Annotated in this window: 55 protein-coding genes, 1 tRNA gene and 2 pseudogenes (2 of these 58 only partly in view); 41 read left to right on the top strand and 17 right to left on the bottom strand. The window is 69.0% G+C overall.

From position 1 onward, the window contains the following. Nucleotides 1–78, top strand: the end of a protein-coding gene (cbiQ, locus tag JS278_RS12275; RefSeq protein WP_114045437.1) for a cobalt ECF transporter T component CbiQ. 726 nt of this gene lie to the left of the window's left edge; only the last 78 of its 804 coding nucleotides appear in the window; the start codon falls outside the window, past its left edge; its stop codon occupies nt 76–78. Then, nucleotides 75–905: an energy-coupling factor ABC transporter ATP-binding protein gene (locus JS278_RS12270; RefSeq protein WP_114046311.1), complete on the top strand. Its 831-nt coding sequence runs from the start codon at nt 75–77 to the stop codon at nt 903–905. Before cbiQ ends, JS278_RS12270 begins: the two co-directional genes overlap by 4 nt. Nucleotides 906–996: 91 nt before the next feature. Here the strand turns inward: JS278_RS12270 and cbiT are convergent, their stop codons facing one another. Then, nucleotides 997–1,584, bottom strand: coding sequence for a precorrin-6Y C5,15-methyltransferase (decarboxylating) subunit CbiT (cbiT, locus tag JS278_RS12265; RefSeq protein ID WP_114045436.1), 588 nt, complete (start codon nt 1,582–1,584; stop codon nt 997–999). Between the two features lie 227 nt (nt 1,585–1,811). Between cbiT and cobO the strand changes: the two genes are divergently transcribed. From cobO to cobA, 3 genes are all read left to right on the top strand, one after another. Then, nucleotides 1,812–2,426, top strand: coding sequence for a cob(I)yrinic acid a,c-diamide adenosyltransferase (gene cobO, locus JS278_RS12260; protein WP_114045435.1), 615 nt, complete (start codon nt 1,812–1,814; stop codon nt 2,424–2,426). 74 nt (nt 2,427–2,500) lie between these two features. Further along, nucleotides 2,501–5,080, top strand: coding sequence for a bifunctional hydrogenobyrinic acid a,c-diamide synthase/histidinol phosphate aminotransferase CobBC (gene cobBC / locus JS278_RS12255; protein WP_114045434.1), 2,580 nt, complete (start codon nt 2,501–2,503; stop codon nt 5,078–5,080). Further along, nucleotides 5,077–5,868 carry a uroporphyrinogen-III C-methyltransferase gene (gene cobA / locus JS278_RS12250; RefSeq protein ID WP_114045433.1) on the top strand — a complete coding sequence of 264 codons (792 nt, stop codon included), beginning with the start codon at nt 5,077–5,079 and terminating at the stop codon, nt 5,866–5,868. The genes cobBC and cobA overlap by 4 nt, the downstream gene beginning before the upstream one ends. Here cobA and JS278_RS12245 read toward each other — a convergent pair. Continuing rightward, nucleotides 5,865–6,602 carry a cobalt-precorrin-6A reductase gene (locus JS278_RS12245; protein ID WP_114045432.1) on the bottom strand — a complete coding sequence of 246 codons (738 nt, stop codon included), beginning with the start codon at nt 6,600–6,602 and terminating at the stop codon, nt 5,865–5,867. The genes cobA and JS278_RS12245 overlap by 4 nt on opposite strands. A gap of 256 nt (nt 6,603–6,858) precedes the next feature. Between JS278_RS12245 and cobT the strand changes: the two are divergent. The 4 genes and pseudogenes from cobT (at nt 6,859) to JS278_RS12220 (ending at nt 10,444) form a co-directional block, all read left to right on the top strand. Further along, nucleotides 6,859–8,579: pseudogene (gene cobT, locus JS278_RS12240) on the top strand (nicotinate-nucleotide--dimethylbenzimidazole phosphoribosyltransferase). Beyond that, nucleotides 8,576–9,529 carry an adenosylcobinamide-GDP ribazoletransferase gene (locus tag JS278_RS12230; RefSeq protein ID WP_114046309.1) on the top strand — a complete coding sequence of 318 codons (954 nt, stop codon included), beginning with the start codon at nt 8,576–8,578 and terminating at the stop codon, nt 9,527–9,529. Before cobT ends, JS278_RS12230 begins: the two are co-directional and overlap by 4 nt. Beyond that, the gene (locus tag JS278_RS12225; protein ID WP_114046310.1) at nt 9,529–10,299 is read left to right on the top strand and encodes a helical backbone metal receptor; all 771 of its coding nucleotides are present in this window, start codon (nt 9,529–9,531) and stop codon (nt 10,297–10,299) included. The genes JS278_RS12230 and JS278_RS12225 overlap by 1 nt, the downstream gene beginning before the upstream one ends. A 69-nt stretch (nt 10,300–10,368) precedes the next feature. Continuing rightward, nucleotides 10,369–10,444, top strand: a tRNA-Thr gene (locus JS278_RS12220). A 297-nt stretch (nt 10,445–10,741) separates the two neighbouring features. On the opposite strand, the gene JS278_RS16425 is transcribed toward JS278_RS12220, so the two are convergent. Beyond that, nucleotides 10,742–11,134, bottom strand: a complete 393-nt coding sequence (locus tag JS278_RS16425; RefSeq protein ID WP_245935107.1) for a transposase family protein — start codon at nt 11,132–11,134, stop codon at nt 10,742–10,744. 396 nt (nt 11,135–11,530) lie between these two features. On the opposite strand from JS278_RS16425, the gene JS278_RS16055 reads away from it, so the two are divergent. The 6 genes from JS278_RS16055 to JS278_RS12190 all read left to right on the top strand — a co-directional run bounded on the left by JS278_RS16055 (nt 11,531) and on the right by JS278_RS12190 (nt 13,850). Beyond that, nucleotides 11,531–11,677, top strand: coding sequence for a hypothetical protein (locus tag JS278_RS16055; protein ID WP_181833716.1), 147 nt, complete (start codon nt 11,531–11,533; stop codon nt 11,675–11,677). Between the two features lie 309 nt (nt 11,678–11,986). Beyond that, complete coding sequence (locus JS278_RS12205) at nt 11,987–12,238, top strand: type II toxin-antitoxin system Phd/YefM family antitoxin (protein ID WP_114046308.1); 252 nt, start codon at nt 11,987–11,989, stop codon at nt 12,236–12,238. Further along, the gene (locus tag JS278_RS12200; RefSeq protein ID WP_114045428.1) at nt 12,239–12,493 is read left to right on the top strand and encodes a Txe/YoeB family addiction module toxin; all 255 of its coding nucleotides are present in this window, start codon (nt 12,239–12,241) and stop codon (nt 12,491–12,493) included. It abuts the gene before it with no gap. 141 nt (nt 12,494–12,634) lie between these two features. Further along, the gene (locus tag JS278_RS16050) at nt 12,635–12,796 is read left to right on the top strand and encodes a hypothetical protein (protein ID WP_181833715.1); all 162 of its coding nucleotides are present in this window, start codon (nt 12,635–12,637) and stop codon (nt 12,794–12,796) included. A gap of 80 nt (nt 12,797–12,876) precedes the next feature. Further along, nucleotides 12,877–13,221 carry a hypothetical protein gene (locus JS278_RS12195; RefSeq protein ID WP_114045427.1) on the top strand — a complete coding sequence of 115 codons (345 nt, stop codon included), beginning with the start codon at nt 12,877–12,879 and terminating at the stop codon, nt 13,219–13,221. Beyond that, a complete protein-coding gene (locus JS278_RS12190) occupies nt 13,218–13,850 on the top strand; it encodes an RES family NAD+ phosphorylase (protein WP_181833714.1) in 633 nt (210 codons plus the stop codon). The genes JS278_RS12195 and JS278_RS12190 overlap by 4 nt, the downstream gene beginning before the upstream one ends. A gap of 46 nt (nt 13,851–13,896) precedes the next feature. On the opposite strand, the gene JS278_RS12185 is transcribed toward JS278_RS12190, so the two are convergent. Further along, nucleotides 13,897–14,361, bottom strand: a complete 465-nt coding sequence (locus tag JS278_RS12185; RefSeq protein ID WP_114045425.1) for an S-ribosylhomocysteine lyase — start codon at nt 14,359–14,361, stop codon at nt 13,897–13,899. A gap of 38 nt (nt 14,362–14,399) precedes the next feature. Further along, a complete protein-coding gene (gene manA / locus JS278_RS12180) occupies nt 14,400–15,581 on the bottom strand; it encodes a mannose-6-phosphate isomerase, class I (RefSeq protein WP_114045424.1) in 1,182 nt (393 codons plus the stop codon). A gap of 140 nt (nt 15,582–15,721) precedes the next feature. Between manA and JS278_RS12175 the strand changes: the two genes are divergently transcribed. The 3 genes from JS278_RS12175 to JS278_RS12160 all read left to right on the top strand — a co-directional run bounded on the left by JS278_RS12175 (nt 15,722) and on the right by JS278_RS12160 (nt 19,142). Continuing rightward, on the top strand, nt 15,722–16,003 hold the full coding sequence (locus JS278_RS12175; RefSeq protein WP_114045423.1) for a DUF3263 domain-containing protein: 282 nt from the start codon (nt 15,722–15,724) through the stop codon (nt 16,001–16,003). A 278-nt stretch (nt 16,004–16,281) separates the two neighbouring features. Then, nucleotides 16,282–17,913: a chaperonin GroEL gene (gene groL / locus JS278_RS12165; protein WP_114045421.1), complete on the top strand. Its 1,632-nt coding sequence runs from the start codon at nt 16,282–16,284 to the stop codon at nt 17,911–17,913. A gap of 527 nt (nt 17,914–18,440) precedes the next feature. Continuing rightward, entirely contained in the window at nt 18,441–19,142 is a 702-nt protein-coding gene (locus tag JS278_RS12160; RefSeq protein ID WP_114045420.1) for a hypothetical protein, read from the top strand. Between the two features lie 73 nt (nt 19,143–19,215). Here JS278_RS12160 and JS278_RS12155 read toward each other — a convergent pair whose 3' ends face one another. From JS278_RS12155 to JS278_RS15865, 3 genes are all read right to left on the bottom strand, one after another. Further along, nucleotides 19,216–20,148 carry a type IV toxin-antitoxin system AbiEi family antitoxin domain-containing protein gene (locus JS278_RS12155; RefSeq protein WP_114045419.1) on the bottom strand — a complete coding sequence of 311 codons (933 nt, stop codon included), beginning with the start codon at nt 20,146–20,148 and terminating at the stop codon, nt 19,216–19,218. Between the two features lie 77 nt (nt 20,149–20,225). After that, nucleotides 20,226–20,789 (bottom strand): OmpA family protein, encoded by a 564-nt coding sequence (locus JS278_RS12150; RefSeq protein ID WP_181833713.1) that lies wholly within the window; start codon nt 20,787–20,789, stop codon nt 20,226–20,228. 40 nt (nt 20,790–20,829) lie between these two features. Continuing rightward, nucleotides 20,830–21,414 carry a hypothetical protein gene (locus JS278_RS15865; RefSeq protein WP_147243203.1) on the bottom strand — a complete coding sequence of 195 codons (585 nt, stop codon included), beginning with the start codon at nt 21,412–21,414 and terminating at the stop codon, nt 20,830–20,832. Nucleotides 21,415–21,736: 322 nt separating this feature from the next. Here JS278_RS15865 and JS278_RS12140 point away from each other — a divergent pair, with 322 nt between their 5' ends. The 3 genes from JS278_RS12140 (at nt 21,737) to JS278_RS12130 (ending at nt 23,994) form a co-directional block, all read left to right on the top strand. Next, nucleotides 21,737–22,501: a CPBP family intramembrane glutamic endopeptidase gene (locus JS278_RS12140; protein ID WP_425451510.1), complete on the top strand. Its 765-nt coding sequence runs from the start codon at nt 21,737–21,739 to the stop codon at nt 22,499–22,501. Between the two features lie 47 nt (nt 22,502–22,548). Next, nucleotides 22,549–23,235 (top strand): copper homeostasis protein CutC, encoded by a 687-nt coding sequence (locus JS278_RS12135; protein ID WP_114045415.1) that lies wholly within the window; start codon nt 22,549–22,551, stop codon nt 23,233–23,235. 72 nt (nt 23,236–23,307) lie between these two features. Then, nucleotides 23,308–23,994 (top strand): hypothetical protein, encoded by a 687-nt coding sequence (locus JS278_RS12130; RefSeq protein ID WP_147243202.1) that lies wholly within the window; start codon nt 23,308–23,310, stop codon nt 23,992–23,994. Between the two features lie 3 nt (nt 23,995–23,997). Here the strand turns inward: JS278_RS12130 and JS278_RS12125 are convergent, their stop codons facing one another. Genes JS278_RS12125 through JS278_RS12115 form a run of 3 tightly spaced genes read right to left on the bottom strand, consistent with a single transcriptional unit; the run spans nt 23,998 to nt 28,662 of the window. Continuing rightward, nucleotides 23,998–25,653: a DNA repair helicase XPB gene (locus JS278_RS12125; protein ID WP_114045413.1), complete on the bottom strand. Its 1,656-nt coding sequence runs from the start codon at nt 25,651–25,653 to the stop codon at nt 23,998–24,000. A 34-nt stretch (nt 25,654–25,687) separates the two neighbouring features. Further along, entirely contained in the window at nt 25,688–27,835 is a 2,148-nt protein-coding gene (locus tag JS278_RS12120) for a helicase-associated domain-containing protein (RefSeq protein ID WP_114045412.1), read from the bottom strand. Next, a complete protein-coding gene (locus tag JS278_RS12115) occupies nt 27,835–28,662 on the bottom strand; it encodes a hypothetical protein (protein WP_147243201.1) in 828 nt (275 codons plus the stop codon). Before JS278_RS12115 ends, JS278_RS12120 begins: the two co-directional genes overlap by 1 nt. A 202-nt stretch (nt 28,663–28,864) precedes the next feature. On the opposite strand from JS278_RS12115, the gene nagB reads away from it, so the two are divergent. From nagB to JS278_RS12095, 4 genes are all read left to right on the top strand, one after another. Continuing rightward, nucleotides 28,865–29,650 carry a glucosamine-6-phosphate deaminase gene (gene nagB, locus JS278_RS12110; protein WP_114045410.1) on the top strand — a complete coding sequence of 262 codons (786 nt, stop codon included), beginning with the start codon at nt 28,865–28,867 and terminating at the stop codon, nt 29,648–29,650. A gap of 189 nt (nt 29,651–29,839) precedes the next feature. Then, the gene (locus JS278_RS12105) at nt 29,840–30,223 is read left to right on the top strand and encodes a cold-shock protein (protein WP_114045409.1); all 384 of its coding nucleotides are present in this window, start codon (nt 29,840–29,842) and stop codon (nt 30,221–30,223) included. After that, nucleotides 30,223–31,053 (top strand): DUF3027 domain-containing protein, encoded by an 831-nt coding sequence (locus tag JS278_RS12100; protein WP_245935105.1) that lies wholly within the window; start codon nt 30,223–30,225, stop codon nt 31,051–31,053. The genes JS278_RS12105 and JS278_RS12100 overlap by 1 nt, the downstream gene beginning before the upstream one ends. Before the next feature lie 140 nt (nt 31,054–31,193). Next, on the top strand, nt 31,194–33,047 hold the full coding sequence (locus JS278_RS12095; RefSeq protein WP_114045408.1) for a vWA domain-containing protein: 1,854 nt from the start codon (nt 31,194–31,196) through the stop codon (nt 33,045–33,047). A gap of 9 nt (nt 33,048–33,056) precedes the next feature. On the opposite strand, the gene JS278_RS12090 is transcribed toward JS278_RS12095, so the two are convergent. Further along, nucleotides 33,057–33,344, bottom strand: a complete 288-nt coding sequence (locus JS278_RS12090) for a DUF2530 domain-containing protein (protein WP_114045407.1) — start codon at nt 33,342–33,344, stop codon at nt 33,057–33,059. 215 nt (nt 33,345–33,559) lie between these two features. Here JS278_RS12090 and JS278_RS12085 point away from each other — a divergent pair, with 215 nt between their 5' ends. After that, a complete protein-coding gene (locus JS278_RS12085; protein ID WP_114046306.1) occupies nt 33,560–34,957 on the top strand; it encodes an NCS2 family permease in 1,398 nt (465 codons plus the stop codon). A gap of 1 nt (nt 34,958) precedes the next feature. On the opposite strand, the gene JS278_RS12080 is transcribed toward JS278_RS12085, so the two are convergent. Further along, nucleotides 34,959–35,627, bottom strand: coding sequence for a DUF7691 family protein (locus JS278_RS12080; RefSeq protein WP_114045406.1), 669 nt, complete (start codon nt 35,625–35,627; stop codon nt 34,959–34,961). Nucleotides 35,628–35,830: 203 nt separating this feature from the next. On the opposite strand from JS278_RS12080, the gene JS278_RS12075 reads away from it, so the two are divergent. Then, a complete protein-coding gene (locus JS278_RS12075; protein ID WP_114045405.1) occupies nt 35,831–36,820 on the top strand; it encodes a hypothetical protein in 990 nt (329 codons plus the stop codon). Nucleotides 36,821–36,827: 7 nt separating this feature from the next. Here JS278_RS12075 and serC read toward each other — a convergent pair whose 3' ends face one another. After that, the gene (serC, locus tag JS278_RS12070) at nt 36,828–37,952 is read right to left on the bottom strand and encodes a phosphoserine transaminase (protein WP_114045404.1); all 1,125 of its coding nucleotides are present in this window, start codon (nt 37,950–37,952) and stop codon (nt 36,828–36,830) included. A gap of 122 nt (nt 37,953–38,074) precedes the next feature. On the opposite strand from serC, the gene JS278_RS12065 reads away from it, so the two are divergent. The 4 genes from JS278_RS12065 (at nt 38,075) to trxA (ending at nt 41,278) form a co-directional block, all read left to right on the top strand. Beyond that, nucleotides 38,075–39,202 carry an N-acetylglucosamine-6-phosphate deacetylase gene (locus tag JS278_RS12065; RefSeq protein ID WP_114045403.1) on the top strand — a complete coding sequence of 376 codons (1,128 nt, stop codon included), beginning with the start codon at nt 38,075–38,077 and terminating at the stop codon, nt 39,200–39,202. 134 nt (nt 39,203–39,336) lie between these two features. Next, a complete protein-coding gene (locus tag JS278_RS12060; RefSeq protein ID WP_245935315.1) occupies nt 39,337–40,014 on the top strand; it encodes a metal-dependent transcriptional regulator in 678 nt (225 codons plus the stop codon). A gap of 1 nt (nt 40,015) precedes the next feature. Continuing rightward, on the top strand, nt 40,016–40,858 hold the full coding sequence (locus JS278_RS12055; RefSeq protein WP_181833712.1) for a class I SAM-dependent methyltransferase: 843 nt from the start codon (nt 40,016–40,018) through the stop codon (nt 40,856–40,858). Between the two features lie 66 nt (nt 40,859–40,924). After that, complete coding sequence (trxA, locus tag JS278_RS12050; RefSeq protein WP_114045400.1) at nt 40,925–41,278, top strand: thioredoxin; 354 nt, start codon at nt 40,925–40,927, stop codon at nt 41,276–41,278. 88 nt (nt 41,279–41,366) lie between these two features. Here the strand turns inward: trxA and JS278_RS12045 are convergent, their stop codons facing one another. Beyond that, nucleotides 41,367–42,443, bottom strand: a complete 1,077-nt coding sequence (locus JS278_RS12045; RefSeq protein WP_114045399.1) for a transaldolase family protein — start codon at nt 42,441–42,443, stop codon at nt 41,367–41,369. Nucleotides 42,444–42,688: 245 nt separating this feature from the next. Between JS278_RS12045 and iolC the strand changes: the two genes are divergently transcribed. From iolC to iolD, 4 genes and pseudogenes are all read left to right on the top strand, one after another. After that, entirely contained in the window at nt 42,689–43,675 is a 987-nt protein-coding gene (iolC, locus tag JS278_RS12040; RefSeq protein ID WP_114045398.1) for a 5-dehydro-2-deoxygluconokinase, read from the top strand. After that, nucleotides 43,672–44,552: pseudogene (locus tag JS278_RS12035) on the top strand (Cgl0159 family (beta/alpha)8-fold protein). The gene iolC and the pseudogene JS278_RS12035 overlap by 4 nt, the downstream one beginning before the upstream one ends. A gap of 6 nt (nt 44,553–44,558) precedes the next feature. Then, nucleotides 44,559–45,434: a 5-deoxy-glucuronate isomerase gene (iolB, locus tag JS278_RS12030; RefSeq protein ID WP_114045397.1), complete on the top strand. Its 876-nt coding sequence runs from the start codon at nt 44,559–44,561 to the stop codon at nt 45,432–45,434. Nucleotides 45,435–45,437: 3 nt separating this feature from the next. Further along, nucleotides 45,438–47,342: a 3D-(3,5/4)-trihydroxycyclohexane-1,2-dione acylhydrolase (decyclizing) gene (iolD, locus tag JS278_RS12025; protein WP_114045396.1), complete on the top strand. Its 1,905-nt coding sequence runs from the start codon at nt 45,438–45,440 to the stop codon at nt 47,340–47,342. A 181-nt stretch (nt 47,343–47,523) separates the two neighbouring features. Here iolD and JS278_RS12020 read toward each other — a convergent pair whose 3' ends face one another. Next, nucleotides 47,524–47,751: a hypothetical protein gene (locus JS278_RS12020; RefSeq protein WP_114045395.1), complete on the bottom strand. Its 228-nt coding sequence runs from the start codon at nt 47,749–47,751 to the stop codon at nt 47,524–47,526. A 118-nt stretch (nt 47,752–47,869) separates the two neighbouring features. After that, the gene (locus JS278_RS16800; protein WP_425451509.1) at nt 47,870–47,983 is read right to left on the bottom strand and encodes a hypothetical protein; all 114 of its coding nucleotides are present in this window, start codon (nt 47,981–47,983) and stop codon (nt 47,870–47,872) included. 160 nt (nt 47,984–48,143) lie between these two features. On the opposite strand from JS278_RS16800, the gene JS278_RS12015 reads away from it, so the two are divergent. From JS278_RS12015 to iolG, 6 genes are all read left to right on the top strand, one after another. Beyond that, a complete protein-coding gene (locus JS278_RS12015) occupies nt 48,144–49,214 on the top strand; it encodes a LacI family DNA-binding transcriptional regulator (RefSeq protein ID WP_114045394.1) in 1,071 nt (356 codons plus the stop codon). A gap of 173 nt (nt 49,215–49,387) precedes the next feature. Continuing rightward, on the top strand, nt 49,388–51,049 hold the full coding sequence (locus JS278_RS12010; RefSeq protein WP_114045393.1) for an MFS transporter: 1,662 nt from the start codon (nt 49,388–49,390) through the stop codon (nt 51,047–51,049). Nucleotides 51,050–51,095: 46 nt separating this feature from the next. After that, nucleotides 51,096–52,139, top strand: coding sequence for a LacI family DNA-binding transcriptional regulator (locus JS278_RS12005; RefSeq protein ID WP_181833711.1), 1,044 nt, complete (start codon nt 51,096–51,098; stop codon nt 52,137–52,139). A 182-nt stretch (nt 52,140–52,321) separates the two neighbouring features. Next, nucleotides 52,322–53,521 (top strand): Gfo/Idh/MocA family protein, encoded by a 1,200-nt coding sequence (locus tag JS278_RS12000; protein ID WP_114045391.1) that lies wholly within the window; start codon nt 52,322–52,324, stop codon nt 53,519–53,521. Nucleotides 53,522–53,587: 66 nt separating this feature from the next. Next, complete coding sequence (locus tag JS278_RS11995; protein ID WP_114046305.1) at nt 53,588–55,195, top strand: MFS transporter; 1,608 nt, start codon at nt 53,588–53,590, stop codon at nt 55,193–55,195. A gap of 144 nt (nt 55,196–55,339) precedes the next feature. Beyond that, nucleotides 55,340–55,658, top strand: partial view of an inositol 2-dehydrogenase gene (gene iolG / locus JS278_RS11990; protein ID WP_114045390.1) — the start only. The gene runs 668 nt beyond the window's last position; 319 of the gene's 987 nt are visible here — the first part of the coding sequence; its start codon is at nt 55,340–55,342; the stop codon falls past the right edge of the window.

Genomic DNA, 55,658 nt, shown 5'->3' with positions numbered 1-55,658 from the left:
TTCAAGGTGGTGACCGTCCTGGTGATCGCCGGGTCATGGGCCGCATGCTGGCCGGTCGCAGGAAGGCTGTGGAGATGAATGAGTCCCTACTCAGCACCGACGGGCTGTGCGCCACTCATCCCGGCCGTCCCATGGTGCTGTCCGAGGTGTCACTGGCCATACGCCGGGGAGTGAGGGTGGCGATCCTGGGCGCCAACGGCTCGGGCAAGACGACGCTGCTGCGCTGCCTGTCGGGTTCCCTGGAGCCCGTTTCGGGAACCGTCCGGCGCGGTGAGACCGTGCTCAGGTACAGCCGCAAGGCGCTGCGGGAGCACCGCCGGTCGGTGCAACTGGTGCTGCAGGATCCCGACGATCAGCTGTTCAGCGCCGACGTCACCCAGGATGTGTCCTTCGGCCCGATGAATATGGGCCTGGAGGTCGACGAGGTGCGACAGAGGGTGGCCCGGGCCCTGGAACTGCTGGGAGCCGACCATCTGGCGGAGCGGGCCACCCACCAGCTGTCCTACGGGGAGCGCAAGCGGGTGGCGGTGGCCGGTGCGGTCGCTATGACGCCCGACCTGCTGCTCCTCGACGAACCCACCGCCGGGCTGGATCCGGCGGGCGTGGTGCAGATGATGACGGCCCTGGACCGCCTGCGCGACGCCGGGACGACGGTGGTGATGGCCACCCACGATGTGGATCACGCCCTGTCCTGGGCAGACGAGGCGCTCGTGGTGGTCGACCATCACGTCGTCCAGGGGCCTGTCGACGAGCTGCTGGCCGACGAGGAACTCGTCGCCCGGGCCCACCTGGAGCTGCCCTGGCCGCTGGCCCTGGCGAACCGGCTCGGGCTGCCCGGCCACCCCCGCAACCTCGAGGAGGTCGTGGGGCTGCTCGGCCAGAAGAGCGCCCCGCTGGCGAGCTGAACGAGGCATCGACAATTTCTCGTCCTGAACCGGTCGATTCGGCACTGCCGGTGCCGGAACGGCCCGTCCGGGAGGAGAAAATGTCGCGACGCTACTTGGACCAGCTCCACGCGACGACGGTTCGGGCCGGCTTCCAGCCGTGCAGCCGCCCGATGCGGTCGGCGGTCTCCACGCTGAGCCGCATGAGTTCGCCGCCCCAGTCGGCATGGAGCTGCGCCACCAGGGTCTCGGCCTCGATGGTCACCCCGTGAATCACCAGCCGCCCGCCCGTCCGCAGGGCGTCGCGGCAGGCGGTCGCCAGCTCCATGGTGGCCCCGCCGCCGATGAACACGGCGTCTGGGGGCGGCAGCTCGGGCAGCCCGCCCGTCAGGTCGGCATCGACCACCTCGAACTGTCCGGGCAGGGTGAGGGCCTCCGCATTGGCGCGGGCATTGGATGCCCGGTCGAGGCGCCGCTCGACACCGATGGCCCGGCAGGTCGGGTCGGTGCGGCACCACTCGACGGCCACCGACCCGGCGCCGGTGCCCAGATCCCACAGCAGTTGGCCGGGCATCGGCCGCAGCGCCGCCATCGCGACCGCGCGTATCGCATGTTTCGTGATGAGCCCGTCGTGGGCGAAGTGCTCCTCGCCGAGCCCGGGAGCCCGTCCCAGCAGAGAGGTGTCAGAGTCAGTGGTCACGGAGTCAGCTTAGAAGACCGGTCCGCGGACCCTCGCAGGATTGCGGTGACCCTGATGTGACAGAATCTCCTCGGCCGGTCGGGAGGAATCCCGGTGAGGAGAGATCCGAGTCCGGAGCGGTCCCGCCACTGTGAGCGCTGACGCGCGAGCCAGGTCGTCCCTGCCGGCAGCCCCTGTGGATCCATGGGGGGTGACGATGCGGGCGAGGACCCGCGAGGAGGATTCCCATGCCGCGTGCACGCTCCGGTGCTCAGCCCGACGACGGGCTGTCGACCAGGCAACGCCGGCTACGGCCGGTCCTGATGGTCAACACCGGCGAGGGCAAGGGCAAGACGACGGCCGCGATGGGCACCGCCCTGCGGGCCTGGCACCAGGGGTGGTCGGTCGGGGTCTACCAGTTCGTGAAGTCCGGACGCTGGCATGTCGGGGAGCAGGACGCCCTGCAGGCCCTCGGCGATCTCCATGAGCGGACCGGGGCAGGCGGGCCGGTGACCTGGGAGACGATGGGCACCGGATGGTCGTGGACGAAGGCCTTCAGGGCCGAGGAGAATCCCGCCGAGGCCGCCCGGGAGGGATGGCGTCACGTCCGCGAGCTGCTGGAGCGGCAGGCCCATGACTTCTATCTCCTCGACGAGTTCACCTACCCGCTGGACTGGGGCTGGATCGACGTCGACGAGGTGGTCGAGGTGCTGGCCCGCCGGCCGGGCACCCAGCAGGTCGTCATCACCGGGCGCCGTGCTCCGGAAGCACTCGTCGAGGCCGCCGACCTGGTGACCGGGATGACCAAGATCAAGCATCCCTTCGACGCGGGCCAGCGCGGTCAGGCGGGCATCGAATGGTGACGCCGGTGCATGAGACCTCAACCCACAGGTCCTCAGACCACGAGACCTCAGCGCACGAATCAGTGCATGAAGAGGTGCGCATCCCGAGAGTCCTCATCGCCGCCCCGGCCTCCGGCGGCGGCAAGACCACCGTGGCCACCGGCCTGATGGCCGCGCTGCGCGCCGCCGGTCGCGAGGTGGCGCCGTTCAAGGTGGGGCCCGACTACATCGATCCCGGCTATCACGGCCTGGCCACCGGACGCCCGGGACGCAACCTGGACTCGGTGATGTGCGGGGCCGATCTCATGGCGCCCCTGCTGGCCCACGGGTTCGCCACCCCCGAACCGGCAGATGTGGCGGTCATCGAGGGCGTGATGGGACTGTTCGACGGGCGGCTGGGCGACGGTGCCGGGTCCTCGGCGCAGATCGCGAAGCTCACCGGCACCCCGGTGGTGCTGGTGGTCGACACCAGCCATGCGTCCTTGACCCATGCCGCGGTGGTGGCCGGGCTGGCCGGATTCGACCCGGACGTGAGGATCGCCGGGGTGATCCTCAACCAGATCGGATCAGCCCGGCACGGTGCCGAGATCCGCCGTGGAGTCGAGGGTCTGGGCATCCCGGTGCTCGGCGAGATCCCCCGCGACAAGGAGATTGCCGTGCCCTCACGGCACCTCGGTCTGGTGCCCGCCGCAGAGCGCGACGCCTCAACTGCCCAGGTGCAGGCTCTGGCGGGGCTGATCGCCGAGCATGTCGACCTGGACGCCGTGATGGAGGTGGCCGCGTCCGCGCCCGACCTGGACGCGATCCCCTGGGATCCCGCCCAGGCGCTGAGGGCCAGCGCCGGATGGGACGCCCTGGCGAGCGCGAGGGGAGTCGCCTCCCCCCTCATAGGAATTGCATCGGGTCGGGCATTCACCTTTCGGTATGCGGAGACCACCGAGCTGCTGGAGGCCGCCGGCTGCCGGGTGGTCGACGTCGACCCCCTGACCGACACCGCGCTGCCCGAGGACATCTGCGGGCTTTACCTGGGGGGCGGGTTCCCCGAGATGCACGCCGACGAGCTGTCGGCCAACCGGTCCCTGCACGAGTCCATCCGCGCCCATGTGGCCGGCGGGATGCCGGTGGTCGCCGAGTGCGCCGGGCTGCTCATGCTCTGCCGCACCCTCGACGGGCACCCGATGACCGGGGTGCTACCCCTCGACGCGGCGATGAGACGCCGTCTCACCATGGGATACCGGGATGCCACTGCTCCCGCGGACACCCTGCTCGCCGGGGCGGGTGAGCGCGTCATCGGTCACGAGTTCCACCGCACCGGGGTCACGAACCTCTGCGACGATCCACAGCCCGCCTGGGCCTTCACCACGCCCGACGGGAGCATCCGCGAGGAGGGCGCGTCCATGGATCCGGCAGGTCTCGGCCGGCCCACCGTCCATGCCTCCTACCTGCATCTCCACTGGGCCGGGGCACCGGCATGCGCGGCGAAGTTCGCCGCCGAGGCGTGGGCATACGCGGCCCGGTCAACGGCGGGCGCGATCCCCCTGCGCTCTTCAAGGCTCGCTACTATTCCGGACGGGTCGGGTTCGGCGAGTGGGCCGGGTCCGCAGGCCCCGGCTCCGGAACCCGATCTTCACCACCACGGGGACCACGACGTCGCCCCCGGCCTGGTCGATCTGGCCGTCAACGTGCGCGTCGACCACACACCCGACTGGTTGGTCGACGCCATCACCGCCTCCGCACCCAGCTGGCAGGCCTACCCCGACCCCGCGCCCGCCCGGGCCGCACTGGCCCGCCACCACGACGTCGACCCCGCGATGCTGCTGCCCACCAACGGCGGGGCCGAGGCCTTCGTCCTGGTCGCCCGAGCATTCCACCCGCGCCACGCCGTGGTGGTCCATCCCCAGTTCACCGAACCCGAGGCCGCGCTGCGCACCGCCGGCCACGACGTCGACCGCCTCATCCTGGGCCCCGGGAACGGCTTCGCCCTCAACCCGGCGTCCGTCCCGCGCGACGCCGACCTGGTGGTCATCGGCAATCCCACCAACCCCACCGGAGCCCTTCACCCGGCCGCCGCGCTGCGCGAACTGGCCAGGCCGGGCCGCATTCTGGTGGTCGACGAGGCCTTCATGGACGCCACCGACGGCGTCCAGACCCTCATCGGCCCCCGGATGGAGGGGGTGCTGGTGCTGCGATCCCTCACCAAGACCTACGGGCTCGCCGGGATCCGCGCCGGATACGCCGTCGGCGACCGGCGGCTCATCGCGCGACTGGCCGCCCAGCAGCAGGCGTGGTCGGTCTCCACCCCGGCGATCGCGGCGATGATCGCCTGCTGCGGCGAGGAGGCTGAACGACACCGCTCCCGGCTGGCCGCCGGCCTTCCGGCCATGCGCGACGACCTCACCGCCAGACTGCGCACCCTCGGATTGCGCGTCATCGAGTCGGGCGCCCCCTTCGTGCTGGTCGACACCTCCTCGATCGGCCAGGAATCGGTGAGGGAATCGCTGGCCTGCATGGGATTCGCCGTCCGGCGGGGAGAGACCTTCCCCGGGCTGGGACCCACCTGGATACGGCTCGCGGTACGCGACTCCGACACCCACGCCCGGCTGGCCGACGCGCTGGCAGTTCTCAACTCAGGGCCTATCAACTCAGGGTCTATCAACACCAAGGAGAACCGATGACCGTCCCCCGGTATGCCCCCGACCTGGTGCCCGGCACCGTCACCCTGGTGGGCGGCGGCCCCGGAGATCCCGGCCTGCTGACCCTCGCCGGGCTCCAGGCGGTGCGCCAGGCAGACGTCATCCTCTACGACCGGCTCGCCCCGCTGGCCGTTCTCGAAGAGGCGCCCGAGGCCGAGAAGATCCGGGTGGGCAAGGTTCCCGGCGGTGAGTACGTCCCCCAGGAGCGGATCAACGAACTGCTCGTCGAGCACGCCCGGGCCGGTGAGAAGGTGGTCCGGCTCAAGGGCGGGGACTCCTTCGTTTTCGGGCGCGGCGGGGAGGAGTGGCAGGCCTGCGCCGCCGCCGGGGTGCCGGTGCGCATCATCCCCGGGGTGACGTCGTCAGTGGCCGGTCCGGAGCTCGCCGGGATCCCGCTGACCCACCGCCACATGGTGCAGGGATTCACCGTCGTGTCCGGCCACGTGGCCCCCGGCGACTCACGCTCCGAACTCGACTGGGGCCGGCTCGCCCAATGCGGCACCACCCTGGTGATCCTCATGGGTGTGGCGCACATCAAGCAGATCTCGTCGGACCTGATGGGCGGAGGGCTGGCCGCCGACACCCCGGTCGCGGTGATCCGCCAGGCCTCCCTGCCCGACCAGTCCGTGCTCACCACCACCCTGGCCGAGGTGGCCAACGCGATGGCCGAGGCCGGCGTGCGGCCCCCCGCGATCACGGTGGTCGGGGACGTCGCCGGGCTGGATCTGGACCACACCGAGGCCGAGGAGCGTCGCCCCTCCGACCACTAGACGATGGCGGCGACCAGACGGTCCAACGCCTCGGCCACCTCGGGAACCTCCTCGCCGTAGGCCGGTGCCGGCGGCCTGGAAATCATCACCACGGCGGTGCCGAGCTCCCCGGCGGCCACCAGTTTCGGATCCGGTTCAGAGCCCCCCGAGTCCTTCGAGACCAGGACGTCCACGCCGGCCAGCAGGGCCCGCTCGGCCTCCAGCCCGAAAGGGCCTCGGTCGCGCAGCACTGTCCACGACAGCGGCAGCCGCACGTCGGGGGCGTCGATGCACCGCGCGATGACACTGCGGTCCGCCAGGGCGGCCAGATAGTGGGGAACCGGCTGGCGTCCGACCGTCAGCAGCACCCGGCCGCCGGCCTCCCGGGCGGCCTGCGCCGCATCCTGGTGGCCGGCCACCCACGTCCAGTTCCGGGCATCGTCGAGGCCCCGCCAGCTGGGGGCCTTCAGACGCAGCAGCGGCAGGCCGACCTGTGCGGCGGCCCGGGCGGCATGATCGCTCATCGTCCCGGCGAACGGGTGGGTGGCGTCCACCACGGCCCGCACCCGGTTCTCCCGGAGGAACGCGGACAGCCCCTCCACCCCGCCGAAGCCGCCGACGCGCACGGCTCCCGGTACGGGGCTTCGCGACGCCGTCACCCCGGCCAGCGAGGTGACGACGTCGATCCGCCGATCCACCAATTCTTGGGCGAGGCGCCGGGCACGACCGGTGCCGCCGAGTACGAGGACGTCCATGACGCCATCCAACCAGCATGTGGGAGAATCGTCGGCGGTCCCAGGTGGAACACCGGTGCGGCGGGCTCTGCCCGCCAGGTCCGGGGCGGTCCCGCCACTGTGAGCGCTGATGCGCGAGCCAGATCATCGCCGGGGGCCGCGGGCTCCGACCGGAGTCCGACGAGCATTCGGGTGCTTGGCCTCCACGATGCCGGATCCTGCGAGGACACAGGGTTCCGGACGTCGGGCCGCGTGCCCGGGATCAGGAGATTCCAGCATGGCCGACCCCCGACTTCCCGGCGCCCTGGCGCCCGACTCCCTTCTCGCTCGGACCGTCACGGCGATCAGGCCCGCCGACCCGCAGGCTCTCGCCGCGGCCCATGACCGCCAGCAGATCCTCACCAAGCCCGAGGGTTCGCTGGGGCAGCTGGAGGCGCTGTCGATCCGGCTCGCCGGGATGAGCTCGCAGCTGCCCGTGCCGGTGCCCTCGCATCCGGTGGTCGGCCTGTTCGCCGGCGACCACGGCGTCTGGGCTCAGGGCGTCTCCCCGGATCCTCAGGAGATCACCGCCCAGATGGCCGGCAATATGGCTGCCGGCGGCGCCGGCATCAGCGTCCTGTCGGCCCAGATGGGCGCCCGGGTGTGGGTCACCGACGTCGGTGTGGCCACTGCGCTGCCGGCCGGCAGCGGGGTGCGGGACCGTAATGTGCGCCGCTCCACCGACGACATCTCGCAGGGCCCCGCGATGACCCTCGACGAGGCGATCCGTGCCCTTGAGGTGGGCATCGAGACGGCCGACGAGGCCGTCGCCCAGGGCGCCGACATCCTGATCACCGGCGAGATGGGGATCGCCAACACCACCCCCGCCGCAGCCCTCATCTCCCTGTTCACCGGGCTCCCCGTCGACGCGGTGACCGGGCGCGGAGCCGGCGCCGACAGCCGGCGTCAGGCCCACAAGATCTCCGTCATCCAACAGGCCCTCGACGTCAACCGTCCCGACGCCGCCGATCCGGTCGGCGCGCTCACCAAGGTGGGCGGATTCGAGCACGCCGCGATGGCCGGACTGGTGCTGGGCGCCGCGGCCCATCGGGTACCGGTGGTCATCGACGGCGTCATCGCCTGCTCCTCGGCCCTGCTGGCCATCGCCATCGCCCCCGACGCCGCCGACTTCCTGGTGCCCGGCCATGCCGGAGCCGAACCCGGCATCACCGCGGCCCTGGAGAGGCTGGGGCTGCCGGCCCTGCTGGATCTGGGTCTGCGGCTGGGGGAGGGCACCGGCGCGGTGCTCGCGCTGCCGATCATCCAGGCCGCCGCGCACATCCTCAACGAGATGGCGACCTTCGAGGACGCCGCGGTCACCGACATCAAGGTCACCGGCGAGATCGACCTGCCGGCCGATGAGGCGGACCGGATCGAGGAGGGGGCGTCGCGGTGACTGTGTTCAAGCCGACTCCCGTCGACGCGCGTCCGGTGCGCGCGATCGTCCTGGGAGGGGCCCGCTCGGGCAAGTCCACCTGGGCCGAGAGCCGGGTCTCCAGGTTCCCCGAGGTGACCTACGTGGCCACCTCGGCCCGCAATCCCGACGACCCCGAGTGGGAGGAGAGGATCCGGATCCACCGGGCCCGGCGTCCGGAGTCCTGGACGACCGTCGAGACCCTCGACATCGCCGCCGTACTGCTCGACCGCAAGGACTCGCCGGTGCTGGTCGACTGCCTGGGCGTGTGGATCACCAGAATCCTCGACGAGGTCGGCGCCTGGACCGGGGAGGACGGGTGGCAGGAGTCTCTGCGCTCCCGCGTCGACGAGCTGGTCGACGCCGTCGGCCGCACCACCCGCGAGGTCGTGCTGGTCTCCAACGAGGTGGGTATGGGGGTCGTCCCGGAGACGGCGTCAGGACGGATGTTCCGCGATGAACTCGGCCGGCTCAACGCCGCCGTCGCGGGGGCCTGCGACGAGGTGTGGGTGTGTGTGGCCGGCATCGCGAAGAGGTGGGCATGACTTCTCACAGCAGCAACCGCGACGACCACGAATCGGCCTGGCAGGCCGTCGAGGACGTCAACGCGGAACCGACCCGCCGCATCGATGAGCCCACCCACCGCATCGAGAGGCCGAGGCCGGCCCGCATCCCCGGACCGCTGCTGGGCATCGTGTCGGCATTCGCGCTGTTCTCGATCATCCCCGCGCCGGTGCTGCCGAATATCGACAGGCGGATCGCCACCCGGGCTATCCGTGCCTTCCCCTGGATGGGCATGCTGCTGGGCGTCGTCGCCGGACTGGTCGCCGGGGGAGTACTGGCCGCCGGCGCCGGATCCTGGCTGGCCGGCGTGCTGGCCCTGGGCTGGTTGGCCGGGGCGACCGGCGGATTCCATCTCGACGGGGTCGCCGACACCGCCGACGGGCTGTCCTCGCGCAAGCCGGCCGAACAGGCGCTGACCATCATGAAGCAGTCCGACATCGGGCCGATGGGCGTCATCAGCCTGCTCATGGTGCTGCTCATCGACCTGGGATCTTTGACCAGCCTCACCGCCACCTCAGCCGGCCTCGGAGCCGGGGCCTGGTGGCGGTTCGGCCTGCTGATCCTGGTGGGCCCAGCCGTCGGGCGTGCATCGATCCTGCTGGCCACCCTGCCGAGCGTGCCGTGCGCCCGACCCGGCGGATTCGGGTCGCTGGTCGCCGGGGTGACGGCTCCCCGCGCCGCGGCTCTGAACCTTGCCGTGCTCGGCGTGGTGTGGGCCGGCCTGGGCTGGCTGGTCGCCGGCTGGGCCGGCGCGGTGCTGGTCGTCGCGGCATGCGCGTTGGCGCTGGGCTGGGCGCAGGTCTGGTCGCGGCATCTGATCCGGCGACTCGGCGGGATGACCGGAGACACCTTCGGCTCCCTCAACGAGACGACGCAGTGCGTCGCCTGGGCGCTGATGGCCATCGGTGCGGCCCTACTGTGGGGACCGTGATCCTCGACGACCTCGGAACTCCTGTCGAACTCAACAAGCCTGCCAGGCGCATCGTGAGCCTGGTGCCCTCCATCACGGAGGCGATCGCGCTGACCTGCCCGCAGACACTGGTGGGGTGCACCGACTGGTGCGTCCGGCCCACGGACATCCAGGAGCGCGCCGGGCACCCGGTGGCCCGGGTGCGGGGCACCAAGAACCCGAACCGCGAGGCTGTCGCTGCCCTGGAGCCCGACCTCATCGTCGCCAACCGAGAGGAGAACCGGCAGTTCGACGTCGACGCCCTACGCGAGGCCGGCCTGGCGGTGTGGGTGACGAGCATCGACGGGGCCGAGGACGCAGTGGCCAGCCTTGCCCGGCTGCTCCGGGAGGCGATCGGGTTGGCCGAGCCCGACTGGCTGGGGCAGGCGCGTGCAGAGTGGAGCGCCCCGGCCCCTGAACCGGTGCTGACCGCTATCGTCCCCATCTGGCGGGATCCCTGGATGTGCGCCGGGCCGGCGACATATATCGCCGACCTGCTGCATCACTGCGGGGTCGAACTGGTGGATCTGCCCGACGACGGCACCCGCTACCCGCACGTGGACCTGGAGGTGCTGCGGGGGCTGGGCGCCGACCGGATCGTGCTGCCCGACGAGCCCTACCACTTCACCGCCGACGACGGCCCCGAGGCCTTCCCGGGCGCCGATGTGAGGCTGGTCGACGGGCAGAGGCTCGCCTGGTACGGACCGTCGATGGTCGGCGCCAGGCAGGAACTGATCGACGCCGTCCGCTGAACGGCGGCATGACGGATTTCCCAGCCCGGCGTCGGCCTGCCAGAATGTGACGTGGCCCCGCGGGGCTGCGCCTGTGTAGCTCAGTTGGTAGAGCGCCGCTCTTGTAAAGCGATGGTCGCGGGTTCGATTCCTGTCACAGGCTCCAGCAGATGGCGTCATTGCAGGCTCAGATGACGATTCGAGGCACATCTCCGGAGGTGCCTCGAGCGCGTGGTGTGCACGGAAGCACCCATATGTGTCATCGCCCAGTGTCGATCTCTGGCCATCGTCACTCAGCGTGGGAGACTTCGGCCAGTCTCTTCAACAAGGTGGGCTGGTTGGATTTGACGGTGAACAGGTAGTCCGCCCCGGCGGCCAGGATCGCGGTCGCCGAGGCGGTCCAGGTGCTGGAGGGCGTCGGCGGTGATCACCGCACCGGCGGCACGCCGGCCCAGGGTGGCGATCATGGCGGGCAGCGCGGGGATCTGGGTGGACTTGGCCTCCACCACCTGTTGGGCGACCACCGTCCCGGAGGCGTGATCGAGGCCGGCGACCAGATGACGGGCCTTCTCGACGGTTGAGCGGGAGCCCCGCAGGGTACCCGCTCGATCGCGATGACCCGGCGCCCGTCGATGGTGGTGGTGCGGGTCCAGGCGTACAGGCACAGTTCGGCGTCCAGGGCGGCGGCATCGATACGAGAGAACAGTGTGCGCAGGGTCGACTCGCCGTGAGCCGCTCGCAGTCCGAACCCGGCCAGCGCAGCGACGGTCAGCCGGGCGGCCCACTCGCCGGTGGCGGCCAATCCCCGGCAGCCGGCCATCGCCGCTGAGACGGCGACCAGAAGGAGTCCTGACAACGGGTAACGCCTGCCACGGGCCTTCCGGGGATCGGGGACACGGGCCAGGTGATCGGCCAGCCGGGGGTCGGGTGCGGGCGTGTCAGACGTGCGTGAGGGCGGCGCTGTGGGGGAGGGTGGCATCGCGGGCGGGGCCCTTACGGCTGGACGGATTGTAGAGGTACTTCCATCCAATCCGGGATGGCCTCGCCCGCCCACATGACACGCCGAACCCGGCTCAACCCCTAGTCACACCACACACTGACCGACTTTTCCGGGACCCTGATCTACTCCCAGATCGCCCACACGGACGACGCCCACGCGATCCTCGACCACATCACGACCGGCGAACAACAGTGGTCCCTCGAGGGACTGGTCGGTGGCTGGATCGCGGTAATCGCCCACCAGCAGGCGCTCATGAACCTGATCCGACCGGACCTCGTCCCCGAAATCACGTCCTGGGCCGGCGATTCGCACACGATCTTCGACCGATTTGGGATCGACATCGACCAGTCTGGCGCCGCCGCCACGGACGAATCCGCCTCTCCCGCGTCAGATCAGTGACGGATGGGACCGCTGCGGTCGAATGGTCGCCCGTCTGTGTCTCGTACTCGGCGATGCCGCACACGCCGCCGAAGTCATCGCACAGATCCGGCACCGCCCTCTCGTCATCGTTCAGCCCCTGGCCGGAACACCGAAGGGTGCCCTGCACCAGGTGACAGCCCGCAACGAGCATCCGGTCTCGGCCGTGCAGCCTGGCGGGGAGCTGGTCCGGCGATTCCACCTCGGAACTCGTCCTACACGGCTGTCGTGGTCATGGTGGAGTACCATAATCTTGTACCAGTTGATGTCCTGATCATGGAGGTGAGTCTCATGTCCCTGTCGGCCTCTGAGGCGCGTAGGACCCTGTTCCCTCTCATTGAGCGGGTCAACCAGGACCGCGACGCCGTCGAGATCGTCTCGAAGCACGGCAACGCCGTCCTCATGCCGGCCGACGAGTACACGGCCTGGCAGGAGACCGCCTATCTGTTCCGTTCCCCGGCCAACGCCCGCCGGCTGCTCGACGCCTACGAGCGCGCTCGATCCGGCGGGACCGAGACTCACGATCTGGACCGGGAGGACTGAGTGCGGCTGGTCTGGGACCGCAACGCCTGGGCGGACTACACCTACTGGCAGACCGCGGACCGCAGAGTCCTCAAGCGCATCAACACGCTGATCGACGCCTGCCTTCGGGACCCGTTCGCCGGCATCGGCAAGCCTGAGCAGCTCAAATACGGTGCCCCTGGGTCGTGGTCCCGGCGGATCACCGACGAGGACCGGCTGGTGTACCTGGCCGACGGTGAGGATCTCGTCATCCTCCAAGCCCGCTATCACTACTGATTTGCGAGCGGCGACCCGAGGATCCGTCGCGGGACCGCCCCCTCGCCGTCCAGCGTGCGTGGGTCAGCGCGGACACGTCAATGTCACATCCTGCTACGGCGTATCACGATGATCACCAGCTGAACCGGACGAGGTGATCCCATGACTGCGACCTATGCCGAACGGCTCTCTGCGGCGCTGGCCCGCCGGGGCCATGCGATCACACCGGCCGAGGCTGCTGAAGCGGTCCGCGAGGCCACCGGGGCGATCACCGAGCCCCTCTCGGGGGTGAGCGGGATTTCCTCCTGGCCCACAGCGGGCTGAGTGCCGCCGATCTGTCGGCCGAGTCCCGGATTCGCGACCGGGCGGTCCTGGAGGCCGACCGGGCGGAGGCCGCCAACCGGATGCGCCGCGAGAGCCTGACCACCGAGGAGGTCGCTGAGGTTCTGGGTCGGCCGGCGTCCAGCGTCCGGCGGTTGAAGGCTCGCGGCGACCTGTACGGCCTGGATGACGGGCCCGGACGCGGATCCCGGTTCCCGGCCTGGCAGTTCACCGGGGACCACCGTGTGACCCCCGGTCTGAGGGCCGTGGTGGCGGCGCTGCCGGACTTCTGGAGCCCGGCGTCGGTCGAGCGGTTCATGACGCGTCCCCGTGAGCGTCTCGATGACTGCTCGCCGGTCGACTGGCTGGCCCAGGGCGGCGACGTCGCCCCGGTGGTGGCTGCCGCGGCCGAGCAGGCGTGGCGGTGAGCCCTCGGCGCAGGACGAGGAATCCCCGGGCACCGCGGGTCCCGCTGAGCTTGGCCAAGGGCGACATCGCAACGTGGACCGGCGCGCTGTGGCGGATCCACACCGTCTCCGGGGCGCATCCGGCGGCCTGGGACGGCCTGCGCACCCGGGGCCCGATCGAGGACAACCGGTGGGATCCCCAGCCGCCGCCCGTCGGTGATCACCCCGGGATCGGCGTCTCGTACACGGCGCCGGACCCCGTGACGTGCATCTCCGAGGTCTTCTTCGACGACGCGAGGATCGAGGTGTCGGGCGACCGTGTCCTGTCGGGCTGGTACCCGGCCCGGGCCCTGAACCTGCTCGATCCGGCGAGCGACGACTGGACGGTGCGCCACGGGGCCACCGCCTCGCTGACCAGCGCGCCCCGATCGGGCTGCCGAGCCTGGGCCGCGGCCATGGCCGCCGAACTCGCCGGCCGCATCGACGGGCTCGTGGTGCCCTCGACGATCACCGGGGACCCCATGGTCGTGTTCACCGGTGCGAGCGATTCATTCCCACCGGCCCCCGCCTTCAGCCGGCCGCTGGACCATCCGGACGTGCTCGCGGTGGCAGTCGCGGCAAGAGCGCGTCTGGGCTGGCCGTTGGGGTGAGCACCCTACTCGTCATGGTGGCGGGCCATCCCGTCGCTGACGGCCCTCAGGCCATCACCTGCTCCCACTCCGAGCGGTGCGCCAGCATGCCGCGGACGGCCTCCTGGGCGGCCTCCAGGCTGTGATGGGCTCCCCAGCCGCACTGGGTCTCGTTGGCGGCCGGAACGGCGTCCAACCCGAGGATGTCGTTGAAAGTGGACTCCACCAGGTCGCAGGTGGCCGGGACATCGGGCTCTCCGGCCATGATGAGGTAGAAGCCGGTCTGGCAGCCCATCGGCCCGAAGTCGATCACAGCGTCGGAGTGGTTGCGCACGCACTCGGCGAAGGAGTGCTCCACGGAGTGGACGGCCGGCATCTCCAGGTGGTCCTGGTTGGGCTGGCAGAACCGCACGTCGTACTTGGTGAGAGTGTCGCCCTTCGGCAGGTGCTTGACGTCGGCGACCCGCACGAACGGGGCGGCCACCTTGGTGTGATCGAGGTTGAAGCTCTCCACATTCATCTTCTGTGTCATGCCCCCCATCATGTCGCGGACGTCACGACTGCATGAGATCACCCCTGGACGGCTCCGACGCCGGCCAGGAATCCGTCGCAGTTGCCCTGCACCTGAACCTGCTCGCCGGCGGGAATCCACAGGGCGTGGCCTCTGACGGTCTCCTCGGTACCCGATGAGCTGGAGCACACCGCGTGACCGCCGAGCACCAGCAGGATCCTGGGGCTGCCGGAGGCCGGGAGCATCCGGACATTCCCGGGCCTCAGATGCAGCGCCCACAGCCGGCACTCGGGGAAATCGGTGGGGTACTCGTCCAGCTCGCCGTCACCGGCCGGATCGACGAGGTGGGCTCCGCAGGACGTGAAATCGACGATGCTGATGAGCGCGTCGACGTCGATGAGCTTGTCGGTGAGCCCGCCGCGCACGATGTTGTCGGAGTTGGCCGAGATCTCGACCCCGGTCCCCGACAGATAGGTGTGGAGGGTGCCCGGCGGTACCCGGAGCGCCTGGCCCGGCGACAGGTGGACGCGGTTGAGCAGCAGGGCGGCGAGGATCGTGGAGTCGTCGGGGCGATGCTCGTCCAGCTGGACGGCGGTGCGGCAGAACTCGCCCAGATCGCTGTCCTCGCCGACGTGGTTGACGGCGGCCGAGACGACCTCCCGGGACATCGCCCGGCGCTTCGAGTCGACCGTCAGGGCGTCCAGGAAGACCTCGGCGAGGGCCGCCGGCCCCGACCTTTCGGTGAGCGGCCCGAGCACCGGGTCGAGGGAGGTCCTGGTCCCCAGGGCGTCGAACAGGGCGCGGGTGTGGAGAGGATCGCGGAAACCGTACAGGGCCTCGACGTCGCTCAGCGCCACCATCAGTTCGGGGCGCGGCCAGTCGTCGACGAAGGTGCGCTGCTGGGCCTCGACCCCCGCCGCCATGGATCGTGCGTGCCCGTCGCGGGCCGATTGACGGCCGGGGTGGGCCTGGAGGCTGAGCGGCTTGGCTGCCGAGAGGACCTTCAGCAGGAAGGGCAGCCGGTCGCCGAACCGCCTCCTGCTCGCGTCGCCGAGCTCCTCAGGGTGCAGGCGCAACCTCTCCAGCAGCGACGACTCGGCCGCCGAGGACGGATCCGACTCGTAGGCTCCCAGCCAGTACTCGGCTTGGGGAAGGCCGTCCTGTTCGCTGCCCAGAATGTGCGGGATCGCGTCCATCGACCCCCAGGCGTAGTTCCTGATGCTGCCGGACAGCCGCTCCATCGAGATTCCTCCCAGTCGTGGGGGCCCGGTCTTCGCACCGTCGCGGCGGGCCCGCACCTCAATCATGACAGGTCCGACCCACAACTCCACCGGGTCGTCGGCGCGACGGATCGGGAAGGCCCGCCGAGTAGAATCTCACGGTGACGACGAACAGCCATCAGGATGATCCGGAGGACGGGCTGGCCCCCTCCGACGCCGCGCTGCTGGAGCTGGAGGACGCCTGGCAGCTGGGGCGTCTCAGCGATGACAAGGAGGCCCTCATCCGCGACCGGCTGGGCGTCTCGTCCCCCCGCTACCACCAGCGTCTCAATGAGCTGCTCGACGATCCCGTGGCGGCCTCGCACTCCCCGGCCCTCATCGGCAGGTTGAGACGGGTCCGCGAGCAGCGTCGCGCGGCCCGCTCCGCCGACCGGCTGGAGTGATCGGCCGCCGGACTCCTGCGTGCAGTTGCGGAAACGACTCTTTGCACTCCCTTGGGGCGAGTGCTAAAAATGATGTTGGCACTCGGCTAGTGAGAGTGCCATCGTCGTGATCGGTGTTGCGAGCTCCGGGCACGACGTCGTTTCCGGTGATGAGATCACCAGATCGTCCGTCGCGGGCATCACGGGAGGCGCACATCACGGGGTCGGCGGATCCCGTCACATGCAGACCTGACGTCCAGGGCCCAGTGGCCCACCGGAGCGGAGGACTCCCCACAAACATGGCTAAGCTCATCGAATTCAACATCGAGGCCCGCCGCGGGCTGGAGAAGGGTATGAACACCCTCGCCGACGCGGTCAAGGTCACCCTCGGCCCCAAGGGCCGCAACGTCGTCCTGGAGAAGTCCTGGGGCGCCCCGACCATCACCAATGACGGCGTCTCCATCGCCAAGGAGATCGAGCTCGACGATCCCTACGAGAAGATCGGCGCCGAGCTGGTCAAGGAGGTCGCCAAGAAGACCGACGACGTCGCCGGAGACGGCACCACCACCGCCACCGTGCTGGCCCAGGCCCTGGTTCGCGAGGGTCTGCGCAATGTGACGGCCGGAGCCAACCCGATGAGCCTCAAGCGCGGCATCGAGAAGGCCGTCGAGGCCATCAGCGCCAAGATCTCCGAGCAGGCCATCGACATCGAGACCAAGGAGCAGATCGCCGCCACCGCGTCGATCTCGGCCGCCGACGCCACCGTCGGCGAGGTCATCTCCGAGGCGATGGACAAGGTCGGCAAGGAAGGCGTCATCACCGTCGAGGAGTCCAACACCTTCGGGCTCGATCTCGAGCTCACCGAGGGCATGCGCTTCGACAAGGGCTACATCTCCGGGTACTTCGTCACCGACACCGAGCAGATGGAGACCGTCCTCGACGATCCCTACGTCCTCATCGTCAACTCGAAGGTCTCGAACCTGAAGGATCTCCTTCCGGTTCTGGAGAAGGTCATGCAGTCGGGCAAGCCGCTGCTGGTCATCGCCGAGGACGTCGAGGGCGAGGCCCTGGCCGGCCTCATCGTCAACAAGATCCGCGGCACCTTCAAGTCCGTCGCCGTCAAGGCCCCGGGCTTCGGCGATCGCCGCAAGGCCATGCTGGCCGACATCGCCATCCTCACCGGTGGCGAGGTTGTCTCCGAGGAGGTCGGCCTGTCCCTGGACGCCGTCACCCTCGACCTGCTGGGCAAGGCCCGCTCGGTGCGCGTCACCAAGGACGAGACCACCATCATCGACGGTGCCGGGGACTCCGAGCAGATCGCCGGCCGGGTCACCCAGATCCGCAACGAGATCGAGAACTCCGACTCGGACTACGACCGGGAGAAGCTCCAGGAGCGTCTCGCCAAGCTGGCCGGCGGCGTGGCCGTCATCAAGGTCGGCGCGGCCACCGAGGTGGAGCTCAAGGAGCGCAAGCACCGCATCGAGGACGCCGTGCGCAACGCCAAGGCCGCCGTGGAGGAGGGCATCATCCCCGGAGGCGGTGTCGCCCTGATCCAGGCCGCGAAGGCTGCCGATGTCCCCGGCCTCGAGGGCGATGAGGCCACCGGTGCGCAGATCGTCTTCGACGCCTGCACCGCGCCGCTCAGGCAGATCGCCGTGAACGCCGGCCTCGAGGGCGGCGTCGTCGCTGAGAAGGTCGCCGGGCTGCCTGCCGGAGAGGGCCTCAACGCCGCCACCGGCGAGTACGTCAACATGGTCGACGCCGGGATCATCGATCCCGCGAAGGTGACCCGTTCCGCCCTGCAGAACGCGTCCTCCATCGCGGCTCTGTTCCTCACCACCGAGGCCGTCATCGCCAACAAGCCCGAGCCCGTCAAGGCTCCCGCCGGCGGCGACATGGACGGCATGGGTGGCATGGGCGGGATGATGTGATCCTGTTCTGAAAGGCGAGGGGCGACCCCCTTCGAACCCCCGGCGGTGGCTCTGCGTGACGCGATTCTGCGGCGCAGGGCCACCGTCCTCGTCTTCCCCAAGGGCACTGTCGAGTTGATGTTGGTCATTCCACATCAACTCGACACTGCCCGAGAGCCTCGGGTGCCGCCGCCCCGCGTCCTCCGAACTGGGGATTCCTCGTTGTGATGGTTCTCAATAGCGTGAGAGCCATGACCTCGGGTGACCCTGACGTGGGTGTCAGCATTCGCTTCCTCCCAGCTCCTGGCTGGCCTGTTCCTCCCGATCCGAGCTACCTGCCGCCTCAAGGGTGGGCACCCGATCCATCATGGCCTCCTGCTCCGGCGGGCTGGGCGTTCTACGTGGATGCCGCTGGGCAGCCGGTCGTCCCGCCGCAGAGAGCCTGGGCTCCTCCGATGGTTCGGGTGGCTCCCTCGGCATACGGGGCTCCGGTCGTCACAGTGTCGTCTCCCGCCTCGCCGGTGAAGTCACACCGAACGCGCGCGATCATGCTGGTGATCGTGGGGACCCTGGTGCTGGCTCTGGCCGGCGCAGGGGCGTGGTGGTACTGGCCGGGAGGGCCCAAGCTGAAGGCGGAGGATGCGAGCCGAGTGTTCACGACCGGACTCGGCGGGATCAGGAATCAGGGCGCGGCCGTCAGCGGAGCCACGCTGGTGAAGAACTCCCTGGACAGCGACGATGCTCAGACCGCAGGTCTGGGGGAGGATCATGCCTGTCGGGACAATGACCTGAGGTCTCAGCTGCAGAGCGAAGGCATGGGAAAAGCAATCGCCTATCAGGAGTTCGGCACCGACGCCACAGTGAAGTACTCGCGACAGGCCAGCGAGACATCTGGATCGTTGGTGGCGTTCGGCACGCGCAATGATGCCAAGTGGTTCTGGCGCAGCGCCTGCACGCTGGGTGACCGTACCCGGGATGCGCGGGGCGCGGCCTGGGGCGGAACGTACTCCTTCAGATCCACTCGGGATGGCAGAGGAGGCATGTGGGAGGTGTACCGCGTCGCGGAGCGCGGTGATCAGGATCCGGGTCTTGGCACCATCGAATGCCGCGTCTACTACGCGAACTACGTGGCCTCTGTTGATTTCTTCTACATGAGCGATGGATCAGGGAGCTATTTCCCGGCGATCTCCCAGGTCGACTGTGCCGCGTTCATGAACGACCTCAAGCATCGCGTCAGGCAGTTGTCCTGACGAGCCTGAGGAATCCGAGCTGTGTCGAGTTGATGTCCGTCATTCCGCATCAACTCGACAGATCCCGGGCCCGTCAGGCGATGTGCAGGCAGTCGGGGCACCGCTGGGGCAGGCCGTCCCAGCCGCGCATTCGAAGGACATCTGCGACCCGGGCCGCAACCTCGCACGGGCGCTGGGCGACATCGGACCATCCGAAGCGGAGGGTCACGAACCCGAGGAGGAGGTGCTTCGAGTCCCGCCATGCGTCGCGTACCTCACCGTCTCCCCGGTGCCCCAGTTTCCCATCCAGTTCCGAGATGGTGCCGTACTCCTGGTAGACCACGTCCGAGGCGGTGCCCGACGACACCGATTTCTGTCGGCGACCCGTCGGAAGCCCGTGCGCCTGCTCGACGTCGCGCCGGTACCGGGCCTCCAGGGCACTGTTGGAGCCGTCGGAGATGACCTCGAGGCACTCCCTGATGAGCTTGCGGTTCCTCAGGTTGGGTGTCCGATCCAGCGCGGCGAGGATCCGGTCCGGGGTGGTGAGCCACCCGCCGACCGCCTTGCCGATCCACGAGGTGATGCCGTCCGGGCCGCAGGCCGCGCACAGATCGAGGACCGTCTCCTCGACGCTCAGATGCGGAGGATTGCCCCGCGAAGCCCGGATGCCACGGTGGAAGTCCCAGGGGCTCGGTGCAGCCCGTCGGCGGTACGAGGCCGCGCGCGGTGCCCAGATGTCGATCGTCTCGGGCTGAGGCGAAATGCCGAGTTGATGGGCCGCTGCCAGTCCGCCCACTGTCGACCCCGGCCCGCCGATGAGGACCCCGGCCCACAACAACTGCTCCCACCCGATCTCCCCCGTGCTGTAGATGCCGCGCGCGAGGTGCTTCCAACGCCCGGTCTCGACCAAACCCCGGATCCCGGTATGGGTCAGGCCCGCCTCAAGGGCTTGGCCTCGACTCACCACGCCGCTCTGGAACCGGGCGATACTCATGAGCTGTGCCGGGACCACTGTCCGAGCCTTCATGGCAGCTCCTCCTCCCGAACTCCTCGCGCTCTGTCGAGTTGATGCGGGTCATTCCGCATCAACTCGACAGAGCCCGCTCAGGATTTCTCGTAGTGGATCTCCACGCGGCGATTCCTGGCTCGTGCCGCCTCGTTCTCGTTGGGCACCAGGGGATCGGCCTCGCCCCTGCCGATGCTGGTGATCCGGTACCCGGGCAGCTGTGGTTCCAGGACCGCCCGAACCGCCGCGGCCCGGGACCGCGACAGCGCCAGGCCGTGCTCCTCGGAACCCAGGTCGTCGGTGTAGCCGTTGATCGTCACCGCGCCCGGCCCACGCTTCTTCAGCTCGGCGGCGATCTGGGACAGCCGACTCGAGACCTGCGGCCGGATCACCGCCGAGTCCTTGGCGAACAGGACATTGGCGTTGAGTCGGACGTCGTAGGCGCGCTCCGAGGTCCTCTCCTCGGCCACGTCGCCGAGGTCCCGGGTGACCGGCACGAGGCTCACGGTGCGCGATCGCAGGTCGACCGTCGGGAATGACGCCGGCTCCCCGAGAGGATCGGGGGTCTGCGTCCGTGCGGGGAGCGATGCGCCGGGTGCCGCCATCGCATCCTCCGTCCTCGTACCTGCCACGACGCCGAGCCCGGCACTGAGCACGATCACGAGGCCCGCCACGGCAGCAGCTCTCGCCGGGGCCGACCGGTCAGACCAGCGGGACGCCATGGTAATTCCCGAAGTTGACGACCTGCACATCGACGGCGGTTGTCGATGCGGCGGGAGCCCCGAACAGGCACGAGACGATGATGACGTCGCCGGTCTCCACGTTGTCGATGGCGGGGCTGCACAGCGGCTGCTTCTCGGAATCCTCGGCAGGCAGGTAGGCCCTGCCCTCCTCGCGGGCCACGAGAGTGAACCCGGCAGGTGCGGGATCGGTGATCGTCCGGGTCCGGCTCAACGGGGAGAGGAACCCCTGGACGTCGGTGGTCGCCTTCTCAATGGTGAGCCTGGCGGTCAGCGTCGCGACCTTTCCGGAGCGGCGGATCGGGAAGAGCTCGAGCTTCATCGCCGTGTCGTCGAGGGTTGCCCTCCGCTCGGCGAAGGCGTCTCCCAGCGGATCCCCGGTCGCCGCGGCCGAGGGCGAAGAGGCTGATGCGGGCGCCGTAACCCGAGTGGAGCCACCCGGGGGAGATGCGTCACGCGAGGAGCAGCCGGCCAGAGAGATGCCCGACAGGGCGGTGAGGAGGGCGATGATGAGCAGTGCAGCGGGGGATATTCGTGTGCGATCCATGGCGGGAAGCTATGCGCTGGCTCTTCGAGGAGGGAAGGTCCTGTGAATGCGACGATAGAAAACACGTCAGTAGTATCAATACACGCCATATCCAGCGGCAGAAACGGGGATGAACGAGAGAAACTTCGCCAGTGGTCGGGTGGGAACCCCGGCGCCCCACCAGAAAGCGGTACCGCAGCGGCCTGGCGATACTGTGCGTGCTGTGACGTCACTCCGGAAGAGCAGCCTCGCCACGCCCACTGACCGGTTCCTCGCCGGTGCCGGCCCCACCCACCCTGTGCTGGCCGTCATCCTCGGCGCGGCCTTCATCGCCGTGGGTCAGATGGTCGTGGCGCTCCCGGTTCAGCTCATCGCCCCTCACCTGTCGGCCACCGCGTCGGGGATCGCCCTGCTCTGCTCATTCATTCCGGTGTGGATCCTCATCTGGGCGTGGCTGAGATTCGCCGAGCACCGCCCGCCGAGGAGCATCGGACTGGCGGGACGCCGTGCCGACATCCTTCTGGGAATCGGCATCGCCTTCCTCATCCTCATCGTCGACGCCGTGGCGATGGCGGCCTGCGGGCAGGTCCGCTTCCACTGGTCGGGGATGAGGCCGGCCGCGCTGGCGGGCGTCGTCGGACTCCTCGTTCTCTTCGCGATCCAGGGATCGGCGGAGGAAGCGGCGATCCGCGGTTACCTCATGCAGACGGTGGCCGCCCGGTGGGGGGTCTGGGCGGGGCTGGTGGCTCAGGCGGTGATCTTCGCGGTCCTGCACGGCTCCAATCCGGGCGTCACCCCGGTCGCGCTGGGCAATGTGGCGGCCTTCGGGGTGATGCTCGGGCTGCTCGTGCTGTGGCGCGGCGACCTGTGGGCGGCGATGGGATTCCACGCCGTGTGGAACTGGGCCCAGGGCCTGGTGCTGGGCTTCGACGTCTCGGGCCTGGGTTTCGGAGGATCGGCCCTCACCCAGACGCCCGCCGCAGGATCGTCCGTCACTCTCACCGGTGGCTCCTTCGGCGCCGAGGGGTCGGTCATCACCCTCATCGTCCTCGTCGTGCTCATCGTGGCCCTGGGGTGGGCCTGGCGGCGCAGCCTTCGAGCCCGCTGACGGCGCGTCCGGGCACGTGAGGCCGCCCGGAGCGGCAGGATTGGTCCATGGCACTGCTGGAGGTGATCTGCCGCCACGAGCACGATGCCCGGAGAGCCGCCGAAGGAGGGGCCGACCGGATAGAACTGCTGGGCTCGTTGACCGACGGCGGGATGTCGCCCGAGCCCGCTGTTGTGGCCAGGGCCGTCTCGGCCGTCGACATCCCGGTGCGACCGATGGTGCGGTTGCGCGAGGGGTTCAGCACCGACGGTGGAGAGCTCAGCAGGCTGCGCGGTCTCATCGAGAGCTACCTGGACACCGGCGCCGAGGGCGTCGTGATGGGATTCCTGAACGCCGACACGGAGGTTGACGTCGACGTCATGAGGCTGTTGGCCGGCACCCCGCCCTGCCGGTGGACCTTCCACCGCGCCATCGACGCCACCCTGCGTCCGCGCAACGCCTGGGCCACGATCATGCAGCTGCCCGGGGTCGACCAGGTGCTCACCGCCGGCTCCTCCCGCGGCGTGGAGCACGGCCTGGACGAGCTCATCTCCATGGCCCGCTCGAGCCTCAGGGCCGCCGAGCTCATGATGGCCGGCGGCGGCCTGGCTCCCGAGCACGTCCCCTGGCTCATGAGAGCGGGTGTGCGGGCCTTCCACATCGGCCGGCCGGCCCGTCCTCTCGGCTCCTACAAGGCCTGGGTCGACGTCGGCCTGGTGCATTCCTGGCGCACTCTCCTGGACTCGCTGGACTGATCGGCACCCGCACCTGTCCCCCGAACTGGGTGCTGTGCAGGCAGCGTGGTCTGTGGTCGCATGGGGTGTGTGATGAGAAGACTCTGTGCCCTGGCGGCGATGGCTCTGGTGATCTCGGCGGCGGGTTGCGGGAACCAGGACGCGGATGCCTCTGACACCCCCAGCCCGGCGCCTTCGACATCGTCGGTGCTGGTGCCGACACCGACACCGGCTCCCAAGGTCTCCAGGACCAGCGCGACAGCCACCGACACCACGCCGACCGCTGAGGACACGAGCACTCCCACTCCGGCCGAACCTGAGACCGGGCAGACCGGCCTTCCCGACGGATTCAGCCACCAATGGGAACTGCACGGTCTATCGCTGATCATCAGGGACAACGGAACTGCCGAGTCCGCCTCCCGTACCTATGACATGGACGGATGCGGCGGCGACGAGTGCCTGACCGTCATGGAGTTCGCCGTGACCACCATGTCCGACAGCTCGGTCAAGCTCACCGTGACACGCACCTACAGGGCGCCCTGGGACAAGACCGACAGTGAGGACGGCGGGCTGAGGCCAGGAACGACGACCTACCCGTCCAAGGATTCCACTGTCGCGGTCGGCGACTACTACACGCTCACGGAACAGGCGGACGGGAACGCTCTCACGACCCTCTACGCATCCAGTGGCGCAGAGAAGCCGACGAAGAAGTTCAACGGCCTGGGCACCCCGTGGATCTGTACCTCGCAGACCCACGACCCGTCGAAGTGCGGCGCCTGACCCTCAGCCCTCGTTGATCCGGTCCAGCTCCCCGCCGTCGACGATCCGGTAGGAGTACCCCTGCTCGGCGAGGAAGCGCTGCCGGTGGGCGGCGAAGTCGGCGTCGACGGTGTCGCGGGAGACCACCGCGTAGAACCGTGCCACCAGGCCGTCCTTTGGGCGCAGCAGCCGGCCCAGCCGCTGGGCCTCCTCCTGGCGCGAACCGAACGCTCCCGACACCTGGATGGCCACCTCGGCGCTGGGCAGGTCGATCGAGAAGTTGGCCACCTTGCTCACCACGAGCAGACTGATCTCGCCGTCGCGGAACTGCTGGTAGATCTTCTGGCGTCTCAGCGACGTCGTCGCCCCCGTGATGATCTCGCAGCCCAGCTCGTCGGCGAGTTCCTCCAACTGGTCGACGTACTGTCCGATCACCAGGGTGGGCTGTCCGCGGTGGCGCTCCACCAGATCGCGCACCACGGAGTTCTTGGAGGCCAGGGTGGAGGCCATCCGGTAGCGGACGTCGGGCTCGGCCAGCGCGCAGGCCATCCGCTCGTCCTCGGTGGGGTTGACCCGCACCTCGACGCAGTCGGCCGGTGCGATCCAGCCCTGGGCCTCGATCTCCTTCCACGGGGCGTCGTAGCGCTTGGGTCCGATGAGGGTGAAGACGTCCTCCTCGTGGCCGTCCTCGCGCACCAGGGTGGCGGTCAGCCCCAGACGCCGGCGGGCCTGCAGGTCCGCGGTCATCCGGAACACCGGGGCCGGCAGCAGATGCACCTCGTCGTAGATCACCAGTCCCCAGTCGCGGGCCTCGAAGAGCTCCAGATGGGGGTGGACGCCGTGCCTCTTGGTGGTGATCACCTGGTAGGTGGCGATGGTGACCGGGCGCACCTCCTTGCGCGATCCCGAGTACTCGCCGATCTCGTCGGCGGTCAGGGAGGTCCGGCGCACCAGCTCGTCCTTCCACTGGCGCGCCGAGACGGTGTTGGTCACCAGGATCAGGGTGGTGCACTGCGCCAGCGACATCGCCGTCGCGCCGACCATCGTCTTGCCGGCCCCGCAGGGAAGCACGACGACCCCCGAGCCACCGTCCCAGAAGGACTCGGCCGCGACCCTCTGGTAGGGGCGCAGCGCCCAGCCCTCCTCGCGCAACTCGATGTCGTGATGCTCGCCGTCGACATACCCCGCCAGGTCCTCGGCCGGCCAGCCGAGCTTCAGGAGGGCCTGCTTCAGGGTGCCCCGCTGAGACGGGTGGACGACCGCGGTCTCCTCGTCGATCTGGTCGCCGACCAGGCCGCGCACCGACTTGGAGCGCAGCACCTCGGTGAGCACCGCCTTGTCGGTGGAGACCAGCACCAGCCCCTGAGTGGGGTGCTTCTCGATCCGCACCCGGCCGTAGCGGCCCATCGTCTCGGTGACGTCGACCAGCAGCGAGGAGGCCACCGGGTAGCGCGAGTAGCGCATCAGGACGTCGACCACCTGTTCGGCGTCATGGCCGGCGGCTATCGCGTTCCACAGTCCCAGAGGGGTCAGCCGGTAGGTGTGGATGTGCTCGGGAGCGCGTTCGAGTTCTGCGAAGGGCGCGATGGCATGACGGCACTCATCGGCCAGCGGGTGGTCGACCTCGAGCAGGAGAGTGCGGTCGGACTGAACAATGAGGGGTCCGGGAGTCTGAGGCATCGCCTTCCAGTATCCACCTGACCGCAACGCCGGATCAGGAGGCCGGTTCCTGGGAGCCGGGGGAACCGACCTCGCGGGCCGAGCGCACCCGGGGCACCGGGATGAGGACGACGCCGCCCCCTCCTCGCCGTACGCATCTCATCGCGCCCTTGGCCAGCGCCATCACCCGGACGGTCTCGGTGACGCTCGTGCCGTCGTCGCGCACCCAGGTGACCTCCACCCAGTCGCCGGCCGCCTGGGCGCGGTGGAGCAGCGCCAGCACCCGGCGGGAGTCGGTGAATCCGGGCTGGGCCGAGAGCGATTCGGCCACCGTCTTCGCATCCGGGCCGCTCACCTCCGGCATCGGCTCGGAGGCCCGCGTCCGGGGTGGGGCGGGGGTGTTGAAGACATCGCCGTGGGAGTCGCGGGCCACCGGGCTGAGCCCCAGCCTGTGCAGGATCGTCAGGACGGTGTCCGGTTCGGCCTGGCAGATGAGCACCGACGGGGAGATCCTGCGCAGTCCGAGATCGGCGGCCCCGGGGCTGCGCAGCAGGGTCTCGACCAGGCTGGGGTCGTCCACCTCGAGGACGCTGGCCGCGGTCGCCACCGACACCCGGCCGTGATCGCGCACGACGTCGGCCAGCAGCACCTCCAGCCCCTGCGGCACCCCCGAGATCGAGTGCTCGGCCCACCAGGCGCGCACCCGGTCGCCCGTCCAGCCGGCGTCCAGGCCGCGTCGCAGGCTGGCGGCGGTGAATCGACGCACGCCGGCCACCCCGGTGGACTCGCGCTCGGCGAGCAGCGCCAGCTCGGCGGCGACCGGGGGAGTGAGCGGCCCGGGCGCCACCGCGGTGAGATCCGACTGGAGGATCACCGATTCCTGGCGCTCGGGCATCCCCGGATCGTCCTCGGCCTCGACCAGGCTGCTGCGCGCGCCCAGCGCGGTGAGCCCGACCATCGCGCACTCGTCCACCACGGCGGTCAGCTCGGCGCGCGCCTCCTCGACAGGCCAGGTGGGATGACGCCACGCCAGCCTGGCGATCACCGTGTCGACTGTGACCGGGGTTCCCGGGGCGGCGGTCGCCAGTTCGGCCAGCACCTGCTGACGCCATGCCCTGGCGGTGGCCGGGGCGGGGGCGTCGAGACTGTTGGTCACCGCCCCGGGGGTCTGCGGCAGCAGGGTCCAGGCCGTGCGCAGGGATCTCCACTGGTCCCACAGGGAGCTCTCGCGCCAGTGGTCGGCCGTGGTGGTCGGCAGCCAGCCACGACCGTCCGCGGCGATGAGCCCGGCCGCCACGGCCAGCGCCAGGTACAGCCAGCCTGTGTCTCCCCTGGCCACCCTGGACAGGGCCCGGGTGGCGTCGCGTTTGGCCATCCCCCCGGAGGCGAGCCGGGCGGGGACGATCGTCTCGACCGCCTCCAGAAGCGCCGACATCGCGCTGACGGCCTCCAGAGCGGTGCCCAGGGCGGCCGAGTCCGACCTCGCGGGGGCGACGGGCCCCGGCCAGTCCGGCGCCTGTGGCCGGGCGGGCTCGCGGAACAGCGCGCCGTGACGCAGCACCAGAGCCACCTCGCGGGGCAGGACGACGGTCTCGTCGTCGACCGGATGGAGCAGGCGGTGGGCCAGAGCCAGATCGACGGGAGACTCCGCGGTGGCCGCGGCGACCGCCCTGCGGGCATGGGGAAGATGCCCGGTGGGGGACCACAGCAGGCGCTGGAGGACGGTGCCGGCCTTCGGGCCCGCCTCGGCCAGATGACGTCGGATCTCGTCCTCGGACAGGGGGGCGGTCGACGCCGGGGCCAGGCCCGCCGGAGCCGGCCCCAGGATGCTGGCGGCGGCCCCGACCAGGTGGACGCGGTCCTCGTCCTCCAGCACCAGCGCCAGGTCGAGGAGGTGGTCGAGGGCCGCGTCGAGGTCTGCCCGGGACGGTGCCGTGGAGTCCCCGGGACGCAGCAGGCCGTCGGCCAGATCGTCGGTGGTGACGTCGCCCAGAGCGGCGATCGCCACCACGACCTGGTACTGCCAGGCGTTCAGCCTGTCCAGGGCGGCCCGCGCCGAGGCCTGGGTGGAGGCGCGCTCGGCGAGTTCGGCCAGCGATCTGGGAGCCGGGTTCGCCAGATCCGGGCGCAGGTCGAGGAGCCGGGTCATCTGATCGGTGTCCATCGATCGGATGACCGATGCAAGAGTCGTGGTCGACGTCATCAGCGAGGACTCTCCCGGGTCGGGCGCGGCGTGAGACGCCGGTCGGTGATGAGCAGGGTGATCGCCAGCAGACAGATGTCGGCGATCCAGGAGGCCCACCCGAGTTGGTTCCAGGCGCTTCGGGTGGGGCTTCCGACGGCGGCCAGGAGCACCACGGCGACGGTCGCCGGGATGAACGCGCGCATCAGAGCCCGCTGCGACAGCGGATGCCGCCAGGCGAAGTACCAGGCGACCAGCAGCGCCGGGAATGACAGCCAGGTGCTCACGCAGCCGAGGACCAGGGAGGTCACGAGGCCCCAGCCCGAGCCCCGGCACAGCGCTCCCAGCGATCGGTCTCCGGGCTGGGCCGGAAGCTGGCCGAAGAGCCCCGACTCGTGGGCGGCGCCCAGGGACATCATGGGCATCGTGCGGACTGCCGGAACGGGGGTGAGATCGTCGGGAGGAGCCCAGGAGCAGGCGTCTGCGGGGCCTGCTGCGGGACGGCCGCCGGCTCCGTGACCAGAGGTGATAATCGGCCGGTGCGGGTCGGCGGCTCCTTCTGATCGGCCCCATGCGCTCGCGGGATCCGCGGTGGCGAAGGCCTGGCGTGGGTCGCGCCGGGAGCCGGCGCGGGGCACCAGATCCGCCAACGGCGTCTGGGCCGGCGGCGTCTGATAGGAGGACGGCGGATCGAGAGGACGACCGGCTGCGGGATCGTCGACCGGTGGCGCGGGTTCCAGTGGAGCGACCCGTGGCATCGCGAAGGCGACGGGCGGCTCGGCGGCCCCGACGACGTCGACAAGCGCGGCACCGGGGCCGGACAACTCCCTGCTCGACGCACCAGACATGGCCTCAATACTAGGGATCGGCTGCGCAGGAGATGCCGGGAGGCGTCGATCAAGGCCCCGACGGCCGTCACGGAAGGTGCCAAACGCTCACCAGACTGGGCGTTCCGCGCAGCGAGGATGGTCGCTTCGCTCACCGGATGTATCGGCTGGCGGGGTCGGTGACTAGCCTCGATGATCACAACGTCACCACAAGGGGGCTCCCATGGAGGTCATCATCTGCCAGGACGCCGGCGAGGCCGGTCGCAGGGCTGCGCGCCGGATTGCCGCAGTCCTGTCGAGGACCGACGAACCGGTGCTCGGAGTAGCGACCGGAAGTACCCCGCTGCCGACCTACCGCGCCCTGGCCGAGCTTGTCGACGCAGGTGATCTGGACACCTCCCGGGTCACCGCCTTCGCTCTTGACGAATATGTCGGGATGCCCGTCGACGATGAGCGGAGCTATGCCGACACGATCCGGCGCACAGTGACCGAACCGCTCGGTCTGGATCCCGCCTCGGTACACGTCCCCGACGGAATGGCCGAGAACCTGGTGGCCGGCTGCCAGGCCTACGAGGACGCGATCCGCGAGGCCGGCGGCGTCGACGTCCAGATTCTCGGAATCGGCGGCAACGGCCACATCGGGTTCAATGAGCCCACCTCCTCCTTCGCCTCGCGGACCCGGCTCAAGACCCTGGCGCCCCGCACCCGCCAGGACAACAAGAGATACTTCGCCGAGGGCGAGCGGGTCCCCACCCACTGCGTCACCCAGGGACTCGGCACGATCATGGATGCGCGCCACGTCCTGCTGTTGGCCAACGGCGAGAAGAAGGCCGAGGCCGTAGCCGCGGCCGTGGAGGGGCCGGTCAGCTCGATGTGCCCGGCTTCGGTCCTCCAGCACCATCCCCATGCCGTCGTGATCCTCGACGAGGCGGCGGCGTCCAGGCTGCGGCTGGCCGACTACTACCGATACATCTGGGACAACAAGCCGGAGGAGTACCTGGAGTTCTGACACCTGGGCGGATCGGGGCCTGTCGGATCGGGTGAAAGGTCGCGGTGGAGTTGTGTCACCGGGCCGGTTAGGCTTGCTCTGATCTACAGACAGACTTCGATCGCGCCGTCGTCGAGGCCCTCGGCCTCGACGACGGTGATTCGTCTCAGCCGAGACGTGCGATTGCACAGGAAGAGGAGTGAGCCAGCGATGCCAACCGGGAAGGTGCGTTTCTACGACGCCGCCAAGGGGTTCGGTTTCCTGACCAAGGACGGCGGGGGAGATGTCTACGTCAACGCCTCCGCGCTGCCGAGCGGCACCGCCGCCCTGAAACCCGGCCAGAAGGTCGAGTTCGGTGTGGTGGAGGGACGTCGTGGCGAACAGGCGCTGTCGCTGCGGCTGCTCGAGGCTCCTCCCCCCCTGTCCAAGGCGTCGCGGAAGAAGCCCGATCAGATGGCTGTCATCTGCGAGGACCTCATCAAGATGCTCGACCGGATGGGGAACGGGTACCGTCACGGTCACCACCCCGATCCTCGGACCTCCTCGAAGGTCGCCAAGATGTTGAGGGCTGTCGCCGACGAGCTGGAGTTGTGATGCCTGATCTGTTTGCCGAGAAGACCACCGAAAAGGCGAGCGCGCCGGTACGCCGGCGCGCTCCCGCCAGGCCGAAGCCGGATCCCACCATCGCGAAAGCGGTGGATCAGGCCCGGGCGGCGGCCGAGTTCCAGGCCGGTGACTTCGGTGTGGGCGAGTACCTCGGCGCGGTGCCGGAGGGTGATCGGGTGCTGACCCACCTCTTCGACTGCCCTCACCCCGGATACCGGGGCTGGAGATGGGCCGTGACGATGGCGCGCGCCCTGCGCGGCCGCACGGTCAGCGTCGACGAGGTCGTGCTGGTTCCCGGTGACGACGCCATGCTGGCCCCCGCCTGGGTGCCGTGGAGCGAGCGCCTGGAGGGCGGCGACATCACCCCCGGCGCCCTGCTGCCGACCCCGGACAACGATCCCCGGCTGGAGCCGGGTTACTCCGGCGGTGAGCTGGCGGCCGACGAGGACCCCGCCGAGTGGTCGGCCGCCCGCGCGGTGGCCTCCGAACTGGGTCTGGGCCGTGAGCGTGTGCTGTCGCGGGAGGGGCGCGATCAGGCCGCGGAGCGGTGGCTCGAGGGATCGTCGGGCCCTGGCGACTCCTTCACCAAGCACGCCCCGGGGCAGTGCCAGACCTGCGGTTACTTCGTCCGGCTGTCGGGCGGCCTGGGGCGGCTCTTCGGAGCCTGCACCAATGAGTACTCGCCCTTCGACGGCAAGATCGTCGAGATCGAGCACGGCTGCGGCGGGCATTCCGACGTCGCGGAGAAGAATCGCGGCATCGAGCTTCCCGAGCCGGTCTACGACACGATCTCGGTGGACTCGTCGCTGTTCGACTGACCTGACAGGTCCGGTTCCGCCCGGAGTCATCCTCGCGGTGTCGGGCTGCCCGTGAGAGAACGGCGTCGCGCCCCGAACAGGGGACACGGTGTTATGTGATTCCGCTGTCGAAAGGCTTCGCATCTCCCTACGTTGCTGCCATGAGACGTACATGGTTGGCCGCCGTCGTCGCCGCGTCGGTTCTGCTGGCAGGATGCTCCTCCTTCGGCGGGACGTCGGCGGCCCCGGCCAGCGGTTCCGCGCAGACGTCGGGGCCGGGGCGGGCATCCGCCCCGGTCGCGGCAGCGAGCCCGACGCCGCAGAAGCCCGGCAACTACGTGCTCATCATGGATGCCTCGGGTTCGATGCGGAAGACGGACGTCGGGACGGGGACCAGGATGACGGCCGCCCAGGCGGCGGCCTCGACGTTCGTCGGCTCCCTGCCGAAGGGATCCCGGGTCGGTCTGGTGACCTACGGCGACAAGACTCTGGAGGAGGCTCCGAAGTCCGCGGGCTGCACGGATGTGACGACGGCGGTGCCGCTGGGCGCGGACATGGCCGGCGTCACTGCGGCCGCGAAGGCTCTGAAACCGGTCGGCTGGACGCCGATCGGCAAGGCCCTGCAGACAGCCGCCGCACAGGCTAAGGGCCGGCCCCTCAATGTCGTGCTCATCACCGACGGCGAGGACACCTGCGCACCACCGGACCCCTGCGACACGGCGGCATCCCTGGTCGGGAGTGACGTCGGGCTCACCATCTCCGCCATCGGCCTCAAGACCTCCTCCGACCAGCTGACCTGCGTCGCCACCAAGGGAAAGGGCTACTTCGTCACCGCCAGCAACTCCAACCAGCTGGCCAGGCGTCTGGAAGCCCTGCGCGATCCGGCCGCGGCGGCGAGGACACTGTCGCCCTCGGGGGTGCGGTCGATCACCCCGGGGCAGCTGGCGGACGACATCCGCAAGGCCCACCCGGACTTCCCCGCGGTCTCCTCCGGCACCCAGGTCAGGGTGGTGTGGGGCGGCTGCACCTGGGTCTTCAGTGCCAAGGGGGTGCTGTTGTCGATCGAGCTGGGTGATGCCGGATCGACGATCGACGGCCTGGCGGTGGGGGATGCCGCCTCGGCCCTGTCGGTGCTGGGGACGGCTGTCTCCACGTCGACCACCAGTGGCGTGGAGACCCGGATCTACCCTGCCGACGAGAGACTCGGCCTGGGGTGGAAGGTGCAGATCAAGGACGGGAGGATCATCACGGTCGTGCTGTGTACCTGCCTCACCGGCACCTGCCCGCCCTCGGCCGATCAGGTGCGGAAGGCGGCAGGAGAGCCGGAAAGCACCAGAATTGGCAAGGTCGATTGTGTGGCCGATGGCACGTGGGCCATCACCGCAGGGACGTTCGGACCGATGAAGAACGCTGGCTGGCTGATCCTCCAGAAGACTGGGCCGTCATGGACACTGGCCTCCCGGATCACCAGTACTGCTGGATGCAGCCGGATCTCCGCCGATGCCCCCCTTGCCGAGCTGAGGGCCCACATGCCCGGAATGTGCGACCTCGCATGGGGGCCGGCGATCATCAAACAGGCTCCCATCACCATGAACGGCATCGGCGACCTCAGACTCGGGGCGGACGGCTCAGACCTCGAGCAGCGCGGGCTGGCCACGGCCACTGACGGGCAGTGCGATGCGAACTACATCACGGTGACCAGGCTGGATGGGAGCGTCGCCGGTGATTTCAGAGGCTCTCGGCTGACCGGCTTGTGGGTCCGTGACACGGCGATGAAGACCACGGCAGGGGCGCATGTCGGGATGAGCGTCTCAGAGGTGCAGAGGTTGTACGCGGGCAAGCTGCGTTCGAGCACCCATCAGGGCGACATGTCACCGATCAAGACGCTCGTGTACACCTACGGAGGCAGGATCCTGGAGTTCAGCTACTCCGACTCCGGCACAGGAGCCGATACGTCCAGCGTCAACGGCATCTACGTGAGTTTCAGCGACATACCGTTCAAGCACGGCTGCTGACGGTGCTGATCAGCTCTCCGCCCCCAGCTTGCGACGGCGTCTGCGGATGTACAGGACGCCGACGATGCCGAGCACCGCTCCCGTCAGGCAGATCCACAACCAGTCCCCGTAGCCCGCGGCGCGCAGCGCGTCGAGCTTGATCCAGCAGGCCACGAAGGCCACCAGGAAGGCCGCGGTGCCGATGATCGCGCCGGTCAGGCCGTCCTCATCCAGCGGCGGGACGGTCGCCTGGACCAGACCGTGCGAACGCTCCTGCGCGGGTCCCGTCGCATCGTCCTGGTCGTCGTTGGAGTCCATCCGGCCATGGTAGGGCCTCGCACCCAGCTGCCCGGACGACGTCCACCCCCCACTCGTAACACGATCGATCGCCGATGGTCCGTAGGATGCTGCCCGTGTCAACCACCTCCACAGCTCCTGATTCCGGTAGCAGGATCGACCGTTGGTTCGAGATCACGCAGCGGGGATCCACCCGCGGTCGTGAGGTTCGCGGCGGTCTGGTCACCTTCTTCACGATGGCCTACATTCTCGCTCTCAACCCGCTGATCATCGGTACGGCCGCCGACAAGAACGGCAAGCTTCTCAACGGCGCACCCAAGTTTCTGGACGCCGCCGGCAAGACCCTCAACGAGACCGCGATCGATCAGAACAAGATGATGGTCCTGGCCGCCACCGCCCTGATCGCAGGGATCATGACGATCCTGATGGGTGTGTGGGGCCGGTTCCCCCTCGGTATCGCCGCGGGTCTGGGCATCAACTCCCTGCTGGCCTACTCGGTCGCGCCCACCATGACCTGGCCCCAGGCCATGGGACTGGTCGTCTGGGAGGGCGTCCTCATCTTCCTCTTCGTCGTCACCGGCGTCCGCGAGATGATCTTCCGGGCGGTGCCTCGCTCCCTGCGAGCCGCGATCGGCGTCGGCATCGGCATGTTCGTGGCCTTCGTCGGGCTCGTTGATTCCGGCGTCATCCGGGCCGGCTCCGGAACACCGGTCCAGCTGGGCATCGCGGGCTCCCTGGAGGGCTGGCCCATCGCCGTGTGCGTGCTCGGCTTCCTGCTGGTCGCCATCCTGTACATGCGCAAGGTGCGCGGCAGCATGCTCATCGCCATCGCGGCGGTCTCGGTGCTCGCGGTGATCATCGAGGCCGTCGCCAAGATCGGCCCCCATGTCGGCGACGACAACCCGACCGGCTGGGCCCTCAACGTGCCCCGCCTGCCGTCCGCCTCGAGCTTCACCTGGCCCGACCTGTCGCTGATCGGGAAGGTGGATCTGGTCGGCGGTTTCCTCAAGGACGGCCACTTCAACCTGGCCACCTTCCTCAGCGTCCTGCTGATCGTCTTCTCCCTGATGCTCGCCGACTTCTTCGACACCATGGGCACCGTGGTGGCGATCGGCTCCCAGGCCGGCCTCAATGACGCCCAGGGGAATCCGCCCCACCTCAAGGAGATCCTCATGGTGGACTCCCTGGCGGCCGTGGCCGGTGGCCTGGGTTCGGCCTCCTCGGCCACCGGGTTCGTGGAGTCGACGGCCGGCGTCGGCGAGGGCGCCCGGACCGGCCTGGCCTCGGTCACCACCGGCGTGGCCTTCCTGGTGGCCATGTTCATCTCCCCGATCATCACGATGATCCCCTCGGAGGCCGCCGCCCCGGTGCTCGTCTTCGTCGGATTCCTCATGATGGCCCAGGTGAGGGAGATCGACTGGAACGACATCGCCGAGGGGGTGCCGGCCTTCCTCGCGATCGTGTTCATGCCTTTCGCCTACTCCATCACCGTGGGCATCGGCGCGGGCTTCATCGTGTACTGCATCACGAAGCTGGCGGTCGGCAAGGCGCGGCTCGTCCACCCGATCCTGTGGGTGGTCTCGGCCCTGTTCGTCATCTACTTCGCTCAGGGCCTCCTGCTGGGGTTGCTCTGACTCAGGCCAAGGTCGTGGGATTCGCGTGCCAGACGACCAGCAGGTCGGGGGCCGGGCGACCGGCCCCCGGCGCCTCCGCGCTCCACTCGCAGAACTGCGCCAGGAAGTCGACGAGTTGCTCCACCATTGCGGTGTGCTGCTCGTCGACCCGGGCGGCCACCGCGGACAGCGCCTCATGGGTGGCGGCCACATGCGCTGATCTGGCGTAGCCGGTGCGCATGTCGGGGGCCGGCCGGAGCGGGATCTGCGGGTCACCCGACAGGAGCCTGCGCAACGACAGCTCGGACGGCAGCCCGGCACGCGCCAGAACGAACTCGAGATCGTCGATCTCGTCGGGGCCCAGACTCAGACTCGTGGTGCCCCAGGACAGTTCGCACAACCACAGATCGAGCACCCGCCAGCACCGCGACAGCCGCTCGGGGGGCGCATACCGGCCGGCCAGCAGATCCTCGACGTCGCCGGGGGTCGGGAATCCCGGAGGCAGGACGGGGGCGTCGGGGTCGGTGCGGGTGAGGGGTACCAGACGCGACCACAGCCCTCGCCGCCGGGGAGCGGGCACGCTGAACTTCGCCCGCGCGCACTCGCGCAGCCTGTCTGCCAGCGCATCATCGGCCCCGAAGATGTCTCGAACTTCGTCGATCGAGATGGCGTGAAGTCGGAACTCACCCATGCCGCCAGCCTACTGGCACACCCGGGTGCCGCATGCGGTGCGGGCTATCGTGGGGCTCCGTGAATCCCCGTTCCCGTCAGCATGTCGTCACCGCAGCCCTGATTCTCATCGTGCTGCTGGTGGTCGTGGGTGCCCTGATCGGTCGCTGACGAGTGGACATGGCACGATTGGAGACCATGACGTCCCCGTCCCACGATCGCCCCATGACGACGCTCCGGCTCCGGCACAGGTTGCGCGGTGCAGCGGTCTCGGCCATCTGCGCCGTCTGCGCCTTCGGCCTGACCGTCGCCCCGGCCGCCGCCGCTCCCAAGGACGTCACGATCTCGGTTCCGGGGATGTCGACGCCGGTGGGGACGGCCGCGGACACCGGGAACGACCGGTACTGGGTGACCGACGGCCGGCCCGCCTCGACCAGCTCCCTCATCGCGGTCGACCAGTCCGGGAACCGCACCGCCAAGGTCTCCTGGCAGGCGCAGGTGCAGCACGTCCAGGCTCTCTCCTGGGCCGCGGGTTCGCTCTACGTCGGCGATATCGGCGATCCCGACAGCAGCCGGGACTCCATCCAGGTGCTCAGCCCACTGACCACCGACGGGGACTCGGCGTCGTGGAAGGCATGGGATCTCGGCTATCCGGACGGTGCCCATGACGCCGATGCCATGGCCGTGAGCCCCAAGGGGAATATCTACATCATCACCAAGGGCCCCTCCTCGGCCGTCTACCGGGCTCCGACCTCGCTCAGCCGCTCCGGACAGAACCGGATGACGAAGGTGGCCGACGCGCCGGCCGGAATCACCGATGCCGTCTTCCTGCCCGGCGGGAAGACGGTGGCAGTGCGCACCGCCTCCCAGGTCCTGGTGCTCGACGCCTACAAGTGGACCACCAAGGCGTCGGCCCCGCTCGCCTCATCCGGGGGCGACTCGCTGAGCGTCGATCTCGACGGCAAGGGACTGCTGGCCGGCCAGAAGACGGCGAAGCTGACCGGCGTCGACGTGCCGACCGGGCAGAGTCCCTCGGCCACGCCGAAGGCCTCGGCGTCCTCGGCCTCCGCGCCGTCAGCCACCACCGGTTCCGCCTCCTCGACCGACCAGGACTTCTCCGTTGAGCGATGGGGCACCGCTCTCGCGCTGGCCGGAGCCGTCGTGATGGCCCTGGTGGCCGGCGTCGTCGTCCACCGGGCCGGCCGGCGCCGCTGAGAGCGTCTCAGCGGCGCCGGATCCTCTCCAGGAGCCAGTCCAGGCAGGCCGTCAGAGCCTCCACGTCGGCGGGATCCACCGCCGAGAAGGTGCCCACCCGGATCTGGTTGCGGCCCAGCTTGCGGTACGGATCGATGTCGACGATGCCGTTGGCCCTGGCGATCCGGCACAGTTCCTCGGCATCGATGCTGCGGTCCAGGTCGATGGTGACGACGACCGGGCTGCGCAGTCCGGGATCGCGCACGAAGGGGGCGGCCAGGGGGTGGTCCTCGGCCCACCGGTAGAGGATCCCCGAGGAGGTCGCCGTGCGGTGCGCCGCCCAGTTCATGCCGCCGCGATCGAGCAGCCAGCGCACCTGGGCCTCGAGCATGGTGAGAGTGGCCAGCGCCGGGGTGTTGACGGTCTGGTCGGCCTGGGAGTTGTCCACCGCCATCGAGAGATTGAGGATGTCGGGCACCCATCGTGCCGACGAGGTGAGATCGGCGGACCGTGCCAGCGCCGCCGGGGACAGGAAGGCCACCCACAGCCCGCCGTCCGAGGCGAAATTCTTCTGCGGCGAGAAGTAGTACGCATCGACCTCGGCCATATCGGCGTTGACGCCGCCCGCCGCGGAGGTGGCGTCGATGAGGACCAGGGAGTCCTCGTCGATGTCGACGGGGCGAGCGACCGGGGCGATGACACCGGTGGAGGTCTCGTTCTGGGCCCAGGCGTAGGTGCCGACGCCGCGCACCGCGGTGGGCAGCGCCAGGGAGCCGGGGGTGGCCTCGAAGATCGCCGGATCGGCCAGGTAGGGGGCCGCCTGGAGGGTTCTGGCGAATTTGCGGGAGAACTCGCCGTAGACGCCGTTGGCGCTGCGGTGGCGTACCAGGCAGGCGGCCGCCATCGCCCAGAAGAGGGTGGCGCCGCCGTTTCCCAGGGCCACCTCGTAGCCGGCGGGGAGGTGGTACAGCTCGGCGAGCCCGGACCGGATCGAGGACACCAGGTGCTTGACGGGGGGCTCGCGGTGGGAGGTCCCCATCACCGAGTCGGGCCCTGCCAGACTCTCCAGCACCTCGCGGCGGATGCGCGAGGGCCCCGATCCGAATCGGGCGTCGGCGGGAAGAAGGTCGGCCGGGATGATCAGCTCAGACATGGCTGGATTCTCTCAGGTGCGCCGGGTCTTGTCGGCCTGTCCAGCAGATGACTTCCGATCTCCCCATGAACCGGGGGTGCGCCTGTGGAAGAATTGCGGCGCGAGCACCACCGGAGGTCAGCATGATCATTTCTTCCCGCCATGTCCTCAATCCCGACGGTTCCGTCGAGCCGGCCACCATCACGGTCGACGGCGAACGGATCAGCGAGGTGGCCCGCGGGGTCGCCGATCCCGAGCATCTCGTCGACGAGTGGGTGCTGCCCGGCTACGTCGACACCCACTGCCACGGGGCCGCCGGTGTGAGCTTCGTCGACACCGATCATGACGCGGTGGTTCGCGCCATCGAGTACCACCGCAGCCAGGGCAGCACGACTCTGTTCGCCAGCACGGTCGCCGAGGAGATGGACGATCTGGTGGATCAGATCGGCCGGCTGCGCGGGCTGGTGGACGAGGGCGAGCTCGACGGCATCCACCTGGAGGGCCCCTTCCTGGCCGCCTCGCGCAAGGGCGCCCACGATCTGAATCTGCTTCGCGAGCCCGCCCCCGCGCGGGTCTCGCGACTGATCGACGCCGGTGGTCCGGCGCTGCGGATGATCACCCTGGCCCCCGAGCTGCGCTACGGCATCGAGGCCACCGGGACCGTCGCCGCCGCGGGGGTGCACGCCGCCTTCGGGCATTCCGACGCCGACGCCGCGACCGCCAGGGACGCCGTGGACGCGGGGGTCGACATCGTCACCCACCTGTTCAACGCCATGGCGCCGATCCACCACCGCAAGCCGGGCCCGGTGCCGTGGATGCTCACCGATCCCAGGGTGATGTGCGAGCTGATCTGCGACGGGGTGCATGTGGCTCCCGACGTCATCCGGATGGTGGTGCAGGCCGCGGGGACCGATCGCGTCGGACTGGTCACCGACGCCATGAGCGCCACCGGCCAGCCCGACGGCGATTACATGCTCGGCAGTCTTCGGGTCCGGGTCATCAACGGCGGCGCCCGTCTTCTCAACGACGACGGATCCCTGGGGGCCATCGCCGGCTCCACCCTGACTCTTGGGCGTGCCGTGGAGTTCCTCGTCACCAGGGTGGGCATTCCGCTGGCCGAGGCGGCGACCATGGCGTCGGCCACCCCGGCCAGCTGGCACGGCCTGGACGCGGGCCGGATCGAACCCGGCGCCCGGGCCGATCTGTGCCTCACCACCGGCTCGGGGCATCTGGAGCGGGTCCTGCGCGCCGGCCGGGAGGTTCCGCGCTGAACCCTTGCGGCGCTGGGCGAACCCGGGCGCGCAGGCCGGGCTCATGTCGCAGGGACGTGGGATGATCGGTACTCCCTGGGCGACGGGGATGAATTGGAGGGATTGTGAGCGGCGAACTCATCGACACCACGGAGATGTACCTGAGGACTCTCTACGAGTTGCTGGAGGAGGGCATCGACCTTCGCCGGGCCAGAATCGTCGAGCGCCTCCACCAGTCGGGGCCCACGGTGTCGCAGACGGTGGCCCGGATGGAGCGCGACGGCCTGCTGGTCGTCAACCCCGACCGCAGCATCGACTTCACCCCCGAGGGCCACGAGATGGCCGTGAACGTGATGCGCAAGCACCGGCTGGCCGAATGCCTGCTCACCGAGGTGATCGGCCTGGATCGATCGCTGGTCCATGACGAGGCCTGTCGCTGGGAGCATGTGATCTCCGACGAGGTGGAGAACCGGCTCATCGACATCCTGGACGATCCGGAGACGTCGCCCTACGGGAACGCCATTCCCGGGCTGGGGGCTTTCACCGCGGTGAACTCCGCCGCCAATTTCAGGACCGACTCGACACCCCTGGGCGAGTTCCTGGGGGAGGAGGACGGTCCGGAGCGCACGGTGCGGATCGTTCGCCTCACCGAACATTTCCAGGCCACCGAGCCGAATCTCGAGAGCACCCAGGGCGCCGGGATCGCCGTCGGTTCGGTCGTCACCGCTCGGCGCGAGGGCTCGATGGTCACCGTCACCGGGACTGTCGGCACGGTCGAACTGTCCGATCACGACGCCGACGGGATCTTCGTATCCCCGGAGGATGAGGGCTGAGATGGATCTCTCCTCCGCACGAGAGGCGGCCCGGCGGATCGGTCTCGGAGCTCGCGAGGATCCCTGGCCCGACTACCTGGCCCGCTTCCACGAGGAGAGGCCCGGTGTCATCCAGGAGGTCATCGGACGATGCCGGGCCGGTCAGCGCAACCCGTACGCCTGGCTGGCGCGCAGCGTCTCCCGGACGGCCGGCGTGGTGGTCGACGTCTGCTGCGGGGCGGGCGCGCTGAGCCGGGAGATCGCCAACGGGCAGCGGCTGGTCATCGGGGTGGAGCGCAATGACTCCGAACTCGGGCTGGCCGAGCACGGCGGCGGACAGATCGAGTGGGTCCACGGCAGCGAGGACGCGTTGCCGCTCGCCGACTCCTCGGTGGACGCCGTGGTCACCTCGATGGGTATGGTCACCACCCCGGACCCGCGAGTACTGGTGGCCGAGGCCTCGCGGGTGCTGAGACCCGGCGGGGTCTTCGCCTGCATGGCTCCCACGGTGCGTCCGGTCCCGGTGTCGATGCTGCGGACCGTCCTGGAGCTGACGGCCAGGGTGGGTTCGACGCCCAGTTTCCCGGGTGCCCTCGAGCTGAGAATGAACGACCTGCTCGCCGAGTGCGGCCTGCACAAGGTGGAGGACGCCCGCTCCTGCTACACCTACTCGGTCTCCGGTATCTCCGACGCCGATCTGCTGATCGGCGCGATGTACCTGCCCGGATCCACCCGGGCCAGACGCCGGTCGGCGCGTAACTGGCTGGTCCGGCGGGCGGCCGGCCGGGGGCCGGTCGACATCGCCGTGCCGATGCGACGAGTGGTGGCGCAGAAGGAGGCCGGACCGGCCTCCGGTATCGCCTGATCCGGGAATAACGATCTGCGGCCCCGTGTTGGGCGAGTGACAGCGAAGACTTCACGGAGGCATTTCATGGCGACCGTCGCCCTCACCACGGAGAACTTCTCCTCGACCGTTGACGCCAACGACGTCGTGCTCATCGACTTCTGGGCCGGATGGTGCAACCCGTGCATGCGGTTCGCGCCGATCTACGACGAGGCCAGCAGCAGGCACGAGGATGTGACTTTTGCGAAGGTCGACACCGAGGATCAGCAGGATCTGTCGGCCGCTCTTGACATCACCTCGATTCCGACCATCATGGCGTTCCGCTCGGGATACCTGGTGTTCCGTCAGGCCGGCCTGCTGCCGGGAGCCCAGCTCGATGAACTGATCGGCAAGGTCAAGGAGCTCGACCCGGAGGAACTGAAGAAGCAGGCTGCGTCCTGAGCGGAGGGGACGACCCCTCCTCGAACGTCAGCAGCGCCCCGCCACTGAAGAGGTGGCGGGGCGCTGCTGTGTCCGCAGATCAAGCCGATCACGGCTCGGGCATCACGATGTCCTTGACCAGGGTCTCGAGGTCGCAGTCGGCCTGGAGGAATCCGCGCAGGGTGCGCACGGTCGGGCCGAAGGTGTCGAACTCCTCGACCGTCATGCCGTCGGGATCGTAGGCGCGCCGGAACTCGGGCAGCTTCTGCAGCGCCTCCATGCGGTCGGCCGGGACGGGCTTGTTGATGGCGTCGAAGTCCGGGGTGTAGCCGGAGTCGTTGACGCGCTTGGCCCACTTGAAGGGCGGGGAGAGGACGAGGTCGCCACCGGTCAGCTCGGAGTACTGCAGGGTGTTGCGGTAGGCGGCCACCAGCACGCGGGCCTGGAATCCGCGCTCCTGGAAGATCTGGTAGGCGTGCTTGATGCAGGCGACGCCGCCCCACTCCAGGACGCCGGGATCGATGAGTTCGCGATCGCGCTCGGCGACGATCTTGAGCCAGTCGTCAAGACGGCCGCCCATGATGGTGACGACCGGGCCCATCTCGTCGACCGGCTTGCCCTCGGCGACGCGACGGTCCAGACCGCGCTGGATGGCCTCGGCCGAGCGGACCGCCTGGGGCACGGAGAAGGACACCGTCACGTTCATCGAGACGCCGCGGTAGGTGGCGTCCTCGATGGCCTGGACGCCCACCGAGGTGCAGGGCACCTTCACGATGATGTTCGGGGCGATTCTGCTGAACTCCTCGGCCTGGTCGGCCAGGGCCTTGGCGTCGTTGTGCAGGCGGGGATCGGTCTGGACCGACAGCCGGCCGTTGTGCCCGTGCTGCTCGTTGAAGATGGGCTCCAGGAGCTTGGCGGCCTCGACGGACATGTCCTTGACGGCCTGCCAGCCGACCTCGGACTCGCTCCAGGTGGGGTTGTCCTCATGGATCTTCTTGATCCGGGGGGCCCAGATGTCGAGGTGCTTCTTGATGGTGCCGTAGGCGATCTGCGGGTTGCAGGTCGCGCCGACACCCCCGAAGGAGATGGACTGGGAGAGTTCGTCGAGATCCGCCGAGTCGTTCCACAGCGCCGTGGGGGTGTTCCGGGAGACCTCGAGAAGCGGTCCGGGAGTGTATTCGGTCATGGATTCAGCTCCTGTGCTGGGGTACCTGTCGCCGGCTCGCAGATGGCGCCGACCTGAGGACCATTAGACCCCATCTCAATTGTCCTGTCAAATCGTGGCCATGGCTGCGGTCTCCTGCGGTCGTCCCGACGGTCTCGCGCGCGAGTGCTGACGAAGTGCGCCGATTGATGATATTTGTATTGACAAAGTGACAGACGCTGCTAGCGTTAAGTCTGCGTAACCACCCCAACGAAGCGGAGATCTTCATGGTTGCCTTTGGACCCAGACCGGTCGACGTCCTGACGATGGGACGCATCGGGGTCGATATCTACCCGCTCCAGACCGGAGTCGGACTCGAGGACGTCACCTCCTTCGGGAAGTTCCTCGGTGGCAGCGCCACCAATGTCGCGGTGGCCGCCGCTCGCCTGCGCCACGCCTCGGCCGTGGTCACCGCCGTGGGTGATGACCCCTTCGGCACCTTCTGCTGTCAGGAGATGGGCCGGCTGGGGGTGTACTCCCAGTACGTCGGCACGGTCGCGCAGATCCCGACCCCCGTCACCTTCTGCGAGATCTACCCGCCGGACGACTTCCCCCTGTACTTCTACCGGTACCCGACGGCCCCGGACCTCCAGATCACCCCCGATGACATCCCCGAGCAGGCCGTCAAGGACACCAAGATCCTGTGGTTGACCGTCACGGGGCTGTGCCAGGAGCCCAGCCGGGCCGCCCATCACAAGGCCCTGGACGTGCGCGGCCGCAAGGCCCACACCGTCCTCGATCTCGACTACCGGGACTCCTTCTGGTCGAGCAAGGAGGAGGCCCACGAGGCCGTGGCCGCGATCCTGCCCCAGGTCACGGTCGCGGTGGGCAACCGCGAGGAGTGCGAGGTGGCGGTCGGGGAGACCGAGCCTCAGAAGGCCGCCGAGGCGCTCCTGGAGGCCGGCGTCGAGATCGCCGTGGTGAAGCAGGGCCCCAAGGGCACCCTCGCCATGACCAAGGACGAGCGGGTCGAGGTGCCGCCCACCCCGATAGAGGTGACCAACGGCCTGGGCGCCGGCGACGCCTTCGGCGGCAGCCTGTGCCACGGCCTGCTGGAGGGATGGTCGTTGACCGACACGATCCGCGCCGCCTCCACGGCCGGCGCCCTGGTGGCGACCCGGCTGGAGTGCTCCACGGCCATGCCGAGCGAGCCGGAGCTGCTCACCATGATGAGCAGGCACTCTGAAATTCACGCGAAGGAGTCGCACCGATGAGCGCAACACCACTGATCGACAAGCTGGTCGAGCGACGGGTCGCCGACCCCACAGAATTCTCCGCCCGGGTCGCCGAACGGGCGCGGTCCGACTGGAGGGGCGGCGAACCCCTGATGGTGATCGCAGCCGACCATCCGGCCCGCGGGGCGCTGCGGGCCGGCAGCGACCGATTCGCGATGGCCGACCGCGAGGCCCTCCTGGAGCGCTGCGTCACCGCACTGTCGCGCCCCGGCGTCAACGGATTCCTCGGCACCAGCGACATGGTGCAGGATCTCGCCAACCTCGGTGCGCTGGACGGCAAGGTCGTCTTCGGGTCGATGAACCGCGGCGGATTCGCCGGGGCCTCCTTCGAGATCGACGACCGGATGACCGGCTACGACGTCGAGGGGGTCGTCTCCCAGGATCTGGCCGGCGGCAAGATGCTGATGCGCTACGACTTCGAGGACCGCGACACCGCCGAGACGGTGGCCACCTGCGCGGCCACCGTCGACGAGCTCGCCAGGGCGCAGAAGATCGCCATGGTGGAGCCCTTCATCTCGCGCCGGGACGCCTCCGGTAGGGTCGTCAACGATCTGTCGACGGAGGCCGTCGTCAAGTCGGTCGCGATGACCGCGGGCCTCGGCGCCGATTCCGCATGGACCTGGCTCAAGCTCCCGGCGGTGGAGGGGATGGAGGACGTCGCACGGGCGTCGTCGATGCCCATTCTGCTGCTGGGTGGAGAGGTCTCGGCCGATGCCGAGGCCACCCGGCGCATGTGGGCCCAGGCGCTGGCACCGTCGACGGTGCAGGGGCTGGTGCTCGGGCGCTCGATGCTCTATCCCCCGACGGCGACGTGGCCGCCGCCGTCGACAACGCTGTCACACTATTGGAGGTCTGATCACTCATGACTGACTACGTTCTGCCTGCCGGGACCGCAGGACACGACGAGTTCGAGGTCGACGTCTCCCCGCAGAAGGCCGACTGGACCTACTCGGGCATCAGGGTCGCCAGCCTGGACGCCGGGGCCTCCACCACCGTGGAGACCGGCGAGTACGAGTACCTGGTACTCCCCCTGGAGGGCTCCTACACCGTCGAGGTGGCCGGGAGAACCATGCAGCTGGCGGGCCGCGACACCATCTGGGGAGAGGTCACCGACTACTACTTCCTGCCGCGCGGGGTCACCGCCACCGTCACCGCCGTCGGCGGCGGGCGGGTCGCGCTGCCCTACGCGCTGGCCGCCGAGGACCTGGAGCCCCGCTACTGCCCGGTCGACGAGGTCAAGGTCGAGCTGCGCGGCGCCGACTACCTGTGCCGTCAGGCGTCGAACTACTCGGTCGGCAACGCGCTGCACACCTCGCGCCTGCTGGTCGTCGAGGTCATCACCCCGGGTGGCTGCTGGTCCTCCTACCCGCCGCACAAGCACGACGAGGAGGGGCCGGACGAGCATGAGCTGGAGGAGATCTACTACTTCCAGATCAAGGGCAACGAGTACGGCCCGGGCATGGCGCTGCACGCCACCTATGGCACCGACGAGCGCCCGATCAGCGTGGCCGCCAAGATCGGCACCGGCGACGTCGCCCTGGTGCCCCATGGCTGGCACGGCCCCTGCGCGGCCGCTCCCGGATACGACCTCTACTACCTCAATGTGATGGCCGGGCCCGGGGGGGCGGAGTGGAAGTCCGTCGACGACCCGCACTACGGCTGGCTCCGCGACACATTCGCGGACGGGAAGATGGATCCTCGTCTTCCTTACCAGGTTGACAAGAAGAAGGAGGCCTGAGACATGGCTGAAACCACCATCAGGCTGAGCGTCGGGCAGGCGGTCGTCCGCTACCTCACCCAGCAGTACACCGAGCGCGACGGCGTCGAGCAGCGGTTCATCCCGGGCATGTTCGGCATCTTCGGCCACGGCAACGTCGCCGGCCTGGGCCAGGCCCTGCTGCAGAACGAGGTGAATCCGGCCGAGGGAGAGGACCGCCTCGAGTACTGGCACGGCCGCAACGAGCAGGGCATCGTCCATGCCGCCACCGCCTACGCCCGCACCAAGGACCGCCTCCAGACGCTGGCCGTCACCGCCTCCATCGGGCCGGGCTCGCTCAACATGGTCACCGGGGCCGCGCTGGCCACCACCAACCGAATCCCTGTGCTGCTGTTCCCCTCCGACATCTTCGCCAACCGGGCTCCCAACCCGGTGCTCCAGCAGTTGGAGGACGCCTCCGACGCGGACCTCAGCTGCAACGACGCCTTCAAGCCGGTCTCGAAGTTCTGGGACCGCGTCAACCGCCCCGAGCAGCTGATGGTCTCCCTGCCGGGCGCCATGCGGGTGCTCACCGATCCCATCGAGACCGGTGCCGCGGTGGTCTGTCTGCCCGAGGACGTCCAGGCCGAGGCCTACGACTGGCCGGCCTCCTTCTTCGCCAAGAAGGTCTGGCACCTGGACCGCCAGGTCCCGGCGCCGTCGGCGCTGGCCCGCGCGGTGAAGGCCATCAAGGCCGCCAAGAAGCCGCTCATCGTCTCCGGCGGCGGCACCATCTATTCGGCTGCCTCCCAGGAACTGCGGGAGCTGGCCACTAGGACCGGGATCCCCGTCTCCGACACCCAGGCCGGCAAGGGGGCCATCAACTGGGACCACCCGGCCGCCGTCGGCGGACTGGGCGCCACCGGCTCCGGCTCGGCGAACGCGCTGGCCGCCGAGGCCGATCTGGTCATCGGCATCGGCACCCGCTACTCGGACTTCACCACCGGATCCCAGACGGTCTTCGGCAACCCCGACGTCCGCTTCGTCAACATCAACGTAGCCGCCTTCGACGCCGTCAAGCAGGGCGCCGAGATGGTCCTGGCCGACGCCCGCGAGGCGCTGACGGCGCTGGCCGCAGCGCTGGAGGGCTACCACGTCGAGGAGACCTGGACCGCCAAGGTGCGCGCCGAGGCGGATGCCTGGGCCAAGGCCACCGACACCTGCTACCACCTGGGGCACGGGCCGCTGCCGGCCCAGACCGAGGTCTTCGGCGCCCTCAACGAGATGATGGGCGACGAGGACGTCATGATCAACGCCGCCGGGTCCATGCCGGGCGACCTGCAGTGCCTGTGGCGCGCGAAGACCCCGGTGCAGTACCACGTCGAGTACGCCTTCTCCTGCATGGGCTATGAGATCCCGGCCTCGCTGGGCGTCAAGATGGCCCGTCCCGACTCCGAGGTCGTGGCGATCGTCGGCGACGGCACCTACCAGATGCTGCCGATGGAGCTGGCCACCATCGTCCAGGAGGGCCGGAAGGTCATCTTCGTGCTCCTCCAGAACTACGGTTACTCGTCGATCGGTGCCCTCTCGGAGTCCCACGGCTCCCAGCGGTTCGGCACCAAGTACCGCCGCGACGACGACGGTCAGGGCCATGTGCGCGGGGACGACGCCTCGCTGCGGCTGCCGGTCGACATCGCCGCCAACGCCCGGTCCTGGGGGCTGGACGTCCTCGAGGTGCACGGCATCGAGGAGTTCAGAGCTGCCTACCAGAAGGCGCACGCCTCCGATCGTGCGACGATGATCCACATCGAGACCGACCTGTACGGCCCCAACCCGCCGGCCACCGGCTGGTGGGACGTGCCGGTGACCTCCGAGTCCCGCCTGGAGTCCACCCAGGAGGCGTACGCCCAGTACGCCGAGGATGTGAAGAGGCAGCGCCGGTTCTTCTGAGCCGGCACGAGGGCCCGTCCGTACGGACGGGCCCTCGTCATATTCAGATGTTGTTCAGTTGGTCCGGCCTCTGGGGCCGGGCGGCTGATTCAGCGGATGATGTCTCGGCTCGTCCTCATGGGGCGAGCCGCAGGCTGTGAGACGCTCCGTTGAGCCTCTGCCGTTGCGACCTTGCCGGGCCTCAGGCCTCGAGAGGGTCGGCGAAGCCGATCCTCCAGGCCAGAGTGAGGGCGGCGGCGACCGCCAGGAGGCCACCGGCGATGACGGTCACGTCCGAGCTGACGACGATGCCGGCGATGGCCAGCACCAGGGAGATGCCGAGCGCGATGACGCTGGCGGCGGAGTAGTTGAACCCCTTGTTGCGGGTCAGCTCGTTGGTGAAGGACCTGTCAAGAGTAATTGCGGTCATGTGCGTGCCTGCTTCCATGAACGGGTGCCAGGCGCGACCGAGGGGCCGTGCCCAGCACGGCTTCGTGCGCTCCCCGGTGTCCCGGGGACGGTCAGATCATTTGACCTGACATGAAGAACTATAGGGGTACGGATGTGTCGATCAAGTAACGCGACGACCGGCCCTGAACAGTCGTGCACCGGGGCGGAGGGGCGCGGCGTCGGATCATGCACGGCGGGCTGTCGGAGAGAATGTGGCAGATCTCACAGAATCTCGTTCACAAGGGGTTTCCCGAGGTCCGTCTGAGTGCGGTCCGGATCGATTCCGGACGGGGCGGAGAGTATTCCCGGTACGGTGGAGCAGTCGTTTCACCAGGAGCGGATGGAGTCGTGGCGGCCCAGTAGCAGCGGGCCATGGGGAATGCGATGGCGCGCCCGCCGAAGAAGGTGACGATCCGCGATGTGGCGAGGCTGGCGGGCACCTCGACGTCCACCGTCTCCATCGCCATCTCCGGTCAGGGGAGGATCTCCGAGACGACCCGGCGTCACGTCATCGACGCTGCGGACCGTCTCGGCTGGCGTCCCGACCGCCGGGCCTCGGGGCTCCGGCAGTTCAATCCGCGGGTGGTGGGCATCGTCTACGACGCCGAGCAGCCCTTCCAGGCCAGGCTCCTGGACTGCGCCTACGTGGCCATGCGGAAGCAGGGGATCGAGGTGATCGTGGCGGCCGCGACCCCGCATCACGACGAGCAGGCCTGCGTCGCCGAGCTGCGCCGCAACGGCTGCCAGGCGCTGGTGACCACGGGTGCTGATCTCACCGACTCCGAGATCGCCCAGGTGGCGCGCCGGATGCCGACGATGAGCCTGGGGCGCGAGGTCCACATCGGGGGAGTCGACACCGTGGCCTGCGACTCCCATCGCGGCAGTGAGATGGCCGTCGAGTTCCTCGTAGGGCTCGGCCACGGCGACATCGTCCACGTGGACGGCGGCGGGGTCCCCATGACCGATATGAGGACCAGCGGCTACGCGGCGGCGATGGCCCGTCACGGTCTGGCCGGGCGGGTGAGGGTGATTCATGGGGGAGTGACCCTGGACGCGGGCATCGGTGCGGCTCGCGCCCTGCTGGCCGGGGAGTCCCTGCCCACCGGCGTCACATGCTTCAATGACCTGTGCGCGGCCGGGCTGGTGCGCGAGCTGCGCCTGCTCGGGGTGAGAGTCCCCGAGCAGGTGAGCGTGGTGGGATTCGACGACGCCCCCACAGCCGCCGATCCGACGACCGCGCTCACCACCGTCGGACAGGACATGGACGCCCTGGCCGATCGGGCGGCCAAGCAGCTCTCCCTGCGGATAGCCGATGGTGTCCCGATGCGGCCGGGGGCCGAGAAGGTCGACATCATCGAACCGTCGATCGTCATCCGGACTACGACCGCTGCTCCGAGATCCTTCGCCCTCTCGCCGGTCCGCGTTCCTCCCACGACCGGCTAGCCGATGCTGCAACGTTTCGATCCGCGGCCGGTATGACAGAGCGCCGGGCGGGTGTCCGATGCCGAAACGTTCTTGCATGTCCTGACTAACGCGACTTCCAGACGTTGCCATGTCAGTATTTTTCATGCTGGCGCACAGGGGCGCCACCGACGACAAGTGAGACACCCATGACAATGGATCAGACGCTCCCGGCAGACGGGACGCAGACTCCCGACATCAACGACCTCATCGAATCGACACCACCGTCCGGGAAGCACCGCGGCGTGGCCGCCGTCGCAGCGGTGGCCACGCTCGGTTCGCTGCTCTTCGGCTACGACACCGGCGTCATCTCGGGCGCCCTGCCCTACATGTACATGCCGGACAAGGCCGGCGGCCTGGCCCTCAACCCGGTGGAGGAGGGGCTGATCGGCGGCACCCTGCTCATCGGTGCGGCCCTCGGCGCGCTGTTCGGCGGCATCATGTCCGACCGGTGGGGCCGGCGTCACAACATCACCATCCTCGCGGTGGTCTTCCTGATCGGAGCCCTGGGCACCACCTTCGCACCGAGCGTCTTCGTGATGTACCCGTTCCGGGTGATCCTCGGCTTCGCGGTCGGCGCCGCCTCCGCCACCGTCCCGGTCTATCTGGCCGAGACCGCGCCCAAGCGGATCCGGGGATCGATCGTGGCGATCGACCAGCTCATGATCGTCACCGGCCAGCTGCTCGCCTTCACCATGAACGCGATCATCAACGCCGCCCACGGCGGGCCCCGGATCACCATCGAGGCCAACCACAACGCCGCCACCCACGGCGTCAAGCTCGGTGAGCAGTCCTGGGACAACATCCTGGCCCTGCAGGTCAGCAAGGGCGGCCCCCTCAACGATGAACAGTTCCACGCCTTCATCAACAACCTCGTCATCAACTCCGGCAACGGCGAGGCCTGGCGCTGGATGCTCGTGCTGTGCTCCATCCCCGCGATCGCGCTGTGGATCGGCATCCGGATGATGCCGGAGTCGGCCCGCTGGTACCTGGCCAAGGGCCGGGTCCGCGAGGCGATCGGCTCCCTCAAGCGGGTCCGCAACGAGCGCAAGGACGGCCCCCTGGAGGCCGAGGTGACGGAGATGTTCGTCCTCTTCCGCCATGAGCGTGAGGAGGCCGCACAGCGCGGCTCGATGAAGATGGTGATGCAGACCCCGTGGCTGCGCAAACTGCTCATCGTCGGCATCTTCCTGGCGGTCTCCAACCAGCTCACCGGCGTCAACACCATCATGTACTACGCGCCGAAAGTCCTGGAGTACGCCGGGATGACGACCACGGCCTCGATCACCGCCCAGGTGGCCAACGGCGTCATGTCGGTCATCGGATCGGCGCTGGGCCTGTGGCTCATCCTCAAGTTCCGCCGCCGCACGCTGCTCATCGCCGACGTCATCGGGGTGGGCATCACCCTGCTGGGCATCGCAGCCACCTTCCAGTTCACCATCGCGCCCCATATCGCCGACGGCACCACACCGCCGACCTGGGCGCCCTTCCTGGTGCTGGGCATGATGGCGCTGTTCATGCTCATCGTGCAGTCCTCGAACGGCACCGTGGTGTGGACGATGCTCGGCGAGATGTTCCCCTCCAAGTACCGCGGAATCATGAACGGTACGGCGATCTTCTTCCTGTGGGTCTCCAACGCCATCATCACCTTCACCTTCCCCTCGATGATGGCCGGCCTCGGCGGCGGTCTCACCTACACCATCTACGGGATCATCAACCTGGTGGTGGCAGCGATCCTGTTCAAGGTGATGCCCGAGACCTCGGGGCGCTCCCTGGAGGAGATCGAGGGCTACATGGAGCACATCTACAGCAAGTGATCTGACGATGATCTGATCCGGTCGGGGCGCCGATAGCATGAGGTCCATGGGGAATGCGACGGCGCGCCCGCCGAAGAAGGTCACCATCCGGGATGTGGCGAGGCTGGCGGGCACCTCGACGTCGACCGTCTCGGTGGCGCTGTCGGGCGGCGCCCATGTCTCGAAGGCCACCCGCAGGCGGGTGATCGACGCCGCGGACCGGCTCGGCTGGCGGCCCGATCGCCGGGCGGCCGGGCTGCGCCGGTTCCACTCCCGTCAGGTCGGCATCATCTACGAGGTGGCGCAGTCCTTCCAGGCGAGCCTGCTGGACGCCCTCTACGTGGCGATGGCCGAGGAGGGACTGGACGCCGTCCTGGCGGGGGCGACCGTCCACCACACCGAGCAGACCTGCGTCGCCGAGCTGTTGAGGGACGGTTGTCAGGCGATGGTGCTCACCGGGTCGGGCCTCAGCGATCATGAGATCGCGGCCATCGCTGCCCGGATTCCGACCCTGAGCCTGTGTCGGCAGCTGAGCCTGGGCGGCGTGGACGTCGTGGCCTGCGATTCCCGGCAGGGCGCGGCGACGGCCGTGGAGGCGCTGGTCGGGCTGGGTCACCGGGAGATCATGCATGTCAACGGAGGCGGCCGGCCCATGACGACCGAGCGCGAACAGGGCTACGTCGGGGCCATGACGCGCCTGGGCCTGGCCGGCCATATCCGGATCATGCCCGGTGGGTCGACCGTCGAGGCCGGCGTGGCGGCGGCTCAGGCGATCGCGGTGCTGCGTCCCCGCCCGACCGCGGTCACCTGCTTCAACGACATGTGCGCCGGCGGTCTGCTGCGCCAGCTCCGCCTGCAGGGCATCGGGGTTCCCAGGGAGATCAGCGTCGTGGGTTTCGATGATGCACCCGTCGCATCCGATCCGACCACCGCGCTCACCAGCGTCCGGCAGGACGCCGTGGAACTGGCGGCTCGAGCCGCCGCGCTGCTGAGGACGCGGGTCGAGCTGGAGGGGCCGGTGAGGCCCGGCGCCGAGCAGGTCATCACCATCGGGACGGAGCTGGTGACGAGGACCACGACGTCGCCCCCTGGTGCGGGCCCGGCCGGCTGACGGTCGTAACGTTTCGACGCCGGGGCGGTTCGGCATCGGAACCGGTGCCTTCGATTCTCGAATCGTTTTGCAGTGTCCTTACGTGTGCCGAGGGACGGGTGGCATATGTCAGGATCTTTGAATCGGCGCACAGGGGCGCCGAAGCGCCCGACGAAGGGCGCACCGATGAACGAGGAGAATCGATGAGCGACAAGAGGTCCATCGGGGTGGGGGTCGTGTCCCTCGGTTGGATGGGACGGCTGCACACCAGGGCATACCGGGCCCTCAAGGAGAAGTTCCCCGAGATCGAGGCCGACATCAGGCTCGTCTCGTGCTGCGATGTCATGGAGGAGAACCGGCGTCAGGCGACCGAGGTGCTCGGATTCCGGCGTGCGGTCTCCGACTATCACGAGCTCATCAATGACCCGCAGGTCGACGTCGTGGATATCTGCTCCCCGAACTTCCTGCACCATGAGATCGCCATGGCGGCCATCGAGGCGGGCAAGCCGTTCTGGATCGAGAAGCCGATGGGCATCAGCGCTGAGCAGTCTGCCGACATCGCACAGGGAGCCGAGGCCAAGGGCCTGATCACCTCGGTGGGATTCAACTACCGCCACGTGCCGGCCGTCCAGTACGCCCGCCGGCTCATCGCCGAGGGGAAGCTCGGGCGCATCACCAATGCCCGCGTCTGGCTCATCGCCGACTACGCCTCCGACCCGAACGGCCCGCTCACCTGGCGCTATGAGAAGGGCCGGGCCGGAGCCGGGGTGGTGCTGGACCTGATGGGGCACGGGGAGGATCTGGTCCAGTACCTGCTCAGGGACCGGATCACCGAGGTCACCGCGCTGACCGACACCTTCATCGATCAGCGGCCCAAGCCCCTGAAGGCCGGCGTCGGCCACAGTGGCTGGGTGGTCTCCGACGAGCTCGGGCCGGTGGAGAACGAGGACTACTGCGCCGTCATCGCACGGTTCGCCGGGGGAGCGGTGGCCACCATGGAGTCCTCCCGGGTGAGCGTGGGGCCGCGATCGGAGTACGTCGTCGAGGTCTACGGCACCGAGGGTTCGATCCGCTGGAACTTCGAGGATCTCAACCACGTCGAGGTCTGCCTGGGACGTTCCAACGGCGCCCTGCAGGGATATGTCAGGGCGATGGCCGGCCCCGATCATCCGGACTTCGCCCGGTTCCAGCCCGGCGCCGGGACGTCGATGGGATTCGACGACATGAAGGTGATCGAGGCCGCGAAGTTCGTCTCCGGAGTGCTGGCCGACGAGCAGTACGGGCCATCGGCAGCCGACGGATGGTCGGCCGCGGAGATCGATGACGCCGTGGTGGCCTCGGCCGCGGACGGAGCCTGGCACCAGGTTCGGGCAGTGTCCGGCCGCACCACTTTCGACAAGTGAGCTGAGACCATGACAGATCATGTGACACTTCCCGGGGGCCCGAGCGAGGTCTCCGACCTGCGGGAGATGATTGCTGGCACCGAACCCTCGGGCAGGCACCGCGGCATCTTCGCGGTCGCAGCGGTGGCCACACTCGGTTCGCTGCTCTTCGGCTACGACACCGGCGTCATCTCGGGCGCGCTGCCCTATATGTACATGCCGGGTTCGGCCGGCGGTCTGGCCCTCAACGCGGTGGAGGAGGGCCTGATCGGCGGCATTCTGCTCATCGGGGCGGCCTTCGGCGCGATCTTCGGCGGCATGATGTCGGACCGGTGGGGCCGACGTCACAACATCACCATCCTCGCGGTGGTCTTCCTCATCGGGGCCCTGGGCACCACCTTCGCCCCCAGCGTCTTCGTGATGTACCCGTTCCGGTTCATCCTGGGGTTCGCCGTCGGCGGGGCCTCGGCCACCGTTCCGGTGTATCTGGCGGAGACCGCGCCCAAACGGATCCGGGGGTCGATCGTGGCGATCGACCAGCTGATGATCGTCACCGGCCAGCTGCTGGCCTTCGCCATGAACGCGATCATCAACGCGGCCCATGGCGGGCCGCAGATCGTCGTGGAGGCCAACAACAATGCCGATGCCCATGGCATCGCCACCGGCCAGCATGCCTGGGACGCCATTCTGGCTCTGCAGGCCAGCAAGGGCGGCCCGCTCAGTGACGCCCAGTTCCACGCCTTCCTCGACAACCTCGTCATCAACTCCGGCAACGGCGAGGCCTGGCGCTGGATGCTCGTGCTGTGCTCCATCCCGGCGATTGCCCTGTGGATCGGCATCCGGATGATGCCGGAGTCGGCGCGCTGGTACCTGGTGAAGGGCCGCATCAAGGACGCGGTCGGTTCACTCAAGCGGGTGCGCAACGCAGAGAAGGACGGTCCCCTGGAGGCCGAGCTGAACGAGATGATCGCCGTCCGCAGGCATGAGGCCGCCGAGCAGCAACGCGGCCGGTTCAAGGACGTCTGGGCGACCCCCTGGTTGCGGAAGTTGTTGCTGATGGGCATCTTCCTGGCCATCGTCAACCAGACCACCGGCGTCAATACCGTCATGTACTACGCGCCGAAGGTGCTGGAGTACGCCGGGATGACCACCTCGGCCTCCATCACCGCTCAGGTGGCCAACGGCGTCATGTCGGTCATCGGATCGGCGCTGGGCCTGTGGCTCATCCTCAAGTTCCGCCGTCGTCAGCTGCTCATCTTCGACATCTTCGGTGTCGGGATCGCCCTGCTCGGTGTCGCGGCGACCTTCCAGTTCACCATCGCTCCCCATATTGCCGACGGGACGAAGCCGCCGGCCTGGGCGCCGTTCCTCATCCTCGGTCTCATGGCGGTCTTCATGCTCATCGTGCAGTCCACCAACGGCACCGTGGTGTGGACGATGCTCGGCGAGATGTTCCCATCCCGGTACCGGGGGATCATGAACGGCACGGCGATCTTCTTCATGTGGACCGTCAATGCCGTCATCACTTTCACATTCCCGTCCATGATGTCGGGTCTGGGCGGTGGGCTGACGTACACCATCTACGGCGTGCTCAACCTCGTCATCGGCGTCGTGCTCCTGAAGATCATGCCCGAGACCTCCGGCCGGTCGCTGGAGGAGATCGAGACCTACATGGAGCACATCTACAGCAGGTGATCCAGGCACATCCCAGTAAGCACTTGTCAGCCAAGAGATAATAAATGTGTTAACATTTGCACGGTCGGCCGGGGCTCGTCCTGGAGGACGGGTCCCGGCCGCCGAACGCATCAGTGAAGATGTCATTGTGAGGAGTTCTCGTCCATGATTCGTATCGCCATCATCGGTGCAGGTCGCATCGGTCACGTCCATGCCCGCGCCGTCGATGCTCATCCCGCGGCCGAGCTGGTGCTCGTCTGCGACCCCTTCGAGAAGAATGCCAAGGAGCTGTCGGCCCAGTACGGCGTCAGGTACTGCCTGGATCCGCAGGAGGTCTTCGACGCTCCGGAGGTCGACGCCGTCATCATCGGCTCGCCCACCCGGTTCCACGTCGATCACATCCTGGCGGCGGTGAAGGCCGGCAAGAAGGTGATGTCGGAGAAGCCGATCGCTCTGGACGTCGCCGAGGCGAAGCGCTGCATCG

The sequence above is a fragment of the Acidipropionibacterium virtanenii genome, from assembly GCF_003325455.1.
GTDB lineage: Bacteria > Actinomycetota > Actinomycetes > Propionibacteriales > Propionibacteriaceae > Acidipropionibacterium > Acidipropionibacterium virtanenii.
Note: the sequence above shows the minus strand (reverse complement) of the source record. Positions and strands in the feature narration are given on the sequence as shown.

Bases quoted from the DNA above. Each gene is read 5' to 3' on its own strand.
- JS278_RS12270 (WP_114046311.1), top strand. From the start codon at position 75: ATGAATGAGTCCCTACTCAGCACCGACGGGCTGTGCGCCACTCATCCC.
- cobO (WP_114045435.1), top strand. From the start codon at position 1,812: ATGCCGCGTGCACGCTCCGGTGCTCAGCCCGACGACGGGCTGTCGACC.
- cobA (WP_114045433.1), top strand. From the start codon at position 5,077: ATGACCGTCCCCCGGTATGCCCCCGACCTGGTGCCCGGCACCGTCACC.
- JS278_RS12245 (WP_114045432.1), bottom strand. From the start codon at position 6,602: ATGGACGTCCTCGTACTCGGCGGCACCGGTCGTGCCCGGCGCCTCGCC.
- JS278_RS12230 (WP_114046309.1), top strand. From the start codon at position 8,576: ATGACTTCTCACAGCAGCAACCGCGACGACCACGAATCGGCCTGGCAG.
- JS278_RS16055 (WP_181833716.1), top strand. From the start codon at position 11,531: ATGAACCTGATCCGACCGGACCTCGTCCCCGAAATCACGTCCTGGGCC.
- JS278_RS12205 (WP_114046308.1), top strand. From the start codon at position 11,987: ATGTCCCTGTCGGCCTCTGAGGCGCGTAGGACCCTGTTCCCTCTCATT.
- JS278_RS16050 (WP_181833715.1), top strand. From the start codon at position 12,635: ATGACTGCGACCTATGCCGAACGGCTCTCTGCGGCGCTGGCCCGCCGG.
- JS278_RS12195 (WP_114045427.1), top strand. From the start codon at position 12,877: ATGCGCCGCGAGAGCCTGACCACCGAGGAGGTCGCTGAGGTTCTGGGT.
- JS278_RS12185 (WP_114045425.1), bottom strand. From the start codon at position 14,361: ATGACACAGAAGATGAATGTGGAGAGCTTCAACCTCGATCACACCAAG.
- manA (WP_114045424.1), bottom strand. From the start codon at position 15,581: ATGGAGCGGCTGTCCGGCAGCATCAGGAACTACGCCTGGGGGTCGATG.
- groL (WP_114045421.1), top strand. From the start codon at position 16,282: ATGGCTAAGCTCATCGAATTCAACATCGAGGCCCGCCGCGGGCTGGAG.
- JS278_RS12160 (WP_114045420.1), top strand. From the start codon at position 18,441: ATGCTGGTGATCGTGGGGACCCTGGTGCTGGCTCTGGCCGGCGCAGGG.
- JS278_RS12155 (WP_114045419.1), bottom strand. From the start codon at position 20,148: ATGAAGGCTCGGACAGTGGTCCCGGCACAGCTCATGAGTATCGCCCGG.
- JS278_RS15865 (WP_147243203.1), bottom strand. From the start codon at position 21,414: ATGGATCGCACACGAATATCCCCCGCTGCACTGCTCATCATCGCCCTC.
- JS278_RS12140 (WP_425451510.1), top strand. From the start codon at position 21,737: ATGGTCGTGGCGCTCCCGGTTCAGCTCATCGCCCCTCACCTGTCGGCC.
- JS278_RS12135 (WP_114045415.1), top strand. From the start codon at position 22,549: ATGGCACTGCTGGAGGTGATCTGCCGCCACGAGCACGATGCCCGGAGA.
- JS278_RS12130 (WP_147243202.1), top strand. From the start codon at position 23,308: ATGAGAAGACTCTGTGCCCTGGCGGCGATGGCTCTGGTGATCTCGGCG.
- JS278_RS12125 (WP_114045413.1), bottom strand. From the start codon at position 25,653: ATGCCTCAGACTCCCGGACCCCTCATTGTTCAGTCCGACCGCACTCTC.
- JS278_RS12120 (WP_114045412.1), bottom strand. From the start codon at position 27,835: ATGACGTCGACCACGACTCTTGCATCGGTCATCCGATCGATGGACACC.
- JS278_RS12115 (WP_147243201.1), bottom strand. From the start codon at position 28,662: ATGTCTGGTGCGTCGAGCAGGGAGTTGTCCGGCCCCGGTGCCGCGCTT.
- nagB (WP_114045410.1), top strand. From the start codon at position 28,865: ATGGAGGTCATCATCTGCCAGGACGCCGGCGAGGCCGGTCGCAGGGCT.
- JS278_RS12105 (WP_114045409.1), top strand. From the start codon at position 29,840: ATGCCAACCGGGAAGGTGCGTTTCTACGACGCCGCCAAGGGGTTCGGT.
- JS278_RS12100 (WP_245935105.1), top strand. From the start codon at position 30,223: ATGCCTGATCTGTTTGCCGAGAAGACCACCGAAAAGGCGAGCGCGCCG.
- JS278_RS12095 (WP_114045408.1), top strand. From the start codon at position 31,194: ATGAGACGTACATGGTTGGCCGCCGTCGTCGCCGCGTCGGTTCTGCTG.
- JS278_RS12090 (WP_114045407.1), bottom strand. From the start codon at position 33,344: ATGGACTCCAACGACGACCAGGACGATGCGACGGGACCCGCGCAGGAG.
- JS278_RS12085 (WP_114046306.1), top strand. From the start codon at position 33,560: ATGGCCTACATTCTCGCTCTCAACCCGCTGATCATCGGTACGGCCGCC.
- JS278_RS12080 (WP_114045406.1), bottom strand. From the start codon at position 35,627: ATGGGTGAGTTCCGACTTCACGCCATCTCGATCGACGAAGTTCGAGAC.
- JS278_RS12075 (WP_114045405.1), top strand. From the start codon at position 35,831: ATGACGACGCTCCGGCTCCGGCACAGGTTGCGCGGTGCAGCGGTCTCG.
- serC (WP_114045404.1), bottom strand. From the start codon at position 37,952: ATGTCTGAGCTGATCATCCCGGCCGACCTTCTTCCCGCCGACGCCCGA.
- JS278_RS12065 (WP_114045403.1), top strand. From the start codon at position 38,075: ATGATCATTTCTTCCCGCCATGTCCTCAATCCCGACGGTTCCGTCGAG.
- JS278_RS12060 (WP_245935315.1), top strand. From the start codon at position 39,337: ATGTACCTGAGGACTCTCTACGAGTTGCTGGAGGAGGGCATCGACCTT.
- JS278_RS12055 (WP_181833712.1), top strand. From the start codon at position 40,016: ATGGATCTCTCCTCCGCACGAGAGGCGGCCCGGCGGATCGGTCTCGGA.
- trxA (WP_114045400.1), top strand. From the start codon at position 40,925: ATGGCGACCGTCGCCCTCACCACGGAGAACTTCTCCTCGACCGTTGAC.
- JS278_RS12045 (WP_114045399.1), bottom strand. From the start codon at position 42,443: ATGACCGAATACACTCCCGGACCGCTTCTCGAGGTCTCCCGGAACACC.
- iolC (WP_114045398.1), top strand. From the start codon at position 42,689: ATGGTTGCCTTTGGACCCAGACCGGTCGACGTCCTGACGATGGGACGC.
- iolB (WP_114045397.1), top strand. From the start codon at position 44,559: ATGACTGACTACGTTCTGCCTGCCGGGACCGCAGGACACGACGAGTTC.
- iolD (WP_114045396.1), top strand. From the start codon at position 45,438: ATGGCTGAAACCACCATCAGGCTGAGCGTCGGGCAGGCGGTCGTCCGC.
- JS278_RS12020 (WP_114045395.1), bottom strand. From the start codon at position 47,751: ATGACCGCAATTACTCTTGACAGGTCCTTCACCAACGAGCTGACCCGC.
- JS278_RS12015 (WP_114045394.1), top strand. From the start codon at position 48,144: ATGGGGAATGCGATGGCGCGCCCGCCGAAGAAGGTGACGATCCGCGAT.
- JS278_RS12010 (WP_114045393.1), top strand. From the start codon at position 49,388: ATGGATCAGACGCTCCCGGCAGACGGGACGCAGACTCCCGACATCAAC.
- JS278_RS12005 (WP_181833711.1), top strand. From the start codon at position 51,096: ATGGGGAATGCGACGGCGCGCCCGCCGAAGAAGGTCACCATCCGGGAT.
- JS278_RS12000 (WP_114045391.1), top strand. From the start codon at position 52,322: ATGAGCGACAAGAGGTCCATCGGGGTGGGGGTCGTGTCCCTCGGTTGG.
- JS278_RS11995 (WP_114046305.1), top strand. From the start codon at position 53,588: ATGATTGCTGGCACCGAACCCTCGGGCAGGCACCGCGGCATCTTCGCG.